This is a genomic window from Streptosporangium sp. NPDC051023 (assembly GCF_040689595.1).
Taxonomy (GTDB): Bacteria; Actinomycetota; Actinomycetes; order Streptosporangiales; family Streptosporangiaceae; genus Streptosporangium.
The window spans coordinates 57,672-112,554 of record NZ_JBFBCE010000023.1; the positions used below are offsets into that span (position 1 = coordinate 57,672).

The 54,883-nt window shown below is 69.5% G+C and carries 54 protein-coding genes, 3 tRNA genes and 1 riboswitch (2 of these 58 only partly in view); of the genes, 32 read left to right on the plus strand and 25 right to left on the minus strand.

The window, feature by feature from the left end; translation table 11 throughout:
- The 4 genes from AB0395_RS17370 to ilvC form a co-directional block, all read left to right on the plus strand.
- Positions 1-917, plus strand: the 3' end of a protein-coding gene (locus tag AB0395_RS17370) for a GGDEF domain-containing protein (RefSeq protein WP_366281744.1). Its footprint begins 1,774 nt before the window's first position; only the last 917 of its 2,691 coding nucleotides appear in the window; its start codon lies beyond the left edge, outside the window; it ends in the stop codon at positions 915-917.
- 295 nt (positions 918-1,212) lie between these two features.
- The gene (locus tag AB0395_RS17375; protein WP_366281649.1) at positions 1,213-3,003 is read left to right on the plus strand and encodes an acetolactate synthase large subunit; all 1,791 of its coding nucleotides are present in this window, start codon (positions 1,213-1,215) and stop codon (positions 3,001-3,003) included.
- A 64-nt stretch (positions 3,004-3,067) separates the two neighbouring features.
- Entirely contained in the window at positions 3,068-3,592 is a 525-nt protein-coding gene (gene ilvN, locus AB0395_RS17380; RefSeq protein ID WP_366281650.1) for an acetolactate synthase small subunit, read from the plus strand.
- Between the two features lie 64 nt (positions 3,593-3,656).
- Positions 3,657-4,637 (plus strand): ketol-acid reductoisomerase, encoded by a 981-nt coding sequence (ilvC, locus tag AB0395_RS17385; RefSeq protein ID WP_366281747.1) that lies wholly within the window; start codon positions 3,657-3,659, stop codon positions 4,635-4,637.
- A 156-nt stretch (positions 4,638-4,793) separates the two neighbouring features.
- Here the strand turns inward: ilvC and AB0395_RS17390 are convergent, their stop codons facing one another.
- On the minus strand, positions 4,794-5,648 hold the full coding sequence (locus AB0395_RS17390; protein ID WP_366281651.1) for a CAP domain-containing protein: 855 nt from the start codon (positions 5,646-5,648) through the stop codon (positions 4,794-4,796).
- A 319-nt stretch (positions 5,649-5,967) separates the two neighbouring features.
- Between AB0395_RS17390 and AB0395_RS17395 the strand changes: the two genes are divergently transcribed.
- A complete protein-coding gene (locus tag AB0395_RS17395) occupies positions 5,968-7,329 on the plus strand; it encodes an MFS transporter (protein WP_366281652.1) in 1,362 nt (453 codons plus the stop codon).
- Here AB0395_RS17395 and AB0395_RS17400 read toward each other — a convergent pair.
- The gene (locus AB0395_RS17400) at positions 7,310-7,855 is read right to left on the minus strand and encodes a DUF1707 and FHA domain-containing protein (protein ID WP_366281653.1); all 546 of its coding nucleotides are present in this window, start codon (positions 7,853-7,855) and stop codon (positions 7,310-7,312) included. The genes AB0395_RS17395 and AB0395_RS17400 overlap by 20 nt on opposite strands.
- Positions 7,856-7,943: 88 nt before the next feature.
- On the opposite strand from AB0395_RS17400, the gene AB0395_RS17405 reads away from it, so the two are divergent.
- From AB0395_RS17405 to AB0395_RS17415, 3 genes are read left to right on the plus strand one after another with little or no spacing between them, the layout of a single operon-like run.
- Entirely contained in the window at positions 7,944-8,480 is a 537-nt protein-coding gene (locus tag AB0395_RS17405; protein ID WP_366281654.1) for a PadR family transcriptional regulator, read from the plus strand.
- Positions 8,477-9,184 carry an ABC transporter ATP-binding protein gene (locus AB0395_RS17410; RefSeq protein ID WP_366281656.1) on the plus strand — a complete coding sequence of 236 codons (708 nt, stop codon included), beginning with the start codon at positions 8,477-8,479 and terminating at the stop codon, positions 9,182-9,184. The genes AB0395_RS17405 and AB0395_RS17410 overlap by 4 nt, the downstream gene beginning before the upstream one ends.
- Positions 9,181-11,793: an FtsX-like permease family protein gene (locus AB0395_RS17415; RefSeq protein WP_366281657.1), complete on the plus strand. Its 2,613-nt coding sequence runs from the start codon at positions 9,181-9,183 to the stop codon at positions 11,791-11,793. Before AB0395_RS17410 ends, AB0395_RS17415 begins: the two co-directional genes overlap by 4 nt.
- A 135-nt stretch (positions 11,794-11,928) precedes the next feature.
- On the opposite strand, the gene AB0395_RS17420 is transcribed toward AB0395_RS17415, so the two are convergent.
- Positions 11,929-12,783: a hypothetical protein gene (locus AB0395_RS17420; RefSeq protein WP_366281659.1), complete on the minus strand. Its 855-nt coding sequence runs from the start codon at positions 12,781-12,783 to the stop codon at positions 11,929-11,931.
- 208 nt (positions 12,784-12,991) lie between these two features.
- On the opposite strand from AB0395_RS17420, the gene serA reads away from it, so the two are divergent.
- Positions 12,992-14,581: a phosphoglycerate dehydrogenase gene (gene serA, locus AB0395_RS17425; protein ID WP_366281661.1), complete on the plus strand. Its 1,590-nt coding sequence runs from the start codon at positions 12,992-12,994 to the stop codon at positions 14,579-14,581.
- Between the two features lie 727 nt (positions 14,582-15,308).
- Positions 15,309-16,442: an ROK family transcriptional regulator gene (locus tag AB0395_RS17430; RefSeq protein ID WP_366281663.1), complete on the plus strand. Its 1,134-nt coding sequence runs from the start codon at positions 15,309-15,311 to the stop codon at positions 16,440-16,442.
- Positions 16,443-16,627: 185 nt separating this feature from the next.
- On the opposite strand, the gene AB0395_RS17435 is transcribed toward AB0395_RS17430, so the two are convergent.
- A complete protein-coding gene (locus AB0395_RS17435) occupies positions 16,628-17,458 on the minus strand; it encodes an NlpC/P60 family protein (RefSeq protein WP_366281665.1) in 831 nt (276 codons plus the stop codon).
- A riboswitch (cyclic di-AMP (ydaO/yuaA leader) is annotated at positions 17,446-17,661 on the minus strand. (Overlaps the previous gene by 13 nt.)
- A gap of 145 nt (positions 17,662-17,806) precedes the next feature.
- Here AB0395_RS17435 and AB0395_RS17440 point away from each other — a divergent pair.
- Together AB0395_RS17440 and AB0395_RS17445 are read left to right on the plus strand one after the other, a co-directional pair.
- Positions 17,807-18,853, plus strand: coding sequence for a 3-isopropylmalate dehydrogenase (locus AB0395_RS17440; RefSeq protein WP_366281667.1), 1,047 nt, complete (start codon positions 17,807-17,809; stop codon positions 18,851-18,853).
- A gap of 182 nt (positions 18,854-19,035) precedes the next feature.
- Positions 19,036-20,130, plus strand: a complete 1,095-nt coding sequence (locus AB0395_RS17445; RefSeq protein WP_366281669.1) for a branched-chain amino acid aminotransferase — start codon at positions 19,036-19,038, stop codon at positions 20,128-20,130.
- Positions 20,131-20,302: 172 nt separating this feature from the next.
- Here AB0395_RS17445 and AB0395_RS17450 read toward each other — a convergent pair whose 3' ends face one another.
- Together AB0395_RS17450 and AB0395_RS17455 are read right to left on the minus strand one after the other, a co-directional pair.
- Positions 20,303-20,896, minus strand: a complete 594-nt coding sequence (locus AB0395_RS17450; RefSeq protein WP_366281671.1) for a Uma2 family endonuclease — start codon at positions 20,894-20,896, stop codon at positions 20,303-20,305.
- A 102-nt stretch (positions 20,897-20,998) separates the two neighbouring features.
- Complete coding sequence (locus tag AB0395_RS17455) at positions 20,999-21,652, minus strand: class I SAM-dependent methyltransferase (protein ID WP_366281673.1); 654 nt, start codon at positions 21,650-21,652, stop codon at positions 20,999-21,001.
- Positions 21,653-21,944: 292 nt separating this feature from the next.
- Here AB0395_RS17455 and cimA point away from each other — a divergent pair, with 292 nt between their 5' ends.
- Positions 21,945-23,522: a citramalate synthase gene (gene cimA, locus AB0395_RS17460; RefSeq protein WP_366281675.1), complete on the plus strand. Its 1,578-nt coding sequence runs from the start codon at positions 21,945-21,947 to the stop codon at positions 23,520-23,522.
- An 84-nt stretch (positions 23,523-23,606) separates the two neighbouring features.
- Here the strand turns inward: cimA and AB0395_RS17465 are convergent, their stop codons facing one another.
- The 3 genes from AB0395_RS17465 to AB0395_RS17475 all read right to left on the minus strand — a co-directional run bounded on the left by AB0395_RS17465 (position 23,607) and on the right by AB0395_RS17475 (position 27,245).
- Positions 23,607-25,367, minus strand: a complete 1,761-nt coding sequence (locus AB0395_RS17465) for a heparinase II/III family protein (RefSeq protein ID WP_366281677.1) — start codon at positions 25,365-25,367, stop codon at positions 23,607-23,609.
- 140 nt (positions 25,368-25,507) lie between these two features.
- Positions 25,508-26,122 carry a cysteine hydrolase family protein gene (locus tag AB0395_RS17470; protein WP_366281678.1) on the minus strand — a complete coding sequence of 205 codons (615 nt, stop codon included), beginning with the start codon at positions 26,120-26,122 and terminating at the stop codon, positions 25,508-25,510.
- Positions 26,123-26,270: 148 nt separating this feature from the next.
- The gene (locus tag AB0395_RS17475) at positions 26,271-27,245 is read right to left on the minus strand and encodes a helix-turn-helix domain-containing protein (protein WP_366281680.1); all 975 of its coding nucleotides are present in this window, start codon (positions 27,243-27,245) and stop codon (positions 26,271-26,273) included.
- Positions 27,246-27,315: 70 nt separating this feature from the next.
- Here AB0395_RS17475 and AB0395_RS17480 point away from each other — a divergent pair, with 70 nt between their 5' ends.
- A complete protein-coding gene (locus tag AB0395_RS17480; RefSeq protein ID WP_366281682.1) occupies positions 27,316-27,912 on the plus strand; it encodes an HD domain-containing protein in 597 nt (198 codons plus the stop codon).
- Positions 27,913-27,939: 27 nt separating this feature from the next.
- Here the strand turns inward: AB0395_RS17480 and AB0395_RS17485 are convergent, their stop codons facing one another.
- The 7 genes from AB0395_RS17485 to AB0395_RS17515 all read right to left on the minus strand — a co-directional run bounded on the left by AB0395_RS17485 (position 27,940) and on the right by AB0395_RS17515 (position 31,176).
- On the minus strand, positions 27,940-28,326 hold the full coding sequence (locus AB0395_RS17485) for an antibiotic biosynthesis monooxygenase (protein ID WP_366281683.1): 387 nt from the start codon (positions 28,324-28,326) through the stop codon (positions 27,940-27,942).
- 80 nt (positions 28,327-28,406) lie between these two features.
- The gene (locus AB0395_RS17490) at positions 28,407-28,991 is read right to left on the minus strand and encodes a hypothetical protein (protein WP_366281685.1); all 585 of its coding nucleotides are present in this window, start codon (positions 28,989-28,991) and stop codon (positions 28,407-28,409) included.
- A gap of 5 nt (positions 28,992-28,996) precedes the next feature.
- Positions 28,997-29,755 carry a DUF6286 domain-containing protein gene (locus tag AB0395_RS17495; RefSeq protein ID WP_366281687.1) on the minus strand — a complete coding sequence of 253 codons (759 nt, stop codon included), beginning with the start codon at positions 29,753-29,755 and terminating at the stop codon, positions 28,997-28,999.
- Positions 29,752-30,318: an Asp23/Gls24 family envelope stress response protein gene (locus tag AB0395_RS17500; protein WP_366281689.1), complete on the minus strand. Its 567-nt coding sequence runs from the start codon at positions 30,316-30,318 to the stop codon at positions 29,752-29,754. The genes AB0395_RS17495 and AB0395_RS17500 overlap by 4 nt, the downstream gene beginning before the upstream one ends.
- Complete coding sequence (locus AB0395_RS17505; protein ID WP_366281691.1) at positions 30,315-30,503, minus strand: hypothetical protein; 189 nt, start codon at positions 30,501-30,503, stop codon at positions 30,315-30,317. The genes AB0395_RS17500 and AB0395_RS17505 overlap by 4 nt, the downstream gene beginning before the upstream one ends.
- Positions 30,500-30,766: a hypothetical protein gene (locus tag AB0395_RS17510; protein ID WP_366281692.1), complete on the minus strand. Its 267-nt coding sequence runs from the start codon at positions 30,764-30,766 to the stop codon at positions 30,500-30,502. The genes AB0395_RS17505 and AB0395_RS17510 overlap by 4 nt, the downstream gene beginning before the upstream one ends.
- Positions 30,763-31,176, minus strand: a complete 414-nt coding sequence (locus tag AB0395_RS17515) for an Asp23/Gls24 family envelope stress response protein (RefSeq protein WP_366281749.1) — start codon at positions 31,174-31,176, stop codon at positions 30,763-30,765. Before AB0395_RS17515 ends, AB0395_RS17510 begins: the two co-directional genes overlap by 4 nt.
- A gap of 327 nt (positions 31,177-31,503) precedes the next feature.
- Between AB0395_RS17515 and AB0395_RS17520 the strand changes: the two genes are divergently transcribed.
- Together AB0395_RS17520 and gltX are read left to right on the plus strand one after the other, a co-directional pair.
- Complete coding sequence (locus AB0395_RS17520) at positions 31,504-32,280, plus strand: fumarylacetoacetate hydrolase family protein (RefSeq protein ID WP_366281694.1); 777 nt, start codon at positions 31,504-31,506, stop codon at positions 32,278-32,280.
- Positions 32,281-32,308: 28 nt separating this feature from the next.
- The gene (gltX, locus tag AB0395_RS17525) at positions 32,309-33,649 is read left to right on the plus strand and encodes a glutamate--tRNA ligase (RefSeq protein ID WP_366281751.1); all 1,341 of its coding nucleotides are present in this window, start codon (positions 32,309-32,311) and stop codon (positions 33,647-33,649) included.
- On the opposite strand, the gene AB0395_RS17530 is transcribed toward gltX, so the two are convergent.
- Positions 33,596-34,882 carry an MATE family efflux transporter gene (locus tag AB0395_RS17530; protein WP_366281696.1) on the minus strand — a complete coding sequence of 429 codons (1,287 nt, stop codon included), beginning with the start codon at positions 34,880-34,882 and terminating at the stop codon, positions 33,596-33,598. The two genes, gltX and AB0395_RS17530, sit on opposite strands and share 54 nt — an antisense overlap.
- A 55-nt stretch (positions 34,883-34,937) precedes the next feature.
- On the opposite strand from AB0395_RS17530, the gene AB0395_RS17535 reads away from it, so the two are divergent.
- Entirely contained in the window at positions 34,938-35,471 is a 534-nt protein-coding gene (locus tag AB0395_RS17535; protein ID WP_366281698.1) for a PadR family transcriptional regulator, read from the plus strand.
- A gap of 72 nt (positions 35,472-35,543) precedes the next feature.
- Here AB0395_RS17535 and AB0395_RS17540 read toward each other — a convergent pair whose 3' ends face one another.
- Entirely contained in the window at positions 35,544-37,520 is a 1,977-nt protein-coding gene (locus AB0395_RS17540; RefSeq protein WP_366281700.1) for a M3 family metallopeptidase, read from the minus strand.
- Between the two features lie 262 nt (positions 37,521-37,782).
- Between AB0395_RS17540 and AB0395_RS17545 the strand changes: the two genes are divergently transcribed.
- The 5 genes from AB0395_RS17545 (at position 37,783) to AB0395_RS17565 (ending at position 40,094) form a co-directional block, all read left to right on the plus strand.
- Positions 37,783-37,854, plus strand: a tRNA-Gln gene (locus AB0395_RS17545).
- 62 nt (positions 37,855-37,916) lie between these two features.
- Positions 37,917-37,992 (plus strand) — tRNA-Glu (locus AB0395_RS17550).
- A gap of 15 nt (positions 37,993-38,007) precedes the next feature.
- Positions 38,008-38,080: transfer RNA gene (locus AB0395_RS17555), tRNA-Glu, on the plus strand.
- A 141-nt stretch (positions 38,081-38,221) separates the two neighbouring features.
- Positions 38,222-39,187 carry a TlpA disulfide reductase family protein gene (locus AB0395_RS17560; RefSeq protein WP_366281701.1) on the plus strand — a complete coding sequence of 322 codons (966 nt, stop codon included), beginning with the start codon at positions 38,222-38,224 and terminating at the stop codon, positions 39,185-39,187.
- Positions 39,188-39,218: 31 nt separating this feature from the next.
- Positions 39,219-40,094: an SGNH/GDSL hydrolase family protein gene (locus tag AB0395_RS17565; RefSeq protein WP_366281702.1), complete on the plus strand. Its 876-nt coding sequence runs from the start codon at positions 39,219-39,221 to the stop codon at positions 40,092-40,094.
- A gap of 25 nt (positions 40,095-40,119) precedes the next feature.
- Here the strand turns inward: AB0395_RS17565 and AB0395_RS17570 are convergent, their stop codons facing one another.
- A complete protein-coding gene (locus tag AB0395_RS17570; protein WP_366281703.1) occupies positions 40,120-41,865 on the minus strand; it encodes a hypothetical protein in 1,746 nt (581 codons plus the stop codon).
- 51 nt (positions 41,866-41,916) lie between these two features.
- Complete coding sequence (locus tag AB0395_RS17575) at positions 41,917-42,633, minus strand: IclR family transcriptional regulator (protein WP_366281704.1); 717 nt, start codon at positions 42,631-42,633, stop codon at positions 41,917-41,919.
- Between the two features lie 68 nt (positions 42,634-42,701).
- On the opposite strand from AB0395_RS17575, the gene leuC reads away from it, so the two are divergent.
- The 4 genes from leuC (at position 42,702) to AB0395_RS17595 (ending at position 45,357) form a co-directional block, all read left to right on the plus strand.
- Complete coding sequence (gene leuC, locus AB0395_RS17580; RefSeq protein WP_366281705.1) at positions 42,702-44,081, plus strand: 3-isopropylmalate dehydratase large subunit; 1,380 nt, start codon at positions 42,702-42,704, stop codon at positions 44,079-44,081.
- Positions 44,082-44,093: 12 nt separating this feature from the next.
- Entirely contained in the window at positions 44,094-44,681 is a 588-nt protein-coding gene (gene leuD, locus AB0395_RS17585; protein WP_366281707.1) for a 3-isopropylmalate dehydratase small subunit, read from the plus strand.
- On the plus strand, positions 44,660-44,914 hold the full coding sequence (locus tag AB0395_RS17590; RefSeq protein WP_366281708.1) for a hypothetical protein: 255 nt from the start codon (positions 44,660-44,662) through the stop codon (positions 44,912-44,914). The genes leuD and AB0395_RS17590 overlap by 22 nt, the downstream gene beginning before the upstream one ends.
- A gap of 143 nt (positions 44,915-45,057) precedes the next feature.
- Positions 45,058-45,357 (plus strand): HU family DNA-binding protein, encoded by a 300-nt coding sequence (locus tag AB0395_RS17595; RefSeq protein WP_366281709.1) that lies wholly within the window; start codon positions 45,058-45,060, stop codon positions 45,355-45,357.
- A gap of 249 nt (positions 45,358-45,606) precedes the next feature.
- Here the strand turns inward: AB0395_RS17595 and AB0395_RS17600 are convergent, their stop codons facing one another.
- A complete protein-coding gene (locus AB0395_RS17600; RefSeq protein ID WP_366281711.1) occupies positions 45,607-45,858 on the minus strand; it encodes a hypothetical protein in 252 nt (83 codons plus the stop codon).
- A 126-nt stretch (positions 45,859-45,984) separates the two neighbouring features.
- On the minus strand, positions 45,985-46,797 hold the full coding sequence (locus AB0395_RS17605) for a TetR/AcrR family transcriptional regulator (RefSeq protein ID WP_366281713.1): 813 nt from the start codon (positions 46,795-46,797) through the stop codon (positions 45,985-45,987).
- Positions 46,798-47,010: 213 nt separating this feature from the next.
- Between AB0395_RS17605 and AB0395_RS17610 the strand changes: the two genes are divergently transcribed.
- Positions 47,011-48,468: an MFS transporter gene (locus tag AB0395_RS17610; protein WP_366281715.1), complete on the plus strand. Its 1,458-nt coding sequence runs from the start codon at positions 47,011-47,013 to the stop codon at positions 48,466-48,468.
- A gap of 87 nt (positions 48,469-48,555) precedes the next feature.
- Here the strand turns inward: AB0395_RS17610 and cofC are convergent, their stop codons facing one another.
- Positions 48,556-49,242, minus strand: a complete 687-nt coding sequence (gene cofC, locus AB0395_RS17615; protein ID WP_366281716.1) for a 2-phospho-L-lactate guanylyltransferase — start codon at positions 49,240-49,242, stop codon at positions 48,556-48,558.
- A gap of 67 nt (positions 49,243-49,309) precedes the next feature.
- Here cofC and AB0395_RS17620 point away from each other — a divergent pair, with 67 nt between their 5' ends.
- From AB0395_RS17620 to AB0395_RS17635, 4 genes are all read left to right on the plus strand, one after another.
- Positions 49,310-50,023 carry a lysophospholipid acyltransferase family protein gene (locus tag AB0395_RS17620; protein WP_366281718.1) on the plus strand — a complete coding sequence of 238 codons (714 nt, stop codon included), beginning with the start codon at positions 49,310-49,312 and terminating at the stop codon, positions 50,021-50,023.
- Between the two features lie 20 nt (positions 50,024-50,043).
- Positions 50,044-51,054 (plus strand): NAD(P)H-dependent glycerol-3-phosphate dehydrogenase, encoded by a 1,011-nt coding sequence (locus AB0395_RS17625; protein ID WP_366281720.1) that lies wholly within the window; start codon positions 50,044-50,046, stop codon positions 51,052-51,054.
- Between the two features lie 130 nt (positions 51,055-51,184).
- Positions 51,185-52,552 (plus strand): aminotransferase class I/II-fold pyridoxal phosphate-dependent enzyme, encoded by a 1,368-nt coding sequence (locus AB0395_RS17630; RefSeq protein WP_366281721.1) that lies wholly within the window; start codon positions 51,185-51,187, stop codon positions 52,550-52,552.
- Positions 52,553-52,602: 50 nt separating this feature from the next.
- A complete protein-coding gene (locus AB0395_RS17635) occupies positions 52,603-53,712 on the plus strand; it encodes a D-alanine--D-alanine ligase family protein (protein ID WP_366281722.1) in 1,110 nt (369 codons plus the stop codon).
- Between the two features lie 49 nt (positions 53,713-53,761).
- On the opposite strand, the gene AB0395_RS17640 is transcribed toward AB0395_RS17635, so the two are convergent.
- Together AB0395_RS17640 and AB0395_RS17645 are read right to left on the minus strand one after the other, a co-directional pair.
- Positions 53,762-54,208 carry a DUF3515 domain-containing protein gene (locus AB0395_RS17640; protein ID WP_366281723.1) on the minus strand — a complete coding sequence of 149 codons (447 nt, stop codon included), beginning with the start codon at positions 54,206-54,208 and terminating at the stop codon, positions 53,762-53,764.
- A 17-nt stretch (positions 54,209-54,225) separates the two neighbouring features.
- Positions 54,226-54,459, minus strand: a complete 234-nt coding sequence (locus tag AB0395_RS17645) for an Lrp/AsnC ligand binding domain-containing protein (RefSeq protein ID WP_366281725.1) — start codon at positions 54,457-54,459, stop codon at positions 54,226-54,228.
- Between the two features lie 51 nt (positions 54,460-54,510).
- Between AB0395_RS17645 and AB0395_RS17650 the strand changes: the two genes are divergently transcribed.
- On the plus strand, positions 54,511-54,883 hold the beginning of the coding sequence (locus AB0395_RS17650) for a thiamine-phosphate kinase (RefSeq protein WP_366281726.1). It continues 584 nt past the right edge of the window; 373 of the gene's 957 nt are visible here — the first part of the coding sequence; its start codon is at positions 54,511-54,513; its stop codon lies beyond the right edge, outside the window.

The following is a 54,883-nucleotide window of genomic DNA, read 5'->3' on the forward strand; positions in this document are numbered from 1 at the left end:
TCGCCTTCGCCGACGAGGACGTGTCCTCGGCCGACCTGATCCGCAACGCGGACGTGGCGATGGCCCGCGCGAAGGAGCTCGGCGGGCGCCGGGTCGAGGTGTTCGCCGCGCACATGCACACCGACGTGGTCCGGCGTCTCGAACTCGCCGCGGACCTGCAGCGGGCGCTGCTGGAGAACCAGTTCGCGATCGAGTACCAGCCGGTGGTCGACCTGGCCACCTCGCGCGTCACCGCCGTCGAGGCGCTGGTGCGCTGGTGGCGGGGGAGCGCGTTCGTGCCGCCGGAGCATTTCCTCGGTCCCGCGGAGGACACCGGGCTCATCGTCCCGCTGAGCGAGTGGATCCTGCGCGAGGCCTGCAGGGAGGTCGCCGCGTGGCGCGCCTCCTCGTGGGAGATCGGCCTTTCGCTGAACCTCTCCGCCAGGCAGATCATGGCGCCGCGCTTCGTGGAGAGCGTCGAGTCCGCGCTTGAGGAGAGCGGCCTGCCGCCGAGCGCGCTGACGTTGGAAGTCATCGAGGAGATGCTGGTCGAGGACGCCGAGGAGACCGTCAACCGGCTCTCCGAGCTGCGCGAGCTCGGGGTACGGCTGGCCATCGACGACTTCGGCACCGGTTACGCCTCGCTGGCCCTGCTGAGACAGCTCCCGGTCGACATGATCAAAATCGATCCCTCGTTCGTGTCGGGCCTCGGGAGCGACGAGACGCTGACGCTGCTGACCCGCACGATCGTACGGCTCGGCCACGACCTGGGGCTGATCGTGGTGGCGGAGGGCATCGAGCGTCCCGAGCAGCTGGAGCTGCTGCGCGAGATGGGCTGCACCCGGGGACAGGGCTTCCTGGTCGCCAGGCCGATGGCGGCGCGCGGGGTCGACTCCCTCATGCGCACCAGCCTGTCCAGCCTGCCGAGCGGCGTCTGACCGGCGCGCGGCCCCCGAGGGGCGGAAGGACGCGAGAGCGACCCTGTTCTGCCTGTTCAGCGCTGTTTCGAAGTCGCCGTTCCGTTCGTGCTCCCGGCCACCCCCCGTCCGGATTCTCGTTTCTTTCGTCTCGGATTTTGAGACTCCTGTCCCATGAATTTGACGTGGGCCCTGTCCGTCGGCCATGGTGGAGCCATGCATCACCGTGGGATTCTCGTAGTACTTCGCCGGCGCGCAGGCCGATAGCGAAGCACTTCGTCCTGCGCGCCGCCCCAGATCCGCCATCCCTGGCGGGATGGGGCATTTTTTATGCCGTCAAACACTGCTCAGCCACACAAGGAACGAGCCGATGACCGAACAGATGACAGGAGCCCAGGCCCTCGTGAGGGCGCTGGAGAACGTCGGAGTCGACACCGTGTTCGGGATTCCGGGCGGCGCGATTCTTCCCGCCTACGATCCCCTCTACGACTCGGTCAAGGTCCGGCACGTGCTTGTACGGCATGAGCAGGGTGCCGGGCACGCAGCACAGGGCTATGCGCAGGCGACCGGCAAGGTCGGCGTCTGCATGGCCACCAGCGGCCCCGGCGCGACCAACCTGGTCACCCCGATCGCCGACGCCTACATGGACTCGGTCCCGATGGTCGCGATCACCGGCCAGGTGACCAGCGAGGCCATCGGCACCGACGCTTTCCAGGAAGCCGACATCTCCGGCATCACCATGCCGATCACCAAGCACAACTTCCTGGTGACCGACCCGGCCGACATCGCCAGGACGATCGCCGAGGCCTTCCACATCGCCGGGACGGGCCGCCCGGGGCCGGTGCTGGTCGACATCTCCAAGGACGCCCTCACCAACAAGACCACCTTCCAGTGGCCGCCGGTGATGCAGCTCCCCGGCTACCGCCCGGTGACCAGGCCGCACTCCAAGCAGATCCGTGAGGCGGCCAAGCTGATCGCCGAGGCCAGGCGTCCCGTGCTCTACGTGGGCGGCGGCGTGCACAAGGCCAGGGCGGCCAGGGAACTGCTCGAGTTCGCCGAGCTGACCGGCATCCCCGTGGTCACCACGCTGATGGCGCGCGGCACCTTCCCCGACAGCCACCGCCAGAACCTGGGCATGCCCGGCATGCACGGCACCGTGCCCGCCGTCGGCGCGCTGCAGCGCGCCGACCTGCTCATCGGGCTCGGCGTTCGTTTCGACGACCGTGTCACCGGCCACCTGCCCAGCTTCGCCCCGCACGCCAAGGTCGTCCACGCCGACATCGACCCGGCGGAGATCTCCAAGAACCGGCACGCCGACGTCCCCATCGTGGGTGACTGCAAGGAGGTCATCTCCGAGCTGATCACCGCGGTGCGCAACGAGGACCGCAAGGGCGACTACACCGAGTGGTGGCAGCAGCTCGACGCCTACCGGGAGACCTACCCGCTCGGCTACACCGAGTTCGAGGACGGCTCCATCGCCCCGCAGTACGTCATGCAGCGGCTGAGCGCGATCGTCGGCCCCGACGCCATCTTCACCGCGGGCGTCGGCCAGCACCAGATGTGGGCGGCCCAGTTCATCGGCTACGAGAACCCCGGGTCGTTCATCAACTCCGGCGGCGCGGGCACGATGGGCTTCGCGCTCCCCGCGGCGATGGGGGCCAAGATGGGCAGGCCGGAGAGCACGGTCTGGGCCATCGACGGCGACGGATGCTTCCAGATGACCAACCAGGAGCTGGCCACCTGCGCCATCGAGGGGGTGCCGATCAAGGTCGCCATCATCAACAACGGCAACCTCGGCATGGTCAGGCAGTGGCAGACGCTGTTCTACAACCAGCGCTACTCCAACACCAACCTGCAGACGGTCCGTCGCATCCCGGACTTCGTGAAGCTGGCCGAGGCGTACGGCTGCGTCGGCCTGCGGTGTGAGCGTCCCGAGGACGTGGACGCGATCATCCAGAAGGCGATGGAGATCAACGACGTGCCCGTCGTGATCGACTTCGTCGTTCACGAGGACGCCATGGTCTGGCCGATGGTCGCGGCGGGGACCAGCAACGACGACATCAAGTTCGCCCGCGACATGGCGCCGGTCTGGGACAGCGAGGACTAGCGATGTGTGAGCGGACCGACAGGCACAGTGGCGCCCCGGCGGGCGGCCGGGCGAAGGGAATGGCATGAGCAGGCACACGCTCTCCGTGCTGGTCGAGAACAAGCCCGGCGTGCTCGCGCGCGTCGCGGCGTTGTTCAGCCGCCGCGGATTCAACATAGACTCGCTGGCGGTCGGGCCGACCGAGCACGAGGACATCTCCAGGATGACCATCGTGGTCAACGTCGAAGAACTCCCGCTTGAGCAGGTCACCAAGCAGCTCAACAAGCTGATCAACGTGCTCAAGATCGTGGAGCTCGACCCGGCGCAGGCCGTGCACCGCGAACTCACCCTGATCAAGGTGCGGGCCGACGCCGAGAACCGTTCGAGCGTGCTTGAGTTGGTCAACCTCTTCCGGGCGCGCTGCGTTGACGTCGCTCCGGACGCGGTGACGATCGAGGTCACCGGCACGCCGGACAAGTCGCAGGCCTTCATCAAGCTTCTGGAGCCCTACGGCATCAAGGAGCTTGTCCAGTCGGGCATGGTGGCCATCGGCCGCGGCGCCCGTTCCATCACCGATCGTTCTCTCCGGGCCCTGGACCGGAGCGCATAGAGCCCGTACGAGCCGGACGCACAGGCCGTACGAGAAACCCTGAAAGGTTAAGCGAGTGACTGAGATCTTCTACGACGACCAGGCCGACCTGTCGATCATCCAGGGCCGGCACGTGGCCGTCCTGGGCTACGGCAGCCAGGGCCACGCCCACGCGCTCTCCCTGCGCGACTCCGGCGTGGACGTCCGGGTCGGCCTGCCGGAGGGCTCGAAGAGCCGGGAGAAGGCGGAGGCCGACGGTCTGCGTGTGCTCTCCCCCTCCGAGGCCGTCGAAGAGGCCGACCTGACGATGATCCTGGCGCCGGACCACATCCAGCGCCACCTCTACGCCGAGCACGTGGCCCCGAACCTCGTCGAGGGTGACGCCCTCTTCTTCGGCCACGGCCTCAACATCCGCTACGGCCTCATCGAGGCCCCCGAGGGTGTGGACGTGGCCATGGTCGCGCCCAAGGGCCCGGGTCACCTCGTCCGCCGCCAGTACACCGCGGGCCGCGGCGTGCCCTGTCTCGTCGCCGTCGAGAAGGACGCCAGCGGCAACGCCTGGGACCTCGCCCTGTCCTACGCCAAGGGCATCGGCGGCACCCGCGCGGGCGCGCTGAAGACCACCTTCACCGAGGAGACCGAGACCGACCTGTTCGGTGAGCAGGCCGTCCTCTGCGGTGGCGTGTCCGAGCTGATCAAGGCCGGGTTCGAGACCCTGATCGAGGCCGGCTACCAGCCCGAAGTCGCCTACTTCGAGTGCCTCCACGAGATGAAGCTGATCGTCGACCTGATGTACGAGGGCGGCATCCACAAGATGTACTGGTCGGTCTCCGACACCGCCGAGTACGGCGGCTACTCCCGCGGCCCGCGCATCGTGACGCAGGAGACCAAGAAGGAGATGCAGCGCATCCTCGCCGAGATCCAGTCGGGCGAGTTCGCCAAGGAGCTCGTCGACGAGTTCGACAGCGGCCAGAAGAAGTTCACCGCCTACCGCGAGGAGCTGGCCGAGCACCCGATCGAGAAGACCGGTGCCAAGCTGCGCCCGATGATGAGCTGGCTCAAGTAGCCGACGCTCCTCTTCCGGCAGCTCGTTTCCCGGACAGCCCGCGCCCCCGCGACGGTTCACGTCGCGGGGGCGCGGGCTTCTTGCGCGGTTGTCCGGGATGGTCCCGTGTCCGCGGGAGGCGGCTCGGTGGCCGTCTGTGCCCCGGATTCCGAGAGGTCAGTGCTTGGCGAAGTCCTGGGTCCAGTAGGGGCCGCGCGAGCTGGTGGCCATGCCGACCCCGATGTGGGTGTACGCGCAGTTCATGATGTTGCGCCGGTGGCCCTCGCTGTTCATCCACGCCTTGACCACGTCGGCCGGGGTCCGCTGGCCCCAGGCGATGTTCTCCGCCCATGCCGTCATCGGGCTGAATCCGGACGCCTTGATCCGGTCGGTCATGGTCCGGCCGTCCTGGGAGGTGTGGCTGAAGTAGTTCTTGGCCGCCATGTCGTCCGAGTGGCCCTGGGCGGCGGAACGGAGCTGCGGGTCGTTCTTGAGGGGGGCGCAGCCTCCGGCCTGCCGTTCGACGTTGGTCAGCCGTACGACCTCGTCCTGGGCGGACGACCCCTGGGGCGGGGCGGGCGCGGGAGCGGTGTTCGTCGGGGTCGGGGTGGTGGTCGAGGTCGCGGTGGGGGACGGGGTCGGGGTGTCCGTGGGAGAGCACGAGAGGCGGACCGTCTTCGAACGGCCCGTGTTGCCCTGGTAGTCGGTGACGGTGGCGTAGTAGGAGCCGGGGGCGCAGCGCAGCGCCGCGGTGACCCGCCCGTTGCTTCCCCGCCTGGCCGCGCTCTTGACGACCGGGTCGGGACCGGTCACCGCGCGCAGGATCCGGATGCGGACCAAGGCTGTGTCGGAGCAGCCCAGCCGGGCGGCGGACGCCTGGATCTTCCCGGTCGCGGTGACGTAGGGGTTGGCCGCGTACACGCGGCACTCGGACTGCGGGGACTGCTGGGTCGCCGCCTGGGCCGCGGCCGTCGGCGCGCTGAGCGCCGCCAGGCTCCCGAGGCAGGCAAGTACCCCTAGCGGTCTACGCATGTCGGTTCCTCCAGATTGGTGGGCGCTGGATGGATTCCGCATTCTGTCGGGCTTACATCGCCCGTGTCACTAAATTCCGGACAATAATTGTGGGCTCCAGGTAAACCAGAGTGATCCACGAGACGTCTGTGGCGTGCCGCCCGCCGGGGTGTGCCGCAGCACGCGGAGGGCTCCGACGGAGGGTGGTCGTCGCCCGGATTCGCCCGCGTTCACGGGGGTTCGCGCAGGGAGCGATGGATGATCGCGTCTGGGTGGCGATCCGGAAACGTTCGTATTTTTCGGGCCCGCCGGATAGGTGATTGTGCGCTTGAATGTGACCATGGTCACACCGGCCCCCGCCTCCGGGGCCCCAACCGTTTCCCGTTCGGTGCGCGTCGGCTACGGCGTTGGCTCGGTCTGCACCGGGACGTTCTCCACGGTCCCCGGGCTGCTCCTGTTGATCTACATGACCAACGTGCTGGCCATCCCCGCCTGGATCGCCGGGCTGGTCGCCTTCCTGCCCAAGCTCTGGGACGTTTTCGTCAACCCCTGGATCGGCCAGCGCTCCGACCGTACGGTCTCCCGGTTCGGCGCGCGCCGTCCCTGGATGCTTCTGGGCGCGCTGACCCTGCCGGTGACGTTCGCGCTGACGTTCGCGGGGCCGCCGCTCACCGGGGTGCCCGCCGCGCTGTACGTCGCCGTCTGCTACCTCCTCACCGCGACCGCCTACGCCTTCTACGAGGTGCCCTACAAGGCGATGCCCGCGGAGATGACCGACGACTACCATGAGCGCTCCGCGCTGCTGCAGTGGAAGATGGTCTTCGTCGGCGTCGCGATCCTGCTGTCCGGCTCCGTCGCGCCCGCGATCGCGGGCACCGACGCCTCCGGCTACCGGCTGATGGGCCTGCTCGTCGGGGCCGCGCTGCTGGTCTCCATGCTCGCGTCGTTCTTCGGTACGGCAGGCGCCCCCATGGTCGCCAAGGCCGAGATCGAGCCGTCGATCAGGGCACAGTTCGCCGCGGCCCGCTCAAGCAGGCCGTTCATGGTGCTGCTCGAACTGAACTCCGCGCAGATGTTCGCCGCGGGCGCGCTGCTGGCGGGCGCGCCGTACTTCGCCACCTACACCCTGGGCGACCCCGGGGCCACCACCACGCTCTTCCTGTGCGTCGTCGGCCCGCTGCTGGTCACGATGCCGCTGTGGGTGCGCCTGTCCCAGCGCTACGACAAGCGGGGCGCGATGATCCTGGCCGCGGCGTTGTTCGCGGTGGGCGCGGTCGGGATGGCCTTCGCCTGGAGGTCCGGGTTCCTGTACGCGCACCTGTGCGTGCTCGTCGTCGGTGTCGGCTACGCCGGGCTCCAACTGCTGCAGTTCTCGATGCTGTCCGACGTCATCGCCCACGACACCCTGGTCACCGGCAGGCGGCGCGCGGGGGCGTTCACCGGGCTCTGGACGGCCTGCGAGACCGTGGTATTCGCGCTGAGCGCGCTCGTGTTCGGCTGGCTGCTCGGCGCGGCCGGCTTCGTCGAGTCGGACTCCGCGGCGCCGGTCGCGCAGCCGCAGTCGGCGATCACGGCCGCGCTGTACGGCGGGACCCTGCTGCCCGCGATCTTCGCCGGGATCAGCCTGCTGCTGACGACGCGCTACACCCTCACCGCCGAGACGCTCGGAGCCGCGAGGAGGCTCAGATCAGCTGAGGGGTGATCACCAGGAAGACACAGTCCCCGAAGGAGAGGACGTCGCCCGGCCGGACCTTCGCCGGTCCGACCAGCCGCCAGTCGTTGAGCCTGGTGCCGTTGAGCGAGCCGAGGTCGACGACGATCCACCCCTCCTCGTCGCGGCGGAGCTCGGCGTGCACCCGGGAAACGGTCAGATCGGCCAGGACGAGGTCGCAGGCCGAGCCCCGGCCGACCACGTAACGGGTACGGCTGTCGCCGGGCAGCGCCAGCCTGGGCAGCCTCGGCCGCCGCCACGCGGACTCCACCCGTTTGGTGAAGTCGGACGCGGAGGAGACGATCTCGGTCACCATCCGGCGGAACCGGCCGCGCTGCGGCAGATCGGCGACCAGGTTCTCGAGCTCGCCCTGACTTCGGGCGCGCAAGGCCATGTCCACCCGGCCGAGGAACGTGTCGTGCGAGAGGCGGCCCTCGACGGCGCGGTCACGAAGCTCATTGATCGCACGATCGCGGTCCCCATCGGACGCGCGGGACGGGGGATGCGTCGAGCTCATCCCCCGAGTATCCGCCCCAGCGGTGGAACCTGTCCAGAATATGCGGATCTCTTGCCGTGACCATACTGAGTATGCATACTCAGTATCCATGGCGATCAGACAAGGACTCCTCGCTCTGCTGAGCCAGGGGCCCCGCTACGGCTACCAGTTGCGGGCCGAGTTCGAGGCGTCGACCGGGGCGACCTGGCCACTCAACATCGGCCAGGTCTACACGACGCTCTCCCGGCTCGAACGTGACGGCCTGGTGGCTCCGGGCGAGCAGGACGACCAGGGCCGGGTCGTCTACACGATCACCGAGGCCGGTCTGGCCGAGATGGAGCGATGGTTCAGCACCCCCGTCGCCCAGTCGGACCGGCCTCGGGACGAACTGGTCATCAAACTCGCGATGGCGGTCGCCGCGTCGGCCGACGTGCGGCCGATCATCCAGGCCCAGCGCACCACGACCATGCGCGCGTTGCAGGCACTCACCCGCGCCAAGCGCGCCGGTACGGAGGGCGCGGATGGCGCAGCCCAACGCCTTGTGCTCGATTCGATGATCTTTCACGCCGAGGCCGAGCAACGCTGGCTCGACCACTGCGAGGCCGTGCTCACGGCCTCCCCCCAAACGCAGGAGAGACAAAGATGAGTTTCGATCCGGTCGTACGGCTCGCGGACGTGAGCCGCGTGCACGGTGACGGGCCGCAGGCCGTACAGGCGTTACGGGAGGTGAGCCTGGACGTCGCGGCGGGGGAGCTGATCGCGGTGATGGGCCCCTCGGGATCGGGGAAGTCCACGCTGCTGAACCTCGCGGGCGGCCTCGACCTGCCCACCTCGGGCGCCGTGACCGTCGAGGGCACCCCGCTGCGGAGCCTGTCCGCCAAGGAGCTCACCCGGCTGCGCCGCCGCCACGTCGGCTACGTCTTCCAGGACCTCAACCTGATCCCGTCGCTCACCGCGCTGGAGAACGTGACACTTCCCCGCGAGCTGGACGGGGTCGCCTTCAAGAAGGCACGCCACGAGGCGCTGGAGGTCCTGGCCGAGGTCGGGCTCGGTGACGTCGCGGACCGCTTCCCCGAAGAGATCTCCGGCGGCCAGCGCCAGCGGGTCGCGATCGCCCGCGCCCTGGTCGGGGAGCGGCGGCTGCTCCTGGCCGACGAGCCGACCGGGGCCCTCGACACCCCGACCGGCGACGAGATCCTGCAGCTCCTGCGCACCCGCTGCGACGCGGGAGCGGCGGTTCTCCTCGTCACCCACGAACCCCGCTACGCCGCCTGGGCCGACCGGGTGGTCTTCCTGCGCGACGGCGAGATCGCCGACTCCACCGCCACCCCTCTGGAGAGCGCCCGATGAGCGCGTTCCTCGCCGCGTTACGGATCTCCCGCCGGGACATCACGCGCGCCAGGGCACGCAGCGCGCTCATCGTGGTCATGATCGGCCTGCCGGTCCTCGCCGTCACCGTCGCGCTCACGCTGGTCACCACCCGGGAGATGACGCCGCTGGAGCGGCTGCCCGTGGACCTGGGCACGGCCGACGCCAGACTGGCCGAGACCGGGGCCGCGACGCCGATCCGCCAGGAGCTGGACGGGAGATCCTGGGAGCCCTCGCGAACGGGGAAACCCCGCTCCCAGGCGGAGGTCCAGGCCCTGGCCGGCCCCGGATGGCGGCTCGTCCCGATGAGCGAGGACTACGCCGTGTACCGGACGGACGACGCCTACGACCAGGCGGCGATCCGGGAGCTGGACCTGCGTGATCCGCTGACGAACGGCATGCACCCGCTCGTGGCGGGACGTTACCCACGGACACCGGACGAGGTGGCCGTCACCGTCTCCCTGAAGACGGCGATCGGGACGACGCTCGGATACACCGTCGACGACGTGCCGAAACGCGTCGTGGGAACGGTGCGTGACCGGCCGTACGGCCCCGGCAGAACGATCATCGGGCTTCCCGGCTCGCTGATCCCCGCCTCGGAGACCTCCGGCGTCAGGAGGTTCTGGCTGACCGACGCCCCGGCCCCGGTCACCTGGAAGGAGACGCTCAGGCTCAACCGGGCCGGGATGGCCGTGATATCGCGGGCGGTACTCGAGGGCCCGCCGCCGGGTGCGGAGGCGCGGCTCGTCATCAACATGCCACGCAGCCCGGTGATCAGCGTGAACGACGTCGCCACGCTCCTCCTGGGAATCACCCTGGCCGTGATCGAGGTCGTGCTGATGACCGGCCCCGCCTTCGCCGTGGGCATCCGCCGCCGCCGCAGGGAGCTCGCGCTCATCTCCGCCCAGGGCGGCTCGGCCCGTCACCTCAAGATGGTCGTGCTGGCCGACGGGCTGACCCTGGGGCTGGTCGCCGCCGTGCTCGGCGCCGCTCTCGGGATCGGCGCCGCCAGGGGCATCGTGTCCTACCTCGGGGTCTGGCCCGCAGGCGAGCTGGGGCCGTTCGAGGTGCCGGCCGGGCAGATCGCGCTGGTCGCCGCGCTCGGTGTGCTCAGCGGGGTGGTGGCGGCCGTGGTGCCCGCCGTGCAGGCGGCCAGGGTGAACGTGGTGGCCGCGCTCGCCGGGCGGCGGGCCGAGGCGCGGGCCCGGGCGGGATGGCCGCTGCCGGGACTTCTGCTCCTCGTGCTGGGAAGCGCGGCGATGCTCTACGGGAGCCGGGGGGACACCGAGGCGGTGATGTTTCTCGGCGGGGTGCTCGGGCTGCTCGGCCTCGTCATGGTGATGCCCTGGCTGGTCCGCCTGGCCGGACGACGGGCCGGAGGGCTCCCGCTGCCCCTCAGGCTGGCCGTCCGCGACGCCTCCCGCAACCGGAGCCGCACCGCGCCCGCCATCGTGGCGGTGCTGGCCGCCGCCGCGGCCTTCAGCACGGTCGCCGTCAGTGTCGCGAGCAACCAAACGGCGTATGAGAAGCACTACATGCCGAGATACCCGCGGGGCACCCTGGCGGTCTACGGTGACGACGTCACCGAGGAGGCCTGGAAGAGGATCCGTCCCATCGTCGAGGCGAAGCTGCCCGGGGTGCCGCTGGTGGAGAGCTACCACGCGGTGGACTCCGGGGGCAGGGCCGTGTACTTCTCGCAGCTGGACGGCACCTGCGAGAACTGCGATGTCTCGATGGGGCCGCTGGAGCTGCTCCCGGTCGGCGGGCCGGATCTGCTCCGCCTGCTGCTGGGCCGTACCGACGCGGCGGCGGAGGCGGCGCTGGCCGGAGGCAGAGCGGTGATCTTCAATCCGAAGGCGGTCAGGGACGGCAAGGTCCACCTCAGCGTATGGAACGTGGAACTGGCGGAGGAAAAGGCACCGGTTGCCTTCCCCGCGACGGTCGCCACCCTCAGGGAGCCGTCCGTGGTGCTGGGCGTGATGCCGGCTGCCGCTCTCACCGGGTCCGGGTTCGTCCCCAAGCTGACCCAGCTCATCGTCGATCCGAAGGTCGCCTCCGTGACCCCGCGGCAGGAGCAGCTGGTCAGCGGGCCCGTGCGGGCCGTCACCTCCAAGGTGGCGGTCTGGCTTGAGCTGGGAGTCCCGCGGGACAGGAGAAACGAGAGCATGACCATCTGGGTCATGGCCCTCCTTGCGGGGCTGGTCGTGTTCGGCTGCACGTTCGCCGTCGCCGGGCTGGCCGCCGCCGACGCCAGGCCCGATCTCGAAACGCTCTCCGCGGTCGGCGCGCCTCCCGGGATCCGCAGGCTGGTCGTGGCCGGGCAGGCGCTGTTCATCGCCGGGGTCGGTGTGCCCCTCGGGCTGCTCATCGGGCTGTTCCCCGGACTCGCCACGGTGAGCCGGGACTTCGCGAACACCTACAGCAGGCGAGAGATCGGGGTCAACGGGATCCCGTTCGAGAGGGCGGGCATCGCTTTCAGCGTGCCGTGGCCGACGCTCCTCGCGGTGGGGATCGGGCTGCCGCTGGTGGCCGGACTGATCGTCACGGCCTTCGCCAGGACAAAGGTCACACCGGTACGGCGGGCCGGATAGCGAATGCCGCCGGGCGCCGGTCCTCGTGAGAGGGCGGGCGCCCGTTCCCGCGAGGAATCGGGGGGTTCCCGCGTGAAAGGCGTACCGGGAGACACAGACCGGGAGGGGGGACGATCTCCGCCCGGCCTGCGTTTCTCAGTCGGTGACGTCGGCGCAGACCACGTGGGCGCCGATCTCGATCATCCGCTGCTCGCTGCGCGCGTCGGCGACCCTGGCCATCAGGATCGGCGCCTCGCTCGCCGCGAGCTGCGGCAGCCGGGCGCGTACCCCGCGATGGATGTCCCTGACCACGTCCTCCGCCGCCGACATGTGCACCTTGACATGGAGCATGATCCCCGGGGCGCCGGAACTCGTCTTGGCCTCGGAGATCCACACGTGGTGGACCAGCGGGTAGTCGGCGAGCACGTAGGAGATCGCGCCGCGCAGCGCGGGCAGGATCGGATGCTCGCACCGCCGGTAGCCGGGGTCGACCATCTGCATCGGCCCCGACAGGTGCGGGCGGGGCGCGGGGATCCACGGCTGGGCGGGCATCGCGGGCACGGGGACCTTGCGCGGGCTCACCGCCGGGGGGCGCGCGACCGTGGCCATCGCCCCGGTCGCGTACGCCGTCGGAGACGCGCTCGACAGCGCGGGCGTCGGCCCGGTGCGGGTCGAGAGCAGGTACCGCTGAAGGTCCTCGATCGGCACGGCCGCCGCCGCGGGCCCCGCGGCGTCGATCACGATCTCCCGCACGCCGGTGACGCGCTGGATGTCGAGGATGGTGTCGGCGTCGCACGCCGAGAGGGAGTGGCTGCCGCGGTGCCGCGCGTAGGTGCTCTGCGAGGTGTATCCGAGCAGGACCCGATCGCCCGCCTGGGTCGTGCCGAGCACGACGGAGCGGTCGGGACGCACGGCAACGAGGAGTCCCCATTCGGCCAGCGCTGCCAGAAGCCGGTGCGGGCCGCCGTGCTGCGCGAGCACGTCGCCGAGAGCGGGGTTCCCGATGCTCATATAAGGAACCTTAGGTAGTGAACCACGGCTTATCAGGGTAATAGCGAAGATTTCTCTGGATCAAGACCAAGGTGAATTTTGGGGGCATGGAAGGTGGACTAGGTGGGTAAACGTCTCGGATCGCGGGACACTCGTGAACGCGTTCACAAGCGCAGATAGACTACGTGAGGTCCGTCCGCAGCCTCCACGTCTCCAAAGGATCTAGCCTGTGAACAAGCCCGTCGTACTGGTCGCAGAGGAACTCTCCGAGGCCGGTCTCGCTGTCCTGGGCGCGGACTTCGAGGTCCGCCACACCGATGGCGCCGACCGTGCCCAGTTCCTGCCCGCCCTCGCCGACGTGGACGCGCTCATCGTGCGCAGCGCCACCCAGGTGGACGCGGAGGCGATCGCCGCCGCGCCCAAGCTTCGTGTCGTCGCCCGCGCCGGTGTCGGTCTCGACAACGTGGACGTGGAGGCCGCGACCAAGGCCGGTGTCATGGTCGTCAACGCGCCCACCTCCAACATCACCAGCGCCGCCGAGCACACGGTCGCGCTGATCCTCGCCTCGGCCCGCAACGTCGCCCAGGCGCACTCCGCGCTCAAGGGCGGCGAGTGGAAGCGCTCGAAGTACACCGGCGTCGAGCTGGACGAGAAGGTCGTCGGCATCCTCGGCCTCGGCAAGATCGGCCAGCTGGTCGCGCAGCGCCTGCAGCCGTTCGGCGTCGAGCTGATCGCCTACGACCCCTACCTGCAGCCCGCCCGCGCCGCGCAGATGGGCGTCAGGCTGGCCTCGCTTGAGGAGGTCCTGCGCGAGTCGGACTTCATCACCGTGCACCTGCCCAAGTCCAAGGAGACCATCGGGCTCATCGGTGACCGCGAGCTCCACCAGGTCAAGCCGTCGGTGCGCCTGGTCAACGTCGCCCGCGGCGGCATCATCGACGAGGGAGCGCTCTACTCCGCGATCAAGGAAGGCCGCGTCGCGGGCGCGGGCATCGACGTGTTCCCCAAGGAGCCCGTCACCGACAGCCCGCTGTTCGAGCTGGACCAGGTCGTCGTCACCCCGCACCTGGGCGCCTCGACCCACGAGGCCCAGGAGAAGGCGGGCACCCAGGTCGCGCGCAGCGTGAAGCTGGCCCTCGCGGGCGAGTTCGTGCCGGACGCGGTCAACGTCCAGGGCGGCGTCGTGGCCGAGGACGTCAAGCCCGGCCTGCCGCTGGCGGAGAAGCTCGGCAGGGTCTTCACCGCCCTCGCGGGCGAGGTCGCGACCAAGCTCGACATCGACGTGCGCGGTGAGATCGCCTCCCAGGACGTCCGCGTGCTGGAGCTGGCCGCGCTCAAGGGCGTCTTCACCGACGTGGTCGAGGACTCCGTCACCTACGTCAACGCCCCGCTCCTGGCCAAGGACCGCGGCGTCACCGTCGAGCTGGTCACCAGCACGGAGAGCCCCGACTGGCGCAACGTCGTGACCGTCCGCGGTGTCCTCGCCGACGGCCGCGCCGTCTCGGTCTCCGGCACGCTCTCCGGCCCGCGCCAGATCACGAAGATCGTCGAGGTCAACGGCTACCAGATGGAGATCGAGCCGACCGACCACCTGTCGTTCTTCACCTACGTCGACCGCCCCGGCATCGTCGGCGTCGTCGGCCGCATCCTCGGCGACCACGGCATCAACATCGCCTCCATGCAGGTGGCCCGGGACGTCAAGGGCGGCAAGGCCCTCATCGCGCTGACCGTCGACTCCGCCATCCCGGCCAACGTGGTCGACCAGATCGGCGCCGAGATCGGCGCGGACAGCGGCCGCTCGGTCGACCTGGCCGACTAGGTTGTGTCGACGGTGGTGTTCGCATAGGTCCGCAACCTGATCGACGGTCACCGTCCGATCCAGGAAACGCGCCTCGGCCCACGGTTCGCCGACGGTACGGCTGCCGCCCCGGAGTCTCGGGGACGGCAGCCGTTTCCGTTTCGGGAACGTTCCTCGCGGTGCCTCCTGCCCTCCGAGATCATCTCAATATGTGAGAAATCCGTACGATTGGCGAGACGGCATCTTGACGGCCGGGTAGCATGACATGCAATGCGCCAGGTTCTCGTACTCATTACCTGCCGCGGCGAGGCCTGACAGGGGCGGGCCGGCAACTCGCCGCGGTGTGATGGCGCTCGCCGGCCCCAGGCTCCCTCGCCGATCCGCGACCCGGATCCGCGATCCCGGGCCCGATCCGGACCCATCGGAATCCGGATCACCTTCTTCTGCTCCTGTGCGACTGAGACGAGAAACACCATGTATGACATGTATCCCTGGAACCGTCCCGAGGACACCGAGGACGAGGCCGCCCAGGCCCTCCAGACCGCGCTCGACCGCCGTGACAACGGCGGGGTTCCCACCCGCTCCTGAGACGTGGCCGTCCTCGGCGCGCGCTGATCTTCCGCGCCGGACCGGTAGGTAAAGCGGGTTTACCATCGGGAGCGGTTGGCTAGCCTTTTCTCCGGGATCCCACAGGAGAACGGAGGGCTAGGTGCGAGGCCAGCTCGGCAATCCACGGTTGTTACGGGTGATGAACGAGCGACGCCTCCTCGACCGGCTCCTCGAACACGGTCCGGCCTCGCGGGCCGACCTGGCGAAAGTCACCGGTCTGTCCAAGCCGACGGTCTCGGCGGCCCTCGCAGGGCTCGAGGAGAGCGGCCTGGTGCGTCTGGTCGGCGAGGTCTCGGGGCGTCCCGGCCCGGTGACCTCGCTGTACGACATGAACGCGGGTGCGCTGCACGTCGCGGGCGTCGACATCGGCCGTGACCGGATCCGGGTCGCGGTCGCCGATCTCAGGGGACGCTTCGTCGGGCGCAGGGACGGGCGCAACGACGCGCGCACCGAGGACGACCTGGTCCGCCGGGTCCGTGAGCTGGCCCAGGCGGCCCTGGCCGAGGCAGGTCTCGACTGGTCCTCCATCGCCTACGCGGTGGTCGGCAGCCCCGGGGTCTACGACCAGGAGACGGGGCGCCTGAACCTCGCCTCGAACCTTCCGGACTGGGGCGGTCCCGGCCTGTGGGACCGGCTGCGCGTCGCCCTGCGGACCGAGCTGGCGATCGAGAACGACATCAACCTGGCGGCGCTCGGCGAACACGCCCACGGTGAGGGCAAGGGGCGGTCGCATTTCGCGCTGGTGTCCATCGGCACCGGGGTCGGCATGGGCATCGTCGTCAACGGTGAGCTGTACTCGGGGGCGCGCGGAGCCGCGGGAGAGGTCTCCTACCTGCCCGTCGCGGAGGGGACGGCTTCCGGCCGGGAGGAGCTGGAGCACGGACCGACCGAGGCGGTGACCGGCGCCCTCGGCGTGGTGCGGGCGGCGCGCGCGGCCGGGCTGTGCCTGCGGAGCGCGAAGGAGGTCTTCGGTGCCGCGGCGGCCGGGAACCCCGCGGCCCTGGCCGTCGTCGAGGCCGAGGGACGCAGGATCGGCAGCCTGATCGTCGCGGTGGCCTCGGTCCTTGATCCCGAGGTGGTCGTGCTCGCCGGTGGCGTCGGCCGTAATCTCGACCTCCTCGGCGACTCCATCTCCTCCAGGATCGCCGAGCTCGGCCCGCTGCGCCCCACCGTGGTCGCCAGCACCCTGGGTGACAGCGGGGTGCTGCTCGGTGCCGTCGTGCGCGCGCTCAGCCGGTCGTGGGACGTCATCTTCGCCGCCCGTCACGGCTGATCTGCCTGTCAAGGCTGACCTGGCCTGCCGGTGGACCAGGTTCTCCGGATCGGCCGCCGGGGAGGTCCGCGGAGACCGGAGCGGAAAGCCGCTCCACGATCACGCGCGTGATCGCGGAGCGGCTTTCCGCCGATCGGGCCGCCCTCGGCGTCCCGGGTGAGAGTCCCGGGTGAGAGGGGACGGGGTCAGGAGGCGGGCGCGCGCGTGGCGGCCGAGCCGTCGGTCGTCTGGTCGGTCTGGGGGCTTTGGTCGGTCTGGGCGCTTTGGTCGGTCTGCGGGTTCTGGTCGGGCTGTGCGGCCTCGGCGGACTGCGTGGCCAGTTTCACCTGCTTGGCCAGCGCGGCCCGCTCGATGGAGAGCTTGACTCCCTTCGGGTCGGGGCGGACGGCGCCGACGAAGCTGGCACGGCGCCAGGCCTCGAGCTTCTCCACCTTGACCACATCGCCGGTGTGCGGGGCGTGGACCATGTAGCCGGGCTTGGTGATCATGCCGACATGGCCGAGGCCGTGGAAGAAGACCAGGTCACCCGGCCTGAGGTCCTTCCAGGCGATCTTCCTGGAGAACGCGTTGTACTGCTCGGCGGCGGTGCGCGGCAGGTGGATCCCCGCGGCGCCGTACGCGCGGAGCATCAGGCCGGAGCAGTCGAAGCCGCCGTTGCCGGTGCCGCCCCAGACGTAGGGTACGCCGCGCTTGGACAGGGCCCACCGCATCGCCTTGCGCCAGGCGGGGACTTTTTTCCTGACCTCGGGGGAGGTGCCGGGCAGGGAGGTGGTCGTGGGTTCCGGTGAGGGGAGGGGGGTGTCGGTCGAGACGAGAGGGGAGGGGGCCGGGTTTGAGATTTCCGAGTTCGGGGCGGGGGATGCGAGGAAGAATCCGGCCTGGGTGAGGGCGGGGGAGGGGGCCGCGAGCGGGGAGTCTGCCAGCGCGAGGGCGGGGGTCGCGAACACGGTGGCGCCGGTGACGATCAGGGTCAGGACACGGGGGTAAGTCTTGCCGGTCAGGATCGTTCCTTCCATAAGGCCGGCCGGGTGAGCTGTCGGGCTCGGGCGTGGAGGTCGCCCTACGGCGCGAGAGAGCGCCGACTCGCCCCAAGGGGCCCGTGTTGAGAGAGGCCGGGGCGGGCTCCGCGAGACGGAGTGCGGCCCGGACGCCTCGCGGGCCCCGGAAGTGGTTCCCCGGCTCCGCGCAGGCCGGAAAAGGGGGGTGGCCTGCGCGAATTAGGCGACGATGCGAATGGCCAGGACCTTAACGAAACGGTCAAAAGATCGCAAATAGGACAAAATTCATAAGCCTTGCTCAGGGAAGATGTGTCCGATGGGTGAGATTGGTGTTCGATTGACGAGACAGACCGGTAGGGTGCGGTCATGGATTCGCGCAACATTCGCCTGGCTGTGATCCCCGGAGACGGGATCGGGACCGAGGTCGTCACCGAGGGCCTGAAGGTCCTCGAAGCCGTCGGCACGAAGGTGGAGACCACCGGCTACGACCTGGGGGCCAAGCGGTACCACAGGACCGGCGAGGTTCTCCCCGAGCCGGTTCTCGACGAGCTGCGCGGATACGATGCGATCCTGCTCGGCGCGGTCGGCGACCCCAGCGTGCCGCCGGGCATCCTGGAGCGCGAGCTGCTGCTCAAGCTCCGTTTCGAGCTCGACCACTACGTCAACCTGCGCCCGGTCAAGCTCTTCCCCGGCGTCGAGACGCCGCTGGGCAAGGCGCGCCCCGAGGACATCGACATGGTCGTCATCCGTGAGGGCACCGAGGGCCTCTACGCGGGCGCGGGCGGCGTGCTGCGCCGTGGCACCCCGCACGAGATCGCCACCCAGGAGTCGCTCAACACCGCCCACGGTGTCGAGCGCGTCGTCCGCTACGCCTTCGAGAAGGCGCTCAGCAGGCCGCGCAAGAAGCTGACCCTGGTCCACAAGACCAACGTCCTCACCTTCGCCGGTGACCTCTGGGCCCGCACCGTCGACCGGGTCAGCCTGGAGTACCCCGACGTCACGACCGACTACTCCCACATCGACGCCGCCTCGATGTTCTTCGTCAACCAGCCCGAGCGGTTCGACGTGATCGTCACCGACAACCTCTTCGGCGACATCATCACCGACATCGGCGCCGCCATCGCCGGCGGCATCGGCCTGGCGGCCAGCGGCAACGTCAACCCCGACCGCACCTCGCCCAGCATGTTCGAGCCGGTCCACGGCAGCGCCCCCGACATCGCGGGCCAGGGCAAGGCCGATCCGACCGCGACGATCCTGTCGGTCGCCATGCTTCTGGACCACCTCGGCCTTGCCGAGGAGGCAGCCAGGGTCGAGCAGGCCGTGGCCGACGACCTGGTCGAGCGCCTGACCGGCCGGGCCGGGCGGACCACCCACGAGATCGGTGACGACATCACCGCCCGAGTAGCCGGCTGAGGAAGCCGCCTACCCGACCTCAGACGCGCCTGGCGGCTCTTCGGAGCCGCCAGGCGCGTCTTTTTTCGTTCGGCCCCATCCGGCACTGCCGGGTTTCGACATAGATGCAGTAGTTTCCCGTTATCTGGTCCATCGCAGAATGGACTCAGGTGCAGTCCGTCACAAAGAGAAGGATCTCCGTCATGACCACCGCTCAGAAGCTCAGCTTCGACGTGCAGCTCTCCGACCACGCGCGCACCGCGGCCGAGCGAGAGCAGGTACTGGCGAGTCCCGGATTCGGTCAGTCCTTCACCGATCACATGATCTCTATCGACTACACGGAGGGGGAGGGCTGGCACGACGCGCGGCTCATGCCGTACGGTCCGCTCAGCCTCGACCCGGCGACCGCGGTCTTCCACTACGCCCAGGAGCTCTTCGAGGGGCTGAAGGCCTACCGTCAGGAGGGCGGCGCGATCGCCTCCTTCAGGCCGTACGCCAACGCCGCCCGCTTCAACCAGTCGGCGGCGCGGATGGCGATGCCGGAACTGCCGCAGGAGACGTTCGTCGGGTCACTGGAGCTCCTCGTCCAGACCGATCGCGACTGGGTCCCCACGACCTCGGGCCACAGCCTCTACCTGCGCCCCTTCATGATCGCCACGCAGGCCGCGCTCGGCGTGAACTACCCCTCCAAGTCCTACCGCTACATGGTGATCGCCTCGCCCGCGGCGGCCTACTTCGGCGCGGACAAGGCCGTCTCGGTCTGGCTGTCCACCGAGTACACCCGCGCCGCCCCCGGCGGCACCGGCTTCGCCAAGTGCGGAGGCAACTACGCCGCGGCCTTCGTCGCGCAGCGCCAGGCCGTCGAGCAGGGCTGTGACCAGGTCGTGTGGCTCGACGCGAACGAGCACCGCTACGTCGAGGAGATGGGCGGAATGAACCTGTTCTTCGTCTACGGCGACCGCCTGCTCACCCCGGCCCTCACCGGCACCCTGCTGCCCGGCATCACCCGCGACTCGATCCTCGCCCTCGCCGCCGACCTCGGCCTGACCGCGGAGGAGGGGCGCCTGTCGATCGAGGAGTGGCAGGCGGGCTGCGAGTCCGGCGAGCTGACCGAGGTCTTCGCCTGCGGCACGGCCGCGGTCGTGACCCCTGTCGGCTCGATCAAGGGCGCCGACCGCGCCTGGACCGTCGGCGACGGCACCCGGGGGCCCGTCACCGCCAGGATCCACGAGGAACTGGTCGGCATCCAGTACGGCTCCCGCCCCGACACCCACGGCTGGGTCCACAAGATCTGCTGATGCGACGACCACGGATCTTCACCGTGTTCGAGACGTTCCCCGGCGAGCGATGACATGGCTCTGACCGGCGCCGAGGAGCGACGTGTGATCCGGTGAACGTTCCGGGGCGCGGCGGTACCCCTGTGGAAGGAAAGCCCGGCCCCCATCGGCCGGGCTTTCCTCGTCGGCGGTTCTACGTCCCGGGCAGACTGCTGGTGTCGATGGTGAGGTTCCACGGCTCCGGCAGCTCTATGAAGCCACCGAACTTGGTGATGACCTCTTGCTGGTATCCCTTGTGATTGGGACGGCTGAGCAGGCGCACCTGCTCCTCGAAGACGTCGATGACGAGATAGAGCGGTACGCCCGCCTGCGCGCAGTTGCGCGGCTTGATGACGTGATCGTCGTTGACGCTGCTCGGGGAAACCACTTCCACCGCGAGGAGGGTGACGTCGCCGTAAACCTCGTTCCTGTCCCACATCCTGGGGTTGGCCGGCACGACGGTGAGGTCGGGACGGTATCGATCGGCCTGTGGGCCGAGGTGGAGTTTGATGTCGGGCCAGATCTTCCACCCTCGTTCGGTCACGACGCCGGCGAGCTGCATGAGGATCCAGAAGACGATGTTGTTGTGGGTATCGGTGGGCAACTCCCTCACCACGATCCGGCCGTCGATGAGCTCGACACGTCGATCGGGCCAGCTTTCGCACATCTCCGGGAGCCGCCTCGCAAGCTCGGTGGGAGGGTCCTCTTGCGGCGGCTTTGTGGTCGGTCGGTCCAGGACTTTGGCCATGCCTTCATCATCCCCTCCGAGCGAGTGGGCGCAACGTGTTTGACACGCAACCCAAAGTAACCGTAAAGATTCCCGCTCGCCTGTGGTTCGGAGAAGTTCTCGTCAGTGCTTTCGAATCATGGTGAGGCCGTCGGCGATCGGGAGCATCAGCGAGCTCACCCGGCTGTCGGCCGTGACCAGGTCGTTGAACTCGCGGATGCCCCTGGTGGCCTGGTCGTCGACGGTGGGGTCGGCGACGCGCCCCTTCCACAGGGTGTTGTCGATCAGGATCAGGCCGCCCGGTGCGAGACGGGACATCAGGATCTCGTAGTAGACGGGGTAACTGGGCTTGTCGGCGTCGATGAACGCCAGGTCGACGGGGTGATCCTCGGGAAGCTCCCGCAGCCGTTCCGCGGCCGGCCCGATCCTGAGCTCGATGCGCTCGGCGATGCCCGCCTTCTCCCAGTAGCGCCTGGCGATCGCCGTCCAGTCCTCGCTGATGTCGAAGCAGGTCAGCCTGCCGACGGGGCCGAGCCCTCTGGCCAGGCAGATGGAGGAGTAGCCGGTGAAGGTCCCCACCTCGACCACGTTCTCCGCGTGGCTGAGCTGGACGATCATGGTGAGAAACCGCCCCTGGTCCGGAGAGATCTGCATGCCCGCCCTGTCGCCGGTCACCTCCCGGGTCTCCAGGGCGAGCGCGTCGAGGACGTCGTCGGGCAGGGTGGTGTGCGCGAGCAGATACTGCCCGACGGCCGGGTCCAGATAAGTCGCCTTCATGCGACCCATTCTTGCTGGTCAGGTCCAGTCCGTGCGAGCGGTTCGCGCTATGCGCCGACCCCGTGTCCACGGGACACGTGTCCCGGATACTGAGATCAATGTGTCAAGTGGTGGCGGTGTGTGGCAGACTCCGAAGCATCATGTTCTACGGTCTGCTCATTATCGGCAGGCGCGCTGGCTGACAAGGGACACCGCCAGCGCGCAGACCTCTCACGTCCGTGAGGGGTTTTTTTGTTTCTCGAAGCCGAATGAGCGCGCGGCGAATCATCGAAAACCCGCGAAGGAGACTGATATGGCTGATGACCGCTTCCACGTGTACGACACGACACTCCGTGACGGCGCCCAACAGGAGGGCCTCAACCTCACGGTGGTCGACAAGCTGGCCATCGCGCGCCACCTGGACGGTCTCGGTGTCGGTTTCATCGAGGGCGGCTGGCCGGGCGCCAACCCCAAGGACACAGAGTTCTTCAGACGGGCTCAAACAGAGCTCGATCTGAAACACGCGCAGCTCGCCGCGTTCGGCGCAACCCGCCGAGCCGGTGTGAAGGCGGCCGACGACCCGTTGGTGGCCGCGCTGCGCGAATCCGGCGCGCCGGTCGTGACCCTTGTCGCCAAGAGTCACGACCGGCACGTGGAGCTGGCCCTTCGCACGACTCTCCAGGAGAACCTCGCGATGATCCGCGACACGGTCTCTCACCTTCGTGCGGAGGGCCAGCGAGTCTTCCTCGACGCCGAGCACTTCTTCGACGGCTACACGTCCAACCCAGCCTACGCGCTCGAGGTCCTGCGCACCGCCGCTGAGGCGGGCGCCTCGGTCATCGCCCTGTGCGACACCAACGGCGGCATGCTTCCCGACGAGCTCGCCGAGGTCGTCCACGCCGCGGTCCAGACCTCGGCCAGGGTCGGCATCCACTGCCACGACGACACCGGCTGCGCCGTGGCCAACACCCTGGCCGCGGTGAAGGCGGGCGCCACCCACGTGCAGGGATGCGCCAACGGGTACGGCGAGCGCTCCGGCAACGCCAACCTGTTCACCGTGGTGGCCAACCTCCAGCTCAAGCGGGGCTTCGACCTCGTCCCGCAGGAGGCGCTCGCGGACATGACCCGCATCGCGCACGCGATCACCGAGGTCACCAACGTCACCCCGAACTCGCACGCCCCCTACGTGGGCGTCTCCGCCTTCGCGCACAAGGCCGGGCTGCACGCCAGCGCCATCAAGGTCGACCCCAACCTCTACCAGCACATCGACCCGGCCCAGGTCGGAAACGACATGCGCATGCTCGTCTCCGACATGGCGGGACGCGCCTCCGTCGAGCTCAAGGGGCGGGAACTCGGCTACGAGCTGTCGCCGGAGACCTCGCGTGAGCTGGTCGAGCGCGTCAAGGACCTGGAGTCGAAGGGCTACACCTTCGAGGCCGCGGACGCCTCCTTCGAGCTGCTGCTCCGCGACACCGTCGCGGGCGAGCGCAGGCGCCACTTCGAGGTCGAGTCGTGGCGGGTGATCGTCGAGCGGACCCGCGGCGGCGAGCTGGTCAGCGAGGCCACCGTCAAGCTGCACGCGAAGGGGGAGCGGATCGTCGCGACCGGTGAGGGCAACGGCCCGGTCAACGCCCTGGACAAGGCGGTGCGGCTCGGACTCGAAAAGCTCTACCCCGAGCTGTCCGCCGTCGAGCTGATCGACTTCAAGGTGCGGATCCTCGAGGGCACCCACGGCACGGACGCGGTCACGCGCGTGCTCATCACCTCCAGCGACGAGACCACCGAGTGGGCGACCGTCGGCGTCGACGAGAACATCATCGAGGCCTCCTGGCAGGCGCTTGAGCAGGCCGTCACCTACGGCCTGCTCAGGGCGGGCCACGCCGCCGACTGACCGGCGGGAGAAACGAAGGAGGAGGGGGGTACGGCCCGGCCGTACCCCCCTCCTCCTTTTTCGAAGCTCCCGGCCTCGCGGACCTCAGGACAGGTCGGCGCCCGAGGCCGTGAAGCTCACCTGCCCCTTCGGCGTCTGCAGGCGCACCTTGCCGCCCGAGCAGGAGACGGAGGGGTTGTCCGTTCCCGGCACCACGACGGTGAGCAGCGCGCTCTCCGAGGCGGGGGAGAGGACCGCGGGCGCAGCCTGCTTCTGCAGGTAGGCGGGGGAGACCCAGCCCTGGTACGGGCTCTGCTGGCCGTTGACGACCCGCTGCCCGCCGACCGGTCTGCAGGACGGCATCGACAGCTGGACCAGTGTCGCCTTCCACCCCGTCTTGTCCTTGACCACGACCCGGCCGCCGCCGTTCGAGACGGTGGACAGCTCGCGCGCGAAATGCCAGACGTTGCTCACCTTGGAACCCGAGGGAACGGTGTCCAGCACGGCCATCACGTCCTGCTCGTGGTTGACCAGCACGGAACGGGTTCTCGGCACGCCGTACGCCTTGTCGGTCAGCCGGTAGCTCTGCCTGTCCTCCTTGATCGAGGACCTGCTCAGCGCGGTGGCCGTCCTGCCCCTGAACCCGGCGCCGACAACGGCGGAGGTGTTGTGCGCCTCGGACGACATCGTCCATCGCCGGTAGCCGGTGTCCTCGTAGGAGTGGAAGCCCACGTCCACCAGGACGTCCCGGCCCTGCGCGTAGTAGGTCACGCCCAGGTGGTCCTCGTGGCCGTGGAACTTCAGGCCGGGACCGAACCGGATGGAGTAGAACGCCGACCCCGGGTCGTCCCAGGCGGTGCGCCCGTAGACGTAGCCGTTGCCGAACACCTGCACCGTCTTGTTGGGGTGGACGTATCCGACGGGCCGCACGTCCGCGCCGCCGTCACCGATCGGGACCATGAACCCGTTCGGCTGGGTCGAGTGGGAGATGAAGTCCTCCAGCGACTCCCAGCGCCTGCTGATCTCGGCGGGGACCTTCCTGCCGCACTCCTCGATGCGCTCCATCGCGACCTTGAGCCGCTCATAGACGTAGATCGCGTACCGGGGAGCCTGCTCGCGCAGCACTCCCTGGGAGTCGACGTCCAGCTTGACCGTGCCGGTCAGCCGCTTGAGCGCGAGACTGGACCATCCCTCGTGACCGTACCGGCAGCCGATGCCGAGCAACGCGATGTCCTGGTCCATCCCGTGGTTGTGGCCCTTCTCATACAGGGCCGGGTCGGCCAGCACCTTGGCGTGCTCGGCCAGGCTCTTCGACAGCCAGGACTCGTTGACGTGCTTGCTGAGACAGACCAGCGCGGGGGCGCGCAGCGCGATCGGGTGCTCCTGCCAGGCGTACGCGCTGGCCTTGGGCCCGCCGCCACGAGGGTTGTCCGCCACCCAGTCCTTGGCGATCTCGGTGGCCCTGCTCAGGTAGGCCTTCTCCCCGGTGGTCTCGTAGTCGGCGACCAGGCGGCCCATCCAGCGAAGCGAGTGGAAGACCATGCTCCAGGAGCGGTTGTGGTACGGATCGGTACGCCAGTCGACGTCCTTGCCGACCTTCACCGGAGGCAGGCCGACGAACTCGACCTCACCGGCCATGATGTCCGGTGAGGTGGGAGTCGCGGGCAGCCAGTCTCCCTGGCACTCGGCCGTACGTTTGATCTTGTCCGCTGCCTCCGCGGGGCCGGCCGTCGCGCCGCAGGTCACGACGAGGATGAGCGAGAGAGCCAATGCCGTGGCGCGACGGCGTACGGGGTGTCGCTTTGCGCCGCCTGCGGCGTCGCGGGCTCGGGCGCCCCAATGCCGGCGGCTTCCCTCGTCGCTCATCCGCTCCGCTCCTTCGCTCCTCAGCCTGGCCACCGGCGCGTCCAAGCCACGACCAGTCCCGGTTATCGGCGCGCCAAGCCGATTCGGTCACTGGTGTGCCCAAGTCACTTCCGCCACTGGCGCGTTTGAGTCGGGCTAGTTTAGCGGTGTGCGCGGGCGATCTCGGTGCTCGCCCAGATGTTGGGGCGGGGGAGGGGGCCGCCGGTTTCGGCGGCGATGGTCCACTCGGAGGTGGTGGCCACCGAGGCGAAGTTGGAGTCCATCACCACCAGCACGTGGTTGTGCAGTTCCTCGGCCGTCACGGTGCCCGCGCGGTTGGACATGGCCACGGTGCCGGTCGCGTCGGACAGGAACTCGACCGTCAGACCGAGGTGGGCGGCGTCGCGGGCGGTCGACTCGTCGCAGTTCTGCGTCATGTATCCGACGATGGTCAGGGTGTCGACCTCCTGGGAGGCCAGCCACTCGGCCAGGTCCGTCCTGGCGAAGGCCGAGGCCAGCGACTTCTCCAGCAGATGGTTGTACGGCCTGTGCCCGACCTCCTCGTGCAGCTCCCAGGACCGGCTTCCCGCCGCGAACAGCGGAGACTCGGCGGGGGCCGTGTGCTTGACCACGATCACCGGGATGCCGTGCTCGTGAGCGGTGTCCATGGCGGTGAGGATGTTGGCCAGGCTCTCCTCGCGCGGGGGGTGGGCGATCGGCAGGTTGCCGGTGAAATACTCGTTCTGGACGTCGATGACGATCAGCGCTCGCTTCATGTGTCCAGCCTGGCGAGGTGAGCCGTACCGGCGTGATAGCGCTCTCAGCCATCCAGCGTGAGAATCACGCCAGTGCTGATGGTGGACGCGCCCGAGCCACACCCCATTCCGGACAAGACGGCTGTTGAGCCCAGAACGCTCGGTGGGGCTACCGAAGGGCTGGCTGGGGGGCTGGGTTTCCGAAGGTTTCCCGGTAGGTGGTCGGGGACACTCCAACCTGGCGGCGGAAGTGGGGCCGCAGGGCCACCGCCGAGGTGAAGCCCACGCTGCGGGCGATCAGCTCGACCGGTTCTCTCGTCGTCTCCAGCAGTCTCTGCGCGTGCAGGATCCGCTGGTGGAGCAGCCACTGGGTGGGGGTGGTGCCGGTGACCTGGCGGAAGCGCCGGTCGAAGGTGCGGCGACTCATCATGGCATGGGCGGACAGGGCGTCCACGCTGAGCTCGCGGTCCAGGTGGCGCAGGGCCCATTCAAGGGTCTCGCCGAATGGGTCACCGGTCGCCGGAACCGGCACCGGATGGTCGATGTACTGCGCCTGCCCGCCCGCCCTGTGCGGCGGCACCACCAAGGACCTGGCGATGTCGTTGGCCAGCTCCTGGCCGTATGTCCTGCGGACGAGATGAAGGCACAGGTCGATGCCGCCCGCGCTCCCCGCAGAGGTCAGCAGGTCGCCCTCGTCCACGTACAGCACGTCGGGCTTGACCTGGATCCGCGGGTACGTCGAGGCGAGCAGCGGGGCGTAGCGCCAGTGGGTCGCGGCGGGGCGCCCGTCCAGCAGCCCCGCGGCGGCCAGCACGAACGTGCCGAGGCAGAGGCCGACGACCGTCGCACCCCTGTCGTGGGCTCCGCGCAGGGCCTCCAGCGCCTCCGGAGCGGGCGGGCGGACGAGTGGGTTCCGCCAGGTCGGCACGATCACCAGATCGGCCTCGTCCACGGCGCCCAGGTCGTACGGCGCGGACAGGGCGATGCCCGCGTCCGTCCGGACGGGGCCCCCCTCCGCGGCCACCACACGCACGTCGAACTCCGGCACCCCGCTCCGCCGTTCGCCGAAGACCGCGATCGGCACCGAGGCCTCGAACAGCGGGATCTCGTCGAACAACACCACGGCGATCGTCCTGAACCCCATGGCGGAATCCTATCGACAGTTGTCCTCCCGGCCACTCGTAAGCCGTACAGAGGCGCGACAGGCTGGGCACATGAAATTCGCCGACATCGCGATTCCCGAGACCGCAGCAACCCGCGCCGCCCTGGAGGTGGCGACCGCCTACTGCTCGCCCGCGCTGCTGAACCACTCCGTGCGGGCCTACCTGTGGGCGGCGGCGTATGCCGGGATGAACGACATCGTCTTCGACGCCGAACTGCTGTACGTCTCCTCGATGCTGCACGACATCGGGCTGGTCAAGGAGTTCGACAGTCACACCGTGCCGTTCGAGGAGGCGGGGGGCCATCTCGCGTGGGTTTTCTGCACTGCGGCAGGGTGGCCGGTGGAACGGCGCGTGCGCGCCTCGGAGGTGATCGTTCATCACATGTGGGACAAGGTGGACGTCACGGAGGACCCCGAGGGGCACCTGCTGGAGCTGTCCACCGGATTGGACATCTCGGGCAGGCGCCCCGAGGCCTTCCCCGCAGAGCTCAGAGCCGAGGTGCTGGAGCACTATCCCCGTCTCGGCATCGGTCAGGAATTCGTCTCCTGCTTCAGAGACCAGGCCGAGCGCAAGCCGGACAGCCTGGCCGGACAGTTCGTGCGAACCGGCTTCGCCGAACGCGTCGCGGCCAACCCCCTGGACAACTGACCCCCGAGGCCGCTGCCCCACCGTCGCCTACGACTCGTCCTTGGGGCCGGTGCTCTGAACCACTTCGAACGACCAGAGCGTGGACCCGGTCGCGGCGGGGCCACTGCCGTGACCGTGTCCCTGACCGGGCTGCTGCCCGTGTCCGTGACCCTGTCCCTGCGAAGCCGCGTCCGAGGCCGCCTGGGCATGACCTCGCTGGAAGGCCTGGCTCTCCGTCCACCGCGTGAAATCCTCCTCGGACCTCCAGCGGGTGTAGACGAGGTACTGGTCGGTGCCCTCCTGCGGGCGGAGCAACTCGAACCACTCGAAACCGTCAGCCGACTCAACTATCCCGGCCCGCCCGGAGAAGCGACGCTCCAGCTCCTCGCGCTGTTCAGCGGGGACGGTCAGCACATTGATCTTCACAACGCTCATAAAGCCATCCTGCCCCACCCCCGCCTCCCCCTCACGAGCAACCCGACCAAGAAATCCACCCGAGGAATCCGTCCAGGCAACTATCTGACCCTGCGGGAGTGCGACGGGCCCTCCAGGCTGACCCTGGCGATGGCGGGTACATGGTCCCGTTCCAGGGTCTGGCGCATATGCGGGATGGCGTAGCCGCTGAGCTGTTCGCGGACCGCGCTCATCGGGGCCTTCTCGTCGGCGACCACGCGCAGCCGTACGGCGGGGTGTTCCTTCGTGCCGATCATCGAGGCGCTGGCGCTCAGGATCGCTGGGTGGGAGCCGACCTCGTCGGCGATCGCGTTGGCGACGGTTGAGGTGCGGACGTCGGTGATCCCGCCCGAGCCGCTCTCCAGGCGGAAGTCGCCCAGCCTGTCGCGCCGTCCCTGGACCAGTAGCCAGCGCAGTCCGAACAGGGCGAGCACGATCGCCGCCGCGGCGATCACCCACCACAGCCACGGGTCGTAGCGGGCGAAGACCGCCCGTACCGGGTCATTGACCAGCGGTTCCCCGCCGGGGGCCATGGTCTGTGGCAGGGCGTGCGCGCCGCGGGCGAGCGTGTAGCCACCGAGGAGTGTCAGCAGCAGCCCCATGATGAGCAGTCCCAGCCTGTTGCCCCGCCCCGTCTTCCTGTCCATGGTGATCACTTTCCTCGCAGGTTCACGCGTACGGGATAGTCCTTCAGCGGGCCGAGCGCGGCGATCCGCTCGACCACGGTCCGCTGTACGGCCTCGACCAGCCCGGCGGGTTCCCGCAGCGGGCTGTGGGCCGTCACCTCGGCGGTCTTGCCCCGGAGTCTCACCCGGGCGTGGTCGATCCCGGGCACCTGTTCCGCCGCGTGGGCCAGGGCGCGGGTGAAGCTCCTCGGCTGCATGCCGATGATCAAATCGGGATCTCCGGTCCTGACCGGGATGAGCCTCGGCCGTCCCGGCACGATGGCGAGCAGCACCAGCAGCAGGCCGAGCGCGGTGATCACGCCCGCGCCCAGCAACACCCCCGGATCGTCCCATGTGGTCGAGGACGCCCAGGCGAGCAGGCGGTCGTACGGTATCCAGCGCAGCGGGCGGCCGAGCAACGCGGAGATCACCTCCGCGGCCACGACGACGCCCGCCACGGTCATCAGCGCGGCGGTGATCACAGCGGGGACCACCCGGCGCGGACGGAAGGCCCTGACCGCCGCCCTGTCCGCTCTGGGATTCCTCGGAACCCGCGGGGCGACGGGCGGCGTGGTCGCCTCCGCGACCTCCGCGCCGGGTGCGGTCGGAGTCTCAGGGGCGGGACCCGTCCCGGAGACAGGATCCGGGACGGGCCTTTCCCCCGAGGTGGGGACTGGCGGGCCGGGAAGAGGGACGGTGTCCTCCTCCGAGGCGGGGACCGGTGGTTCCGAGGGAGGGAGGGTCATCCTTCGTCCTCCTGTGAGGCGGGGACCGCTCCGGGGATGTCGGTGTCGCCGGCCTGGGAGGAGGGAGCCGCTCCGGTCGTGTGGGTGTCGTCCTCCTGTGAGGCGGGGACCGCTCCGGTCACGTCGATGTCGATCTGGCCGACGGTCAGACCGGTCAGCGCGCGGACGCGTTCGCCGACGTGCCGCCGGATCTCCTCGGCCATCCGCAGAAGCGGGGCCGGATACTCCACGGACACCTCAAGCTCCAGCAGGGCGAGGCCTCCGTCGACGGTGGCGTGGGTGTGTCCCCCGAAGGTCAGCGGCCCCCGCTCGCGGACCTCACGCACCCGCGCCACCTCCCCGGCCGCACGGGCCGCGATGCGCGAGACGACCCGCGCGGGGATGTCCGTCCTGCCCCGCAGCTCCGCCGGTACGGCGGTCCGTACGGGCGGGGCGGTCCCGGACGGCCACGACGCCGGAGCCGTGCCTGAAGGGGAGACGCTCCCGGCCCGCTGCGTGGGGAGGCCGGGTACGCCGGCGGACGTCTCCGCGGACGTGGGGTGGTGTTCGACCGGTGTGGTCATCGTCGCCTCGGGGCCAGCCGTGACACGTCGATCTCGCCGCCCTCCGCGATGCGACCGATGAGGAAGCCGACGGCGCCCAGGACGAGCACCAGCAGGAAGGCGCCGAGGCCGCCGAAGGCCGCCGCGAAGCCCAGCGCGGTGCCGACGGACAACCCCATCACCGACCAAATTGGGAACTGGTTCATTGCATACCTCCGATATGCACGTTCACGGCCCGATCGCCCACCAGTGGCGCGAGTGCGGCCCGCACCTCGTCGGCGATCTCCGGCAGCGGCCGTCCCGGCTGGACGACGACGGAGACCTCGACCTCGTCCTCGCGCAGGGCGACGCCGGAAACCCGTTCTCCCGGCAGGTAGGTCGCCACGGTCCCGAAGGGGCCACCGGACAGGTCGGCCACGTCGGGGCAGCGCCGTACGGCCTCTGCTATCTCGTGCGCGAGCTCGCTCACTGGACGCGCGGCCCCGCCTCGGCCTGGTCCGTCCTGCCCCCGCCCTCTCTGTCCTGCTCGGGCAGGTGGACGTCGTCTACCTTGATGTTGACCTCGGTGACCTCGAGTCCGGTCATGCGCTCGACCCCCGTGATCACATTGCGGCGCACCGAGGCGGCGAGGTCGGGGATGGCCACGCCGTACTCGACCACCAGGTCGAGGTCGACGGCCGCCTGCCGTTCGCCCACCTCGACGGACACGCCCTGCGTCGCGGTGCTCTTGTCGCCGCCGACCATGCCGCGGACCGCGCCCAGCGCTCGTGCGGTACCGACACCCATGTTGTAGACGCCGGAGACCTCCCTGGCCGACAGGCCCGCGATCTTCGCCACGACTCCGCTGTCGATGCTGGTGGTCCCCTTGGGGGTCACCAGGCCCCCCTGGCCCGTGGCGACGTCGGTCCGAGCCCGCGGCGCCGGGTTCTCTGGCCTGTTCACCGTGTTGGCTTCGGTCACGTCGATTCCCTCCCCCGAGGGGAAGACGTTCTGCTTCCCCGGAAGTTTCCTATGGCTCCTAATACCCCCCATATGAACAGCAATCAGCACATACTGCTTCTTAGGGCAAGCCTTTGTGTGAGCGTTTGGGGATTTTAGTGATCTTTTTGGATATATGTGCTTTATGCGTGCTTCGTGGTGTTTGGTGGGGTGTTCGGCGCTGACGGGACGGTCCGGTGGGACCCGGGGCCCGACTAGCCTTGTCATGTGCGTATAGCGAGGTTCTCCACAGGTGAGGGTGTCGGCTTCGGCGTGGTCGAGGGCGGGCCAGGCGAAGAGTTCATCTCGGCGATCTCTGGGCATCCGTTCGGCCCGATCCAGCTCACCGGCGAGCGTCACTCGCTCTCGCAGGTCAAGCTGGTCGCGCCCATGCTGCCCAGCAAGGTCGTCGCGATCGGCAAGAACTACGCCGACCATGTCCGCGAGATGGGCGGAGACGTCCCCGACGAGCCGCTGGTCTTCCTCAAGCCGTCCACCTCGGTGATCGGCCCAGGAGAGGCCATCGCCTACCCGGTCGGGCTGAGCAGCAGGGTCGACTACGAGGGTGAGCTGGCGGTGGTCATCGGCAGGCTCTGCCGGGAGGTCCCCGCCGAGCGGGCCCACGAGGTCATCTTCGGTTACACCTGCGCCAACGACGTCACGGCGCGGGACCTGCAGAAGAAGGACGTGCAGTTCACCCGGGCGAAGGGCTTCGACACCTTCTGCCCGCTCGGCCCGTGGATCCAGACCGAGCTGGACGCCGCCGACGTGGGCATCACCACGACGGTCAACGGCGAGGTCAGGCAGAGCTCCCACACCTCCAAGCTCATATACGACATCCCCGCGCTGATCGCTCACGTGAGCGCGGTCATGACCCTGATCCCCGGTGACGTCATCCTGACCGGGACACCCGAAGGGGTCGGCCCGCTGGACGTCGGCGACGAGGTCAGCGTCGCCATCGAAGGAATCGGCACTCTCACCAACCGGGTGGTCTCCCGTGATTAGGGTTCGTTTCGCTCCGTCCCCCACCGGCATGTTCCACGTCGGCGGCGCTCGTTCCGCGCTGTTCAACTGGGCGCTGGCCGAACAGGCCGGGGGCAGGTTCGTGCTGCGCATCGAGGACACCGACGCCGCGCGCAACCGCCCCGAGTGGACGGAGGGCATCATCTCCGCGCTGGCCTGGATCGGCATCAACGGCGACAACCCGGTCTTCGAGGGGCCCTACTTCCAGTCGGCCTACGAGGAGCAGCACCGGGAGGCGATCGCCAAGCTGGCCGCGGACGGCCGCGCCTACTACTGCACCTGCACCCGCGACGAGGTGAAGGCCCGCACCGGCTCCGAGCACCAGGGCTACGACGGCTTCTGCCGCGACCGGGGCCTGACCGAGGGCGCGGTGCGTTTCCGCACCCCCGACGAGGGCGTCACCGTGATCGAGGACCTGGTCCGCGGCACGGTCGAGTTCCCCAACAACGCGATGGAGGACTTCGTCATCGCGCGGGCCGACGGCTCCCCGCTGTTCGTCCTCGCCAACGTGGTCGACGACGTCGAGATGCGCATCAGCCACGTGGTCCGCGCCGAGGAGCACCTGTCGAACACGCCGAAGCAGCAGCTGCTCTGGGAGGCGCTCGGCGTGACTCCGCCCGTGTGGGCGCACGTGCCGGTCATCGTCAACGAGAAGCGCCAGAAGCTCTCCAAGCGCCGGGACAAGGTCGCGCTGGAGTCCTACCGCGACGAGGGCTACCTCGCCGAGGCGATGGTCAACTACCTGATGCTGCTCGGCTGGGGGACCGGCGAGGACAGGGAGATCATGCCCTGGTCGGAGATGATGCCGAGGTTCAAGCTGGAGGACGTCAATCCGTCCCCCGCCTTCTTCGACGAGAAGAAACTGCGCGCCTTCAACGGCGAGTACATCAGGGCGCTGCCGCTTGAGACCTTCATCGCCCGTTGCGAGCCCTGGCTCGAGCCCGACTGGGACCGTGAGACCTTCGCCAAGGTCGCCGAGCTGGCCCAGACCCGCCTCGCGGTCCTGTCCGAGATCACGGCGAACGTCGACTTCCTCTTCCTGCCCGAGCCTGTCTTCGACCAGGCGTCGTGGGACAAGGCCATGAAGACCTCCGCCGTGGAGATCCTCACCGGCTACCTCGCCCGTCTTGAGACGGTCAACATGGACCCCGAGTCGCTCAAGGTGGCGCTTGAGGAGGTCGGTGCCGAGCACGGCCTCAAGCTCGGCAAGGCGCAGGCCCCGGTCCGGGTGGCGATCACCGGGCGGACCGTCGGCCTGCCGCTGTTCGAGTCGATCGAGGCGCTCGGCAGGGAGCGCTCAGTCGACCGGATCCGCGCCGCGCTCGCCAGGCTCGAGGACGCCCGAGCCTGAGCCGGGGCGAGACCGGTTCGGGCGCGCCGAGGGCGTCGCCGTCAACAGAGCAAGCACGGCTCCCGCCGCCATCGCCAGCCAGACCCCGGTGACACCCACCAGGGAGCCGAGCGCGTAGGCGGCGGGAAGCTGGAGCGCGAAACCCGCCAGGGTGGCGACCAGCAGCCTGCCGCCCCTCCCGCTCGCCTGGAGCACCCCGCCCACGGCGATCAGGCCGCCGAAGGGGACGAGATACAGCGGCATCCAGCGCAGGAAGTCGGTGGCCGTCGCGGCCACCGAGGGGTCCTGGGTGAACAGGCCCGTCACGACCGGCGCGGTGAGGGCCAGCACCGCGGCGACGGCCAGCCCCGCCAGCAGGCCGTACCCGAGGGCGGGTCCCGCGTCGCCTGAGCGGGCCGTTTGGATCATCGTGGCTTGGCGGAGCGCGTAGAAGGCCATCACCCCGGCCAGCATGATCTTCATGCCGATGCCGTAACCGGCCAGGGACGCGACCCCGAACCCGCCGACCACCTCCACCGTGAGCATGCCGACGAGCGCCCTGGCCAGGAAGTCCCCCGACATGGGCAGGCCGATGCGGACGATCTCCAGAGCGTCGGCGCGGCTCGCGCCCGCCCGTGAGTCACGGGGCACCCGCCGTACGAGGAGGGTCAGGGACACGGCGAGCGCGGCCACGCGGGCCGCGACCGTCGCCCAGGCCGCGCCCTGGATCCCGAAGTCGAGCCCGTAGATGAACAGCGGGTCCAGGGCGGCCACCAGCGCGTTGCAGAGCAGCGCGGCGCGCATGGGAGTCCTGGTGTCCCCGCGCCCCTTGAAGATCCCGTCAGCGAGCGTCTGGGCGTAGAAGACGGGGATCCCGGCCAGGGAGACCAGATAGAAGTCCGCGGTCAGGCTCGCCGTCACCGCGTCGCCGGTGAAGAGATGGGCGAGCGGCTCCCGGAGCAGCACACCGGGGATCGCGACCGCCAGGCTCACGGCCGCCCACAGCAGCCATGCCGTACGGATCACCGGGGTGATCGGCTCCTGCCCGTCACGCCTGCCCACCAGAACGGTCGTCCCGGTTCCGACGGCGAGGACGACGCCGAGCGCGAGGTATTCGGTGGTGGTCGCGATCGTCACGGCGGCGACCGCCTGACCGCCGAGGCCGGAGACCCAGAACAGGTCGATCAGGCTGACCGCGACCACCGAGGTCAGCAGTTCCACATAGACGGGCAGGGCCAGGCGGATCAGTTTCACTTCATGCCTCTTTTCGAGTTATCTCGTTTAGAGGTATAGCGATACGATGCCGCCCATGGCAAGTGGCGACCTGACCCTGTCGATCCTGGGCCTTCTCGGTGAGGGGCCGATGCACGGCTATGAGCTCAAAAGCCGCATCCTCGAGCTGAGCGGTCACCTGCGGGCGGTCAGCGACGGCGCCCTCTACCCGGCGATCTCCCGTCTGGAGAAGGCCGGGCTGGTGGAGCGGCACGAGGAGGAGGGCGCGGGAGCGGCTCGCAGGCAGGTTCTCACCCTGACGGCGAAGGGAAGGCGAGAACTGCTGCGGCGGCTGGCGGAGCCCGCCGACCTCGACATCAGCGACCAGACCCGCTTCTTCGGCCTGCTGACCTTCCTGTCCCAGCTCCCCGACCGGGCGGCCCAGGCCGGGGTGCTCCGCCGCCGCCTCGACTTCCTGGAGACCCCGGCGGGATTCTTCTACCAGGACGGCAGGCCGCTACGTGCGGAGGAGGTCTCCGACCCCTTCCGCCAGGGCATGCTGCTGGTCGCCAGGGCCACAGGCACCGCAGAGAAACAGTGGCTGCGCCAGACCATCAAATCCCTGGACTGAGGAGCGAAGGAGCGACGAGGGAAGACGCCGGCACTGGGGCGCCCAAGCCCGCGACGCCGCCAGGCGGCGCAATCAGCAGAGCCCGCGGCGCTCCAGCAGCGGTTCGATGCGCGGGTCGCGGCCCCTGAAGTCGCGGAAGGCGTCCATCACGTCCATGGAGCCGCCCACTGACAGCAGGGTCGACCGGAAGTGGTCGCCGTTCTCGCGCCTGAGGCCGTCGTTCTCCTTGAACCACTCGACGCTCTCCGCGTCCAGCACCTCGCTCCAGATGTAGGAGTAGTAGCCGGCGCTGTAGCCGCCGACGCCGCTGGAGAAGATGTGTGCGAAGTAGTTGGTCCGGTAGCGCGGGCGGACCAGCTCGAAGGCGATCCCCGCGCGTTCCAGGGCCTCCGCCTCGAACGCCTCGGCGTCCTCGACGGTCTGGCCGGGGGCCAGCCTGTGCCAGGCCCAGTCGAGCAGCGCCGCGGCGAGATACTCCACGGTCGCGAAGCCCTGGTTGAACTTCTCCGCGGCCTTCATCTTCTCCAGCAGTTCGGCGGGCACCGGCTCGCCGGTCTCGTGGTGCCTGGCGAAGTTGGCGAGGACCGAGGGCCAGGTCACCCACATCTCGTTGACCTGGGAGGGGTACTCCACGAAGTCCCTGGGCACCTCGGTGCCGGAGACCCGGGGGAAGCGGACGTCGGAGAACAGGCCGTGCAGGGCGTGGCCGAACTCGTGGAAGGCGGTGGTGACCTCGTCGAAGGTCAGCAGCGTCGGGCCCTGCGAGGGCTTGGTGACGTTGAGGTTGTTCATCACCACCGGCAGGTCGCCGAACAGGTGCGACTGATCCACGAGGTTGTTCATCCACGCGCCGCCGCGTTTGGTGGGCCGCGCGTAGGGGTCGAACAGGAACAGGCCGAGCTGCGAGCCGTCGGCGTCGAACACCTCGAAGACCCGAACGTCCGGGTGATAGCCGGACAGGTCGTCCCGCGCGGTGAAGGTGACCCCGTACAGCTCGCCCGCGGCGTGGAAGACGCCGTCCCGCAGCACCCGGTTCAGCTCGAAGTACGGCCGCAGCTCGGCGCCGTCGAAGTCATAGCGTGACTTGCGCACCTTCTCCGCGTAGAACGACCAGTCCCACGGCTCGATGGGGAAGCCGGCCTGTTCCGCCAGTGCCTCGGCCTCCCGGCGGGCGTTGGCGACCGCGGGGCCGACCAACTTGCCGAGCATCTCCTCGACGGCTTCTGTGGTCTTGGCCGTCTGGTCGGCGACGGAGTAGGCGGCGTGGTCGGGGTAGCCGAGCAGGGCGGCCCGTTCGGCGCGGAGTCCGGCGAGCCTGACGGCCAGGCCGAAGTTCTCCGGTGCCCGGTTCACCGACAGCTCGTACAGCTTCCTGCGGGTCTCCCGGTCGGTCAGTTCGGCGAGGGCGGGCTGGTTGGTGAAGTTGAGCAGCGGAAGGACGTATTCGCCGTCCTTCTCGATCGCCTCGATCGTGCTCTCCGAGAGCCCGTCGAGCTTCGCGGCGTCCTCGACGACCAGCGCGGAGGCGGTCGAGGCCTTCAGCAGGTTCTGGGAGAAGGCGGTGGCGATCCTGGTCAGCTCCTCGTTGAGCTCCCTGAGCCGCTGCTGCTCGGTCTCGGTCAGGTCGGCGCCCGCCCTGACGAAGTCCACGCGGTACTTCTCCAGCAGCCACGCCTCCTCGGGGTCCTCGGTCGAGACCTGCTTGATCCGCTCGTAGAGCGGCCGGTTCAGCCGGATCGCGTCGCCGTGCTTGGTCAGCCTGGGGAAGATCTCCGTCTCGATCTCCCGGATGCGGTCGGTCGCATCCGAGGCGGCGACGCTGGAGAAGACGGTCGCCGTCCTGTGCAGGATCTGGCCGGAGAGCTCCAGCGCCTCGACGGTGTTCGCGAACGTCGCCGGGGCGGGGTCCGAGGCGATGGCCTCGATCTCCCGCAGTTGTTCGGCCATGCCGTGCTCGAAGGCGGGCAGGTAGTGCTCCTCCCGGATCTTCGCGAAGTCCGGCAACTTGTAGGGCAGCGTGCTGGGGGCGAAGAAGGGGTTCTCAGCCAAGGCGCGGGCTCCTCACGTGACGTTGGATCTCCTGCAGCAGCGTCGCACAGTGGCTCTCCCGAGGGCAGATGACGCCGCGGGGACAGCCGGTGGGCAGCTCCGGGACAGCTCCGGGACAGCTCTGAGACAGCGCCGGGACGACCCCGGAGCAGGGGCGGGACGCCGCCGGGATTGGGGGGCCGCCAATCGTTTTGGCCTTGGCCCCCAACCTGGGCTATTCTTTCGGAGTCGCCAGCGAGCCCCGCAAGGGGGTCAAGCGCGGTGGGGTATGGTGTAATTGGCAACACGGCTGATTCTGGTTCAGTTGTTCTAGGTTCGAGTCCTGGTACCCCAGCTGCAGCTCCTTAGGGAGCTGCTGCGGATTCCGTCTCACTGGAATCCGACGACAGTGTTCGCGGTCCCGTCGTCTAGTGGCCTAGGACGCCGCCCTCTCAAGGCGGTAGCGCCGGTTCGAATCCGGTCGGGACTACCACTGTCATCTTTGCAAGGCTCCGTCGTCTAGTGGCCTAGGACGCCGCCCTCTCAAGGCGGTAGCGCCGGTTCGAATCCGGTCGGGGCTACATGGGTGAACCCCCGGAAGCATCGGCTTCCGGGGGTTTTCTGTTTTTCTCGCCGAGAACCCCGTCCCGGGAATACCCCTTGGTTGGATAGCGTTGCTGCCCAACAGTTGGAGAGTGGTGCTATCTAGCGGGAGGTTGGCGATGGTCACTTTGCTGGCGGACGGGCGTGAGGAGAGCGTGGGCGCACTGGTCGTGCCGCACGGGACGACGATCCTCGGCTGGGAGCGCAAGCCGCACGGCTGGTGCAGGGGCGACGCGTGCATCCCGTCGTTCCGCGCTGCGGCCGCGGAGACCGAGCAGGGCGTTGACCTGGTCAAGTTCGCGGAGCTTCTCGGACGGCAGGCGGCGGTCGACCTGGAGGAGGGCGTGGTGGCGATCGGCGAGCCCGCCGAGTCCGAGCTCGACAGGGCCCCCGACTTCGGCCCGCTGCCCGGCCTGCGCGGCACCAAGGTCGCGCTGGTCTTCTGGGCGTCGTGGTGCGGCTGCCGCTACGACCTGCCCGCCTGGGAGGTTCTCCACCGCGAGCTGGGCGAGTACGGCTTCAGCGTGGTCAGCGTCTCCCTCGACCGCGCCCCCGAGGACGCAGCCGAGTGGCTCGCGGACGTCACCCACCCCGCGGTGGTCGACGCGGACGGGCGGATCGCCGAGCTGTACAACGTGATCAACGTGCCGACCGTCGTGTGGATCGACGAGGAGGGCCGGATCGCCAGGCCGCAGGACACCATGACCGCCACGGACACCTTCAGGTCGATGAACGGCCTGTCCTCTGAGCGGGCCGTCTCCGCCCTGCGCAGATGGGTGGTCGAGGGCGACGCGGGGACCACGACCAGGCGGCTGCTCCCCCCGACGGATGACGAGCGACGGGCCAGGCTGCACGCCAGGCTGGCCGCGTGGCTGTTCCGCCGCGACCGCAAGGAGGCGGCTGAGCGGCACCTCGCAACGGCCGCCGGGCTCGCCCCGCACGACCTGGCCATCCGCCGCGGCCTCATGCCGCTCAACGGCGTCGACCCCTTCGGCGAGGAGTACTTCAAGCTTCGCGAGGAGCTGGAGGAGGCGGGCGTCGCGATCTACCGGCCGCTGCCGGACTGGCACGAGGACGTCCGGTGACCGGTCTGCCGGACTGGCACGAGGACGTCCGGTGACCGGTCTGCCGGTACGGCTCGCCGCCCCCCTGACCCTTCTCCTGGCCCCCGTGCTGGCCGTCCAGGGGCTCAGGGTCCGGCGTGGGACGCCCAGGTTGCCCGAGGCCTCAGGGCCGCGCGCCGGGACGGTCCTGGGCCCTGGGCAAGGACCGAACCCGGCCTCGCCCCCCGGGCCGGTTCCGGGGCCGGTCTCCGGGCCGGTCTCCGGGCCGGTTTCGGGGGCGGTTTCAGGGCCGGTTTCGGGGCCGGTTTCGGGGCGAGGGTCGAGAGAGGCGCTCAGGGTGGCCGTGCTCGGTGAGTCGACGGCCGCGGGAGTCGGTGCCGAGACCCACGAGGAGGGGCTGGCCGGCTGCCTGGCGCGGGCGCTGGCCGTACGGGCCGTGCGGCCGGTGCGCTGGCAGGTGGTGGCCAGGAGTGGCATCAACACCCGCACGACCGCCGCCGAGCTGGTCCCGCTGCTCGAAGCCGCGGACGCGGTCGTGGTCGCGCTCGGGGTCAATGAGCTTCTCGAACTCAACCGGCCACTCCGGTTCGGGCACCAGCTCCGCGGGCTGGTGGGGGCCGTAAGAGAGCGGATTCCCGGCGTGCCGATCCTGATGGCGGGCATGCCGCCGGTGAGCCGCTTCCCCGCGCTGCCGCAGCCGCTCAGGACGGTCATGGGTCTGCGTGCGCGAGCCCTCGACCGGGTCATCCGTGAGGTCGCGGCGGGCGCGGACGGTGTCACGCACGTGGCCGTCGACGTCCCCGTCGAGCTGGCGGGCTTCTTCGCGAGGGACGGCTTCCATCCCTCCGCGATGGGATACGAGGCGTGGGCCGAAGGACTGGCCACCGCCCTGTCAGAGATCCTGGCGGACGCCCGGGCCGTCGTCTGACGGCCCAGGCCACGCTGTCATCGCGTCAGTTGTGGCTTGAGCGGGCCTTGAACAGGGCTCGCTTGGCCGCCTTGCCGACCTGCTTGTCCGGGTGGGCCTTGCCGATCGCCTCCAGCAGCTCCTCCAGGTGGGGGTGCGGCACCTTCCAGATCACGTCGAGCAGGTTGACGAGGTTCGGCACGTTGCCGATGTCGTCCAGGCTGCTGACGAACTCGGGACGGCCGAGGCCGGCCGAGATGGTCAGCATGTCGAGGATCAGCCAGTGGGTGTCCGCCTGGGTCGGCGGGGGAGCGTCCTCGACGCCGAGCTGGGCCAGGTGCGTCGCCGCGTAGGGGCGCAGGGACGGCTCGGCGAGGGCGTCCTGCCACGCGGGCACCGCGATCTCGCCGAGTGAGCCGACCATGCTGGCCGCCTGCACCCTGACGAGGGCGTCCGCGTCGTCCTCCGCCGCCGCCTCGAGCAGCTCCTTGGCCGCCTTGTCGGGCTCACGCAGCTCCATCCAGGCGGCGAACTCGGCGTCCGCCTCCTCCTCGGGCAGCTCCGCGCTGAAGGAGAGCAGGTCCAGAGCCGTCATCGCGTCGATGGCGGGGCGGGCGTCCAGCTCGATGTCGGCGTCGTCCGCCAGGTGGACGACGCCCTCCATGCCGAGCGGCGTCAGCCGTACCTGGTCATGCTCGACCTCGACCATGCCGTAACCGGCGAGCCAGTCGAGCACGGGGGTGAGCGGGTCGCCGTACTGCGCGACCGCGGCGGCCCAGGCCTCCGCGCCCTGCTCGTCGTACTCGGAGACGGCTTCCGCCAGCTCGGTACGGAGGTCGGCGAGCGCCTTCGAGCCGGTTGCCAGGAGCACCCTGACCAGCAGCGCCCTGGTGAGTCCTGAGAGGGCGATCGTGGCGTCCTCGTCCTCGAGCTCGGGGTCGCCGTAGTCGATCGAGTGCAGACCGGCCAACCAGGCGTCCAGGACGTCGTCGTCCTCCTCGAACGGCCACTCGGCCGTGTCGGCGTCGGCGCTGACGGTGTCCTCGCCCTCCGGCTGGAGGAAGTCCAGGTCGATCGCGAGGTTCCAGATATTCCAGAGCGCGGGCACGGAGTCGGCCAGCGACTTGCCGTCCGTCTTGGGAACGGGGAGCCCGAGGGCGCCCAGGGCCTCGGTGATCTCGGAGTCGGTGAGCAGGCTCGTCTCGCCGACCTGGCGCTCGGAACCGACCCACACCGCGAGATCGCGGGCCTTGGTGATCAACCTGACCTGCCGGGCGGCGGAGGCCAGCTCGGAGTCGGGACGGAGCCGGATCGTGGACAGCTCCGCGAGCTCGTCCGCGAACGGCTCGAAGTCCCCCAGCCCGTCGGCCTCGTCCTCCTCGTCCTCTTCGTCCTCGTATTCGTCCTGCTCGGCGACGAGGTCCTCCATCGTGTCGACGAAGTCGTCTTCGAGATGGTCCAGTTCGGCGAGCAGATCCTCAAGCGAGGCGGAGCCCTTGGCCAGCCTTCCCGTCTCGGAAAGGAAGGTCAGATAGGCGCGGACCGCGGGCACCATGCCGTCGGCGGCGGCGTCCGGGTCCTCGACGACCTGGGGGATCCGCTCGAGCAGCACCGTGCGCAGGTCATCCTGCTTCCACCGGCCAACGTCGGTGGAGGCGATCAGCCGGTGCCACAGGGCGACGGGGCCGATCAGATTGGAATCGCTGTCGGGCGCGTTCTCACGCGCCCACAGGATGAAGTTTTGGAGCAGGGGACGCAGTTCAGCGGCGGCTGCCTCGATGCGATCTGTCACCTACCCAGCCTAGGGGGCCGCAAGGGTGCTCGCCTCCCCATATCGCGCGGCTCAGTTCGAGCGTCGCATCGATTCGGTGATCCGCTCGGCGGCGGTGACCACGGGAGCGGCGTGCAGCCGTCCCGGTGTGCGGGTCAGGCGCTCGATCGGGCCCGAGACGGAGACCGCCGCGACGACCTTGCCCCCAGTCCCCCTGATCGGCGCGGAAACGCTGGCCACGCCCTGCTCGCGCTCGCCGACGCTGTGCGCCCAGCCCCTGCGGCGAACGCTGGCCAGCGTCGCCGCGGTGAACTTGGCCCCGCGCAGGCCCCGGTGCAGGCGGTCGGGCTCCTCCCAGGCCAGTAGGATCTGCGCCGCAGACCCGGCGAGCATCGGCAGGGCGGAACCGACGGGAACGGTGTCGCGCAGCCCGCTGGCGCGCTCGGCGGCCGCGACGCACACCCGCTCGTCACCCTGGCGCCGGTACAGCTGGGCGCTCTCGCCGGTCAGGTCCCGCAGCTGGGTCAGCACCGGAACGGCGACGGCGAGCAGCCTGTCCTCGCCCGCGGCCGTCGACAGCTCGGACAACCGGGGGCCCAGCACGAATCGTCCCTGTGTGTCGCGGGAGACGATGCGGTGGTGCTCCAACGCGACGGCGAGCCGGTGAGCCGTCGGCCGGGCCAGGCCCGTGGCCTGGACGAGCTGGGCGAGGGACGCCGGACCGGCTTCAAGGGCGTTGAGCACGAGAACGGCCTTGTCGAGTACGCCGACTCCGCTAGAGTTGTCCATACACCGATACTGCCGTCTCGACATATGAGAAAGCAAGTGGGTGCGGGAAGCGATCGCAAGGAGGCGACATGGGCCGCACGCTGGCGGAGAAGGTCTGGGAGCAGCACGTGGTACGACGTGCGGAGGGAGAGCCCGACCTGCTCTATATCGACCTGCACCTCATCCACGAGGTGACCAGCCCGCAGGCGTTCGACGGCCTGCGCATGGCGGGGCGTCCCGTCCGGCGGCCCGATCTCACGATCGCCACCGAGGACCACAACGTCCCGACCGTGCTCGGCCCGATCACCGACGTGGTCTCCCGCACCCAGGTCGAGACGCTGCGTAAGAACTGCGCCGAGTTCGGCCTCAGGCTGCACCCGATGGGCGACGCGGGCCAGGGAGTCGTGCACATCATCGGCCCGCAGTTCGGTCTGAGCCAGCCGGGCATGACGATCGTCTGTGGCGATTCTCACACCTCGACCCACGGCGCGTTCGGCGGCATCGCCTTCGGCATCGGCACCTCCGAGGTCGAGCACGTGCTGGCGACCCAGACGCTGCCCGCGTACCGTCCGAAGACGATGGCCATCGAGGTCTCGGGCGAGCTGCCCGTCGGGGTCACCGCCAAGGACCTGATCCTGGCGATCATCGCCAAGATCGGCACCGGCGGCGGGCAGGGCTACATCGTCGAGTACCGCGGCGAGGCCATCCGCAAGCTCTCCATGGAGGGCCGGATGACCGTGTGCAACATGTCGATCGAGGCGGGCGCCAGGGCGGGCATGATCGCCCCCGACGAGACCACCTTCGAGTACCTGAAGGGACGTCCCCACGCCCCCGCGGGCGACGACTGGGACGCCGCGGTCGAGTACTGGAAGTCGCTGGCGACCGACGAGGACGCCGTCTTCGACACGATCGTGGAGATCGACGCCTCGGCCCTGACCCCGTTCGTCACCTGGGGAACCAACCCGGGCCAGGGCGCCCCGCTGGGCAGCGCCGTACCGGACCCGCAGGACACCGACGACCCGGCGGCGGCCACCCGTGCGCTGGAGTACATGGGCCTGACCGCCGGCACCCCGCTCCGCGAGGTCGAGGTGGACACCGTCTTCGTCGGCTCCTGCACCAACGGCCGTCTGGAGGACCTGCGGGCCGCCGCCGAGGTGCTGCGCGGACGCCAGGTCGTCACCCGCACGCTGATCGTCCCCGGCTCGATGCTGGTCAAGCTCCAGGCCGAGCAGGAGGGGCTGCACGAGGTGTTCAAGGCCGCGGGCGCCGAGTGGCGCGAGGCGGGCTGCTCGATGTGCCTGGGCATGAACCCCGACACCCTCGCTCCCGGGGAGCGCAGCGCCTCGACGTCCAACCGCAACTTCGAGGGGCGCCAGGGCAAGGGTGGCCGTACCCACCTGGTCTCTCCGCAGGTCGCCGCAGCGACCGCCGTCACCGGCAAACTGACCGCGCCCGCCGACCTGGCCTAGGAGATCTCAACGATGGAAGCCTTCACCGTCCACACCGGCCAGGCCGTACCGCTGCGCCGCAGCAATGTCGACACCGACCAGATCATCCCCGCCGTCTGGCTCAAGCAGGTCAGCCGGACCGGTTTTGAGAAGGGCCTGTTCTCCGCCTGGCGTGAGGACCCCGACTTCGTCCTGAACAACCCCGTTTATGAGGGCGCCTCGGTTCTCGTCGCGGGACCCGACTTCGGCACCGGCTCCTCACGCGAGCACGCGGTCTGGGCCCTGCAGCAGTACGGCTTCCGCGCCGTGATCGCGGCCCGTTTCGCCGACATCTTCCGTAATAATTCCACCAAGATGGGCCTGCTCCCGGTGGTCCTTCCTGCGGCCACGGTCGAGGCGCTGCAGACCGCGGTCGAGGCCGACCCCACTCTGGAGGTCACCGTCGACCTGGCGGAACGCCAGGTGCGTTGGGCGGGGGAGAGCGCCGGTTTCGAGATCGACGACTACACCCGCTGGCGGCTGATGGAGGGGCTCGACGACATCGGTCTGACCCTCCGCAACGCCGATGACATCGAGACATACGAGAATGGTCGGCAGCCATGGCTGCCGACGACCGTCTGACACGTTCAGAAGACGAGCTGGCGCGGCGGTTGCGCGATGCGCACCGCCGCGTCCGTGCGTTGCCCCTTCCCCCGGCACAGCGGGAACGCCTCGCCAGACGCCTGCTTTCGATCTGTGACCTCGCCAAACGCGATCTTCCCCATGCAGCGGGGCGTCTTGATTTATTCCTTCTCGACCTTGATGCTCTGGTTTCAGATACGCCAAGTGCTGGAAACATTGCGGAAGGTGATTGAGTCATACGGCTCCGTCCCTTAATTTCAAGCGGGCAAGGGGTTTCTCGCTCTGTTGAGACCTCAGGCCGTGACAAATCGGGTGAGACGGGCTATGTGCCTCAAGACCCACTCCCAGACATCGGTAAGCAGGGGGAGCAACCTTTATGAACAAGAAGGAACTCGTCGACGCGATCGCGGATCGGGTGGGCGACAGGAAAACCGCCACCGAGGCCGTGAACGCGGTGCTCGACGCCATCCAGAAGGCCGTCGCCAGCGGGGACAAGGTCTCCATCACCGGCTTCGGCGCCTTCGAGATGGTGCACAAGCCCGCCCGCTCGGCCAGGAACCCTTCGACCGGCGCGGAGATCAAGGTCGCCGAGAGCTGGGGGCCCAAGTTCCGGCCAGGGTCGGACTTCAAGGAGCTCGTCAACGTGGAGGGAAAGAAGGCCGCGAAGAAAAAGTAGGGCCGTGCCCGGGCGCCAGGGTTCCCATCGCGGGGTCCTGGCGCCCGCCTGTGCCGACGGCGTTTCCGGTGGACGCCGGATCGCGGGCAGCGCGGCGGGCCCGGACATGGGGCGGTCAGGACCGGGGGCGGTCAGGACCGGGGTCAGGGCGCGGGGCGGTCAGGGCTTGAGGGACCTTGAGGGACCTTGAGGGGCCTTAAGGGGCAGGGCCCCGCCGGGGGCAGGATGCGGGACGGTCAGGGGGCCGGTTCAGGCGGGGGCCTGAGCGGGGGACGGGCCCTGGCCGGACGCCGAAGCGGAGCCCGGCGTGGGGAAGGTCGACAGCGTGATGTAGGTGATCCGGCCGTCGTCCACGACGATGTTCACCCGCTGTCCTGACCGGAGAAGCCGCAGCGGTCCCGCGTCGAACGCCGCCGCGTCGAACGGGATCTCGGTCCCGTCGTCCAAGTAGACCGATCCCGACCTGGTCTCCGCGTTGAAGATCCGTACCGTCGCCTGCACCTGATCAGCGTAACCCCTCGGAGAGCGCTCGGCCCGTCGCCGAGAGGTGAGGCGCGGGGAGGGCCGGGGACCTCTGCCGGGCCCCTCTGTGCCGGGGACCTCTGCCGGGCCTCTGCCGGGCCTCTGTCAGGCCTTCTGAGGGGCCTTCTGTGGCTCCTCCGCCGAAGCCGCCTCGGGAGGTGGGGCGGCCGTCCGCGCGTTCTCCGCGGCGAAGGACGCCAGACCCCGGATGATGATCTCGATGCCGAGATCGAACCGTTCGTCGTTTGATTTCTCCAGCAGGGTGCCCGAGAGCGCGACCAGGTTCGGGAAGCGGTCAGGCGGCAGATCCCTGAAATAGCTCTCGAGCGTCGCCTTGATCTTCTCCCAGGACTCCTCGTCCGACTCCTGGTCCCAGGCCCTGTCGGAGGACTCCTGCCGCCTGCTCTCCCACATGCTCTCCTCGAGGGCGAACCCGTTCATGAAGGTGGAGATCACGTCGCCCGCGGCGCCCGCGAGGCGATCGGGGAGGGCGCCCGCGCGGAAGATGCCGATGAGCCGGTCCAGATGGGGCAACGCCTCGGCGCTGAAGGGGAACCCGGCCATCGCGATCCTGGCCATGTCGCGGTGCTCGTGCAGCTTCGCCCGTCCCGTGCGGGCGTACTCCCTGACCTGCTCGCGCCAGTGCTCCGGGTCCGGCTCCGGCGGGTTCCAGTCACGGAACATCCGCAGGTACATCAGTTCGAGGAGCTCGTCCTTGCTGCTGACGTGGGCGTAGAGGGCGGAGACCGCGACACCGAGCTCGGCCGCGACCTGACGCATGCTGAGCTTGTCGTGGCCGACCCGGTCGAGCACCGTGTAGGCGGCATCGACGATCCGGTCACGGGTGAGCGGGATCCGGGCGGGGCCCGGTCTCCGGCGCGACCGCTCCCAGGGCAGCACGGGCAGCTCGTCACTCATGAAATCAGTGTAACGCCATGGTGAACAGTGCTCACCATGGCGAACGTCGCTCATTTTCACGACATATCTTGTTTTTGGCGATGGATGCGACATATCTTAAGAACACCGCACTATCCGGCGAACAGTGTTCGTTCACAGAACGCTGCTCATGTATAGTGAACGCTGTTCATCAGAGATTGAGTCATCTTCCCAGACCACATGAGGAGACCCCCCATGACCACCGGTGTGACAGCCACAGTCCAACCGGCGGCCGAGCCGGCCGCCTATCGGTGGCGCTGGGCCGCGCTCTTCGTGATCCTGCTCGGCGAGGTGATGGACCTCCTCGACGCCATGGTCACCAACATCGCGGGCCCCACCATCCGGACCGAACTCGGCGGTAGCGCCGCCACCATCCAGTGGCTCGGCGCCGCCTACACCCTCTCGATGGCGGTCGGCCTGATCACCGGCGGCAGGCTCGGTGACATCTTCGGCCGCAGGCGGATGTTCGTCATCGGCGCGGCCGGGTTCACCCTGGGCTCGCTGCTGTGCGCGGTCGCCCAGACGCCCGAGCTGCTCATCGGCGCACGGGTCCTGCAGGGCCTGTTCGGCGCGGTCATGCTGCCGCAGGGGCTCGGCATGATCAGGGAGATGTTCCCGCCGAAGGAGATGGGCGCGGCGTTCGGCCTGTTCGGGCCGATCATGGGCCTGTCCACCGTGGGAGGCCCGATCCTGGCCGGATGGCTGATCGACGCCGACTTCTTCGGCACGGGCTGGCGCATGATCTTCCTGATCAACCTGCCGCTCGGCCTGGCCGCCGTCCTCGCGGGGCTGCGTTTCCTGCCCGAGTCGCGCTCGCCGCACCCGCTCAAGCTCGACGTCCCGGGTGTGATCCTGGCCTCCCTCGCCGGCCTGCTGCTGGTCTTCCCGCTGGTCCAGGGCAGGGAGAGCGACTGGCCCCTCTGGTCGTTCCTCATGATGGGCGCCTCCGCCGCCGTCTTCGTGTTCTTCGGCTGGTTCGAGGCGCGCAAGAGCAGAGCGGGCGGTGACCCGCTGATCGTCCCCAGCCTCTTCCGCAAGCGGGCCTTCACCGGCGGCCTGGCGACCGGCCTGACCTTCTTCTCCGCCATGTCCGGCTTCGCGCTGGTGTTCAACCTCTACACCCAGCTCGGTCTCGGCTACTCGACGCTCCAGGCGGCCTTGGTGATGATCCCCTGGTCGCTGGGCATGGTCGCGGGCTTCGGGGTGGCGCAGGCGGTCGCCAGGTTCGGCCGCAAGGTCCTGCAGGGCGGCATCCTGGTCATGGCGCTCGGCACGATCGGCGTCCTGCTGACGATCACCCAGGCGGGCGCGGGCGTGACCGCCTGGCAGTTCGTCCCCGCGCTCGCGGTCACCGGGCTCGGCATGGGCCTGCTGATGGCGCCGTTCTTCGACATCATCCTGGCCGGCGTCGAGCAGCACGAGACCGGTTCGGCCTCGGGCACGCTGACCGCGATCCAGCAGCTGGGCGGGGCCGTCGGCGTCGCACTGCTCGGCACGGTCTTCTTCGACCAGTCGGGGGGCGCCCCGAGGCCCGACTTCATCGGCGCGGCGGGGACGGTCCTCTGGGTGGTCGCGGGGATGCTTCTGCTGACCTTCGTGACGGCCTTCCTGCTGCCGAAGCAGGCCCGTGAGGGGGAGAGCGCCGGACACTGACCTCGCAGCGGAGCCCTGCCCGCGGGGGCCCGCCGCTCAGGCCGGGAAACCGGAACCCGAGCGGCGGACATGGCGGGACCGGGCAGGTCAGGAAGGTGAGGGAGTCCCCCCTGTGGGGGACTCCCCGCTTATTTTCTCCACCATCGCCAGGGTGCGGGGGCCGACGCCGAGCGCGAGCGCGGCCCGCAGGTCGTCGGGGGTGTCCACGTCCCTCCGGATCGAGTCGATCCCGTCCAGGCAGAGCTCCTTCGCGCCGCGCCGCAGATGGCGCTCGCGCGACTCGCCGCCGAACCCCGGCGCGAACGGGACGCCGGGCCGTACGCCGTAGAAGGTCGTGCCGATCTCGGCGGCGTCAGGCAGGAACGCCTGGTCGAACTCGGCCGCGGCGGCGAGCACGAGAGCCAGCTCGACGGGGCGCAGCGCGGGCAGGTCGGCCTGGAGCGCACCTACGGCGTCCGTGGGCGCCAGCCGCGCCGCCTCGAGGGCTCCGTGGCGTAGCGCCGCGTTCAGCCCCGCCTCCGGGTCGCCGACGACGTGGGCACCGACCGCGGCGAGCGCCTCGGCGGCCACGGGATCGCCCGTCACGACCACGACCCGCGCGACCGCCGCGCAGCTCAGCGCCGCCTCGACGGTGTCACAGGCGATTGCGACGGCCAGCGCGGCCCGGTGCGGGCCCGCGGCTCTCGAGAGCCGGGTCTTGGCGGCGACCAATGTCTTGACCGGGACGACGAGGGTCCAGTCGGAACTCTGCGGAGCAGGCATAGCCTTAAGCATCCCGCCTCGACATCCCGTGCGGCCAACCGGGACACTTAGGGCGCACCCCACGCATATGGAGGAGCTCATGAGACGTCCTGGATGGCCTTCCCGGTTCTGGGTCGCCGTGGCCGTCACGATCGTCAAACCGATCTCGTGGCTCCTGGTCAAGAAGGACTGGCGCGGGACCGACCGCCTGCCCAGGGCGGGGGGGATCATCCTGGCGACCAACCACCTGTCATGGCTTGATCCCGTCCTGATCTCGCACTACCTCTACAACAACGGCCGCTGGCCGACGATCCTGGCCAAGTCGGGGCTCTTCTCCGTGCCGCTGCTCGGGCACATGGTGCGGGAGCTGATGGCCATCCCGGTCTACCGGGGAAGCGCGGACGCCGCCCGCTCGCTCGCCGAGTCCGAGCGCAGGATCGCCGACGGCGCCTGCGTGATGTTCTATCCCGAGGGCACCTGCACCCGCGACCCCGGGTTCTGGCCGATGGAGGGCAAGACAGGCGCGGCCAGGCTGGCCCTGGCGACCGGCGCGCCGGTGATCCCCGTCGCGCACTGGGGTGCCCAGGAGATCCTGCCCTACGGCAGCAAACGGCCGCGTCTCTGGCCGCGCAAGACCTTCCGCGTGCTGACAGGTCCGCCGGTCGACCTGTCGAAATACGAGGGGCAGCCCCTCCACGCCGACGTCCTGCGCGAGGCGACCGCCGACATCATGGCGGCGATCACGGCTCAGCTCGCCGAGTTGCGCGGTGAGAAGGCACCGGAGACGCCGTTCAAGAGACCTTCGGACAACTGACTTCGACGTACGGTGAGGAAATGACCAAGGCGGCTGTATTCGGCACAGGTTCGTGGGGCACGACCTTCGCGATGATCCTGGCGGGGGCGGGCGGCAAGACCGTCCTGTGGGGCAGGCGTCCCGAGGTCGTCGAGGCGATCGACCGCCGCCACGAGAACCCCGACTACCTGCCGGGTGTGAAACTGCCCGAGACCCTGCGCGCGACCACCGACCCCGCGGAGGCCCTGGATGGCGCCGACTTCGTCGTGCTCGCCGTCCCCTCCCAGACGCTGCGCGCGAACCTGACGGAGTGGAAGCCGGACCTGCCGCAGGACGCGGTGCTGGTCAGCCTGATGAAGGGCATCGAGCTCGGCACGACGAAACGCATGAGCGAGGTCATCTGCGAGGTCGCCGAGGTGCCCAAAGAGCAGGTCGCGGTGGTCTCCGGCCCCAACCTGGTCGGCGAGATCATCAGGGGCCAGCCCGCGGCGACCGTGGTCGCCTGCGCCGACGAGCGAGCCATGGAGCGGCTCCAGGAGGCCTGTCACCTGCCGCCGTGGTTCCGCCCCTACACCAATCCCGACGTCGTCGGGGTCGAGCTCGGCGGGGCGGTCAAGAACGTGATCGCCCTGGCCGTCGGCGTCGCCGCGGGCATGGGGCTCGGCGACAACGTCGGGGCGATGCTGATGACCCGCGGTCTCGCGGAGATCTCGCGTCTCGGCGCGGTGCTCGGTGCGGACCCGCACACCTTCGCCGGGCTCGCCGGGATGGGTGATCTCATAGCGACCTGTACATCCCCATTGTCCAGGAACCGTACCTTCGGTGAGAATCTTGGTCGGGGGATGACCCTGGCCGAGGTCGTCGCCGCGACGAAACAGACCGCCGAGGGGGTCAAATCCTGCGAGTCGGTTCTGGAACTGGCCAGAAAGCACGATGTCGAGATGCCGATCACGGAGGTGGTTGTGGCCGTCGTGCACGACGGGATGCCCCCCGCTGAGGCCGCGACCCTGCTGATGTCGCGGACCCTCAAGCCCGAACGGTACGGCGTTTGACCTCCTCTCCGACCTCGACGCCGAGGATTCCCAGCCATCCGACCCCATCGACGTTCCGAGGGAGGGAAGCGCCGTCGCTCTCCGGCCGCGGGATCGGAGCACCCCCGGCGCGGATCCGGTGAACCGACGCATGCGTAGACCGAACGGCGAGAACACCCGGTCGGTGCACCTGCCCGCCCCGGCGGAGCCCCGGCAGACCCCGCTCGGCCTGCCGGTGTGGCGCAGCTCCGCCTGGGGCTTCGCCGACTCGGCCGAGTACGCCGACGTGTGCGACGAGAAGAGCTCCGGCTTCGCCTACGGCCGGGTGGACAACCCGACGACCGCCGCCTTCGCCGCCGCGGTCGCCTCACTTGAGGGGGCGGCGGCGCCCAAGGACGTCGCCGGGCAGGCGTTCGCCTCGGGGATGGCCGCGATCAACGCGGTTCTGATGACCTTCCTGCGCGCGGGGGCGCACATCGTCGCTCCGATCCCGGTGTACGGCGGGACCTACTCGCTGATCACCAACGTGCTGTCCCGATTCGGCGTCACCGCGGGCTTCGCGGACTACAGCGACCTCAGCCGGGTGAACGCCGAGGTCAGGTCGAACACGAAGATCATCTATGCGGAGACCCTGTCCAATCCGACCATGGCCGTCGCCGACATCAGAGGCCTGTACCGGATCGCCCGCAGGGCGGGGGCGCTGCTTGTCGTCGACTCGACCTTCGCGACCCCGATCGTGTGCCGCCCGCTGGAACACGGCGCCGACCTGGTGATCCACTCCGCGACCAAATATCTCGGCGGCCACGACGACTGCAGCGGCGGCGTCGCGGTCGGCCGTCCCGACCTGATCGCGCAGCTGCGCGAGGTCCGCATCGACACCGGCGGCACGCTCTCTCCCGACGACGCGTTCCTGCTCCGCAGGGGCCTGGCGACCCTGCCGCTGCGGGTGCGCAGGATGTGCGCGACCGCGATGGTGTTCGCCGCCGCGGTGGCCAAGCATCCCGCGGTGCGCCGGGTCGACTACCCGGGCCTGCCGGGGCACCCTGGGCATCAGCTCGCCAGGCACCTGTTCGACTCGGGCCCTGAGGGGACCAGGTACGGCGCATGCGTGACGGTCACCCCGCACGGTGGCTACGAAGCGGGCGTGGCGCTGGCGGACGGCCTCAAGCTCGCCTCGATCGCCACGTCGGTCGGCGGAACCCAGACCAAGGCCACACATGTGGCCTCCACCAGCCACCCGCAGCTCGGTGAGGCCTCCGGGATCGACGCGGCCGCGGTCCGCTTCTCCATCGGCCTTGAGGACGCGGAGGATCTCATCGTGGACGTGACGAAGGCGCTCGACTCCCTGACCGCGCTGCTTGAGTCAGGGCCCGCGTCAGGGCCCGTGCGGGGACCCGTGCAGGGGCCCATGGCGGGCGGTGTGCCGGGGCACGGATCGGCGCGCCCGCCGGGGGCCGTTCCCGGGGCCGCGCCGGGGGCCAGGCCGGGGCGCGCCGCCGGGCCCGCGTCGGGCAGATAGGCGCGTCTGACAACGGGGATGACCCCCCAGAGAGGGTAGATTCGGTCATCATGAGCGAGCAGCAAGAAACCCGGCCGCGGGTTGCAATCGTCTTCGGTGGCCGCAACTCCGAGCACGCCGTCTCCATCCTTGGAGCCGGGAGCGTGCTGGAGGCCGTCGACCGGTCCAAGTACGAGGTCGTTCCCGTGGGGATCGCCCAGGATGGGCGGTGGGTGCTCGCCTCAGGCGACCAGCGCTACGCGATCGAGGACGGCGCGATGCCCGCCGTTGTCGCCGACGGGGCGGGACTGGCACTGCCGTCGGGCGGCGGTTCGCTGGTGGCCTACGACGCGGGCAGCATCCCGGTCGAGCTGGGCCAGGTGGACGTCGTCTTCCCCGTGATGCACGGCCCCTTCGCCGAGGACGGCACGATCCAGGGACTGCTGGAGATGGCCGGGGTCCGCTACGTCGGCTCCGGGGTGCTGGCCAGCGCGGTCGGCATGGACAAGGGCTACATGAAGATGGTGCTCGCCGCCTCCGGCCTGCCGGTCGGACCGTACGTGGTCATCCGCGACCGCGACTGGCGCACCGACCGCGAGCGCGTGCTCAAGGAGGTCGAGGAGCTCGGCTGGCCGGTCTTCGTCAAGCCCGCCCGCGCCGGGTCGAGCCAGGGCATCTCCAAGGCCAACGACCACCAGGAGCTCGAAAGGGCCGTCGAGTTCGCCCGCGAGCACGACCCGAAGGTGCTGGTCGAGGCCGCGATCGTGGGCCGGGAGATCGAGTGCGCCGTGCTGGAGTCGCCGGGCGACGAGGCTCCGCGCGCCAGCCTGCCCGGCGAGGTGCTCGTCCGTGGCGATCACGCGTTCTTCGACTTCGAGGCCAAGTACATCGGCAGCGACATGTCCCTGGCGGTGCCCGCCGACATCCCGGCCGAGGTGGCGGAGGACCTGCGCGCGATGGCCGTGCGCGCCTTCGAGGCGCTGGGGTGCGAGGGATTGTCCCGGGTCGACTTCTTCTACACCGAGGACGGCAGGCTGATCCTCAACGAGATCAACACGATGCCCGGCTTCACCTCGGTCTCGGTCGCGCCGCAACTGTGGGCCGCGACCGGCCTGCCCTACGCGGAGCTGGTCGACCGGCTGATCCAGCTGGCGCTGCGGCGTTCACCCGGCCTGCGGTAGTCGTCCTGTCCGCGGCGGGTGACCGGGCTGCCCCGATGGCGCGGTCAGGTCATCCGACCTGCGGCAGCGCCGCCTTGATGGGGGCGGCGAGTTCGATGAGCACATCCTGCGGGATGTGCTCACCGGAGATCGTCACCTCGACGTAGGCCTCCCTGCCGATCGCGGTGAACAGCGCGGGCCTGCCGGGGTCGTTGAACCACGCGACCCCGTTGATCTCCGGCACCTGCTCGGTCGCCGTCATCGTCACCGGCCGCGGCACCCCGCAGCGCAGCGCGATCCGCGCCTCCCCCCACACGGCGACGTACGGCGAGGCGGGCGTCGTCTCCACCCGCTTCAGGCCGTCGAGGGTCTGGGGAAGTCGTTCGCCGAGCGCTCTGCACGCGGCGGCGGCGGACCCCTCCGGCACGGGTGGGTCCACGCGGACCGCGCCGCCGCATCCCGCCAGGATCAGCGGGAGGCAGGCGAGCGCGGTCCAGCGAGCGAACCGGAGTGACATGTCGCGTTCCCGGTGAATCAGATGTGCACGATGGGACACGTAAGAGTACGTGTGATGCCCTCCACCGCCTGAATCTGGGCCACCACAAGCTTGCCTAGATCGTCCACATTGCGGGCTTCGGCGCGGACGATCACATCGTAGGGACCGGTGACGTCCTCGGCCTGCGTGACACCGGAGATCGAGGAGATCTGCCCGGCCACGTTCGCCGCCTTGCCAACCTCGGTCTGGATCAGGATGTAGGCCTGCACCATAACGTCCTCCCGGGCGATTGGATCAGTGCCGAAGGGCCACCGTACCCTGTGATGAACGGGAGGTGTGTCATCACAGTCGGAGATCTCGGCGAATTCGGAGTTGTTGCACGTATAGCCGAACGCTTGCCACAGGGTGGGACCGTGCTCCTCGGTCCCGGGGACGACGCCGCGATGGTGAGGTCTCCTGATGGACGGGTCGTCGTGACGACGGACTTATTGATCGAGGGTAGGCACTTTCGTCGCGATTGGTCCAGTGGCTATGACATTGGTCGCAAAGCCGCGGCACAGAATCTTTCAGACATCGTTGCCATGGGCGCCGACCCCACCGGCATCGTGGTCGGCCTTGGCCTGCCAGGGGATGCGGCCACGGGCTGGCTCGACGACCTCACCGACGGATTCCGCGACGAATGCGACCTGGTCGGCG

What these genes read in the sequence shown, in the direction of transcription:
- AB0395_RS17375 (WP_366281649.1), top strand. Translation starts at nt 1,213, where the DNA reads ATGGGGCATTTTTTATGCCGTCAAACACTGCTCAGCCACACAAGGAAC.
- ilvN (WP_366281650.1), top strand. Translation starts at nt 3,068, where the DNA reads ATGAGCAGGCACACGCTCTCCGTGCTGGTCGAGAACAAGCCCGGCGTG.
- AB0395_RS17390 (WP_366281651.1), bottom strand. Translation starts at nt 5,648, where the DNA reads ATGCGTAGACCGCTAGGGGTACTTGCCTGCCTCGGGAGCCTGGCGGCG.
- AB0395_RS17395 (WP_366281652.1), top strand. Translation starts at nt 5,968, where the DNA reads ATGGTCACACCGGCCCCCGCCTCCGGGGCCCCAACCGTTTCCCGTTCG.
- AB0395_RS17400 (WP_366281653.1), bottom strand. Translation starts at nt 7,855, where the DNA reads ATGAGCTCGACGCATCCCCCGTCCCGCGCGTCCGATGGGGACCGCGAT.
- AB0395_RS17405 (WP_366281654.1), top strand. Translation starts at nt 7,944, where the DNA reads ATGGCGATCAGACAAGGACTCCTCGCTCTGCTGAGCCAGGGGCCCCGC.
- AB0395_RS17410 (WP_366281656.1), top strand. Translation starts at nt 8,477, where the DNA reads ATGAGTTTCGATCCGGTCGTACGGCTCGCGGACGTGAGCCGCGTGCAC.
- AB0395_RS17415 (WP_366281657.1), top strand. Translation starts at nt 9,181, where the DNA reads ATGAGCGCGTTCCTCGCCGCGTTACGGATCTCCCGCCGGGACATCACG.
- AB0395_RS17420 (WP_366281659.1), bottom strand. Translation starts at nt 12,783, where the DNA reads ATGAGCATCGGGAACCCCGCTCTCGGCGACGTGCTCGCGCAGCACGGC.
- AB0395_RS17430 (WP_366281663.1), top strand. Translation starts at nt 15,309, where the DNA reads ATGAACGAGCGACGCCTCCTCGACCGGCTCCTCGAACACGGTCCGGCC.
- AB0395_RS17435 (WP_366281665.1), bottom strand. Translation starts at nt 17,458, where the DNA reads ATGGAAGGAACGATCCTGACCGGCAAGACTTACCCCCGTGTCCTGACC.
- AB0395_RS17440 (WP_366281667.1), top strand. Translation starts at nt 17,807, where the DNA reads ATGGATTCGCGCAACATTCGCCTGGCTGTGATCCCCGGAGACGGGATC.
- AB0395_RS17445 (WP_366281669.1), top strand. Translation starts at nt 19,036, where the DNA reads ATGACCACCGCTCAGAAGCTCAGCTTCGACGTGCAGCTCTCCGACCAC.
- AB0395_RS17450 (WP_366281671.1), bottom strand. Translation starts at nt 20,896, where the DNA reads ATGGCCAAAGTCCTGGACCGACCGACCACAAAGCCGCCGCAAGAGGAC.
- AB0395_RS17455 (WP_366281673.1), bottom strand. Translation starts at nt 21,652, where the DNA reads ATGAAGGCGACTTATCTGGACCCGGCCGTCGGGCAGTATCTGCTCGCG.
- cimA (WP_366281675.1), top strand. Translation starts at nt 21,945, where the DNA reads ATGGCTGATGACCGCTTCCACGTGTACGACACGACACTCCGTGACGGC.
- AB0395_RS17465 (WP_366281677.1), bottom strand. Translation starts at nt 25,367, where the DNA reads ATGAGCGACGAGGGAAGCCGCCGGCATTGGGGCGCCCGAGCCCGCGAC.
- AB0395_RS17470 (WP_366281678.1), bottom strand. Translation starts at nt 26,122, where the DNA reads ATGAAGCGAGCGCTGATCGTCATCGACGTCCAGAACGAGTATTTCACC.
- AB0395_RS17475 (WP_366281680.1), bottom strand. Translation starts at nt 27,245, where the DNA reads ATGGGGTTCAGGACGATCGCCGTGGTGTTGTTCGACGAGATCCCGCTG.
- AB0395_RS17480 (WP_366281682.1), top strand. Translation starts at nt 27,316, where the DNA reads ATGAAATTCGCCGACATCGCGATTCCCGAGACCGCAGCAACCCGCGCC.
- AB0395_RS17485 (WP_366281683.1), bottom strand. Translation starts at nt 28,326, where the DNA reads ATGAGCGTTGTGAAGATCAATGTGCTGACCGTCCCCGCTGAACAGCGC.
- AB0395_RS17490 (WP_366281685.1), bottom strand. Translation starts at nt 28,991, where the DNA reads ATGGACAGGAAGACGGGGCGGGGCAACAGGCTGGGACTGCTCATCATG.
- AB0395_RS17495 (WP_366281687.1), bottom strand. Translation starts at nt 29,755, where the DNA reads ATGACCCTCCCTCCCTCGGAACCACCGGTCCCCGCCTCGGAGGAGGAC.
- AB0395_RS17500 (WP_366281689.1), bottom strand. Translation starts at nt 30,318, where the DNA reads ATGACCACACCGGTCGAACACCACCCCACGTCCGCGGAGACGTCCGCC.
- AB0395_RS17505 (WP_366281691.1), bottom strand. Translation starts at nt 30,503, where the DNA reads ATGAACCAGTTCCCAATTTGGTCGGTGATGGGGTTGTCCGTCGGCACC.
- gltX (WP_366281751.1), top strand. Translation starts at nt 32,309, where the DNA reads ATGTTCCACGTCGGCGGCGCTCGTTCCGCGCTGTTCAACTGGGCGCTG.
- AB0395_RS17535 (WP_366281698.1), top strand. Translation starts at nt 34,938, where the DNA reads ATGGCAAGTGGCGACCTGACCCTGTCGATCCTGGGCCTTCTCGGTGAG.
- AB0395_RS17560 (WP_366281701.1), top strand. Translation starts at nt 38,222, where the DNA reads ATGGTCACTTTGCTGGCGGACGGGCGTGAGGAGAGCGTGGGCGCACTG.
- AB0395_RS17575 (WP_366281704.1), bottom strand. Translation starts at nt 42,633, where the DNA reads ATGGACAACTCTAGCGGAGTCGGCGTACTCGACAAGGCCGTTCTCGTG.
- leuC (WP_366281705.1), top strand. Translation starts at nt 42,702, where the DNA reads ATGGGCCGCACGCTGGCGGAGAAGGTCTGGGAGCAGCACGTGGTACGA.
- leuD (WP_366281707.1), top strand. Translation starts at nt 44,094, where the DNA reads ATGGAAGCCTTCACCGTCCACACCGGCCAGGCCGTACCGCTGCGCCGC.
- AB0395_RS17590 (WP_366281708.1), top strand. Translation starts at nt 44,660, where the DNA reads ATGGCTGCCGACGACCGTCTGACACGTTCAGAAGACGAGCTGGCGCGG.
- AB0395_RS17595 (WP_366281709.1), top strand. Translation starts at nt 45,058, where the DNA reads ATGAACAAGAAGGAACTCGTCGACGCGATCGCGGATCGGGTGGGCGAC.
- AB0395_RS17605 (WP_366281713.1), bottom strand. Translation starts at nt 46,797, where the DNA reads ATGAGTGACGAGCTGCCCGTGCTGCCCTGGGAGCGGTCGCGCCGGAGA.
- AB0395_RS17610 (WP_366281715.1), top strand. Translation starts at nt 47,011, where the DNA reads ATGACCACCGGTGTGACAGCCACAGTCCAACCGGCGGCCGAGCCGGCC.
- cofC (WP_366281716.1), bottom strand. Translation starts at nt 49,242, where the DNA reads ATGCTTAAGGCTATGCCTGCTCCGCAGAGTTCCGACTGGACCCTCGTC.
- AB0395_RS17620 (WP_366281718.1), top strand. Translation starts at nt 49,310, where the DNA reads ATGAGACGTCCTGGATGGCCTTCCCGGTTCTGGGTCGCCGTGGCCGTC.
- AB0395_RS17625 (WP_366281720.1), top strand. Translation starts at nt 50,044, where the DNA reads ATGACCAAGGCGGCTGTATTCGGCACAGGTTCGTGGGGCACGACCTTC.
- AB0395_RS17630 (WP_366281721.1), top strand. Translation starts at nt 51,185, where the DNA reads ATGCGTAGACCGAACGGCGAGAACACCCGGTCGGTGCACCTGCCCGCC.
- AB0395_RS17635 (WP_366281722.1), top strand. Translation starts at nt 52,603, where the DNA reads ATGAGCGAGCAGCAAGAAACCCGGCCGCGGGTTGCAATCGTCTTCGGT.
- AB0395_RS17640 (WP_366281723.1), bottom strand. Translation starts at nt 54,208, where the DNA reads ATGTCACTCCGGTTCGCTCGCTGGACCGCGCTCGCCTGCCTCCCGCTG.
- AB0395_RS17645 (WP_366281725.1), bottom strand. Translation starts at nt 54,459, where the DNA reads ATGGTGCAGGCCTACATCCTGATCCAGACCGAGGTTGGCAAGGCGGCG.